The 56475-nt window shown below is 74.2% G+C and carries 48 protein-coding genes (2 of these 48 cut by a window edge); 25 read left to right on the top strand and 23 right to left on the bottom strand.

The window, feature by feature from the left end; all coding sequences use genetic code 11:
* The 3 genes from ACQP6G_RS14915 to ACQP6G_RS14905 all read right to left on the bottom strand — a co-directional run.
* Positions 1 to 2477 carry the 5' portion of an alpha/beta fold hydrolase gene (locus tag ACQP6G_RS14915; protein WP_429765354.1) on the bottom strand. 271 nt of this gene lie to the left of the window's left edge, so 2477 of the gene's 2748 nt are visible here — the first part of the coding sequence; the start codon lies at positions 2475 to 2477; the stop codon falls past the left edge of the window.
* A 5-nt stretch (positions 2478 to 2482) separates the two neighbouring features.
* Positions 2483 to 3505, bottom strand: a complete 1023-nt coding sequence (locus tag ACQP6G_RS14910) for a 3-oxoacyl-ACP synthase III (RefSeq protein ID WP_429765353.1) — start codon at positions 3503 to 3505, stop codon at positions 2483 to 2485.
* A gap of 185 nt (positions 3506 to 3690) precedes the next feature.
* Entirely contained in the window at positions 3691 to 5928 is a 2238-nt protein-coding gene (locus ACQP6G_RS14905) for a S9 family peptidase (RefSeq protein ID WP_429765352.1), read from the bottom strand.
* Positions 5929 to 6155: 227 nt separating this feature from the next.
* Between ACQP6G_RS14905 and ACQP6G_RS14900 the strand changes: the two genes are divergently transcribed.
* Genes ACQP6G_RS14900 through ACQP6G_RS14885 form a run of 4 tightly spaced genes read left to right on the top strand, consistent with a single transcriptional unit; the run spans position 6156 to position 10464 of the window.
* A complete protein-coding gene (locus tag ACQP6G_RS14900; protein ID WP_429765351.1) occupies positions 6156 to 7667 on the top strand; it encodes a branched-chain amino acid ABC transporter permease in 1512 nt (503 codons plus the stop codon).
* Positions 7668 to 7680: 13 nt separating this feature from the next.
* Entirely contained in the window at positions 7681 to 8682 is a 1002-nt protein-coding gene (locus ACQP6G_RS14895) for a branched-chain amino acid ABC transporter permease (protein WP_429765349.1), read from the top strand.
* A gap of 1 nt (position 8683) precedes the next feature.
* Positions 8684 to 9682: an ABC transporter ATP-binding protein gene (locus ACQP6G_RS14890; RefSeq protein ID WP_429765347.1), complete on the top strand. Its 999-nt coding sequence runs from the start codon at positions 8684 to 8686 to the stop codon at positions 9680 to 9682.
* Positions 9679 to 10464, top strand: coding sequence for an ABC transporter ATP-binding protein (locus ACQP6G_RS14885; protein ID WP_429765345.1), 786 nt, complete (start codon positions 9679 to 9681; stop codon positions 10462 to 10464). The genes ACQP6G_RS14890 and ACQP6G_RS14885 overlap by 4 nt, the downstream gene beginning before the upstream one ends.
* Before the next feature lie 129 nt (positions 10465 to 10593).
* Here the strand turns inward: ACQP6G_RS14885 and ACQP6G_RS14880 are convergent, their stop codons facing one another.
* The 3 genes from ACQP6G_RS14880 to ACQP6G_RS14870 all read right to left on the bottom strand — a co-directional run bounded on the left by ACQP6G_RS14880 (position 10594) and on the right by ACQP6G_RS14870 (position 14188).
* Complete coding sequence (locus tag ACQP6G_RS14880) at positions 10594 to 11418, bottom strand: hypothetical protein (RefSeq protein WP_429765344.1); 825 nt, start codon at positions 11416 to 11418, stop codon at positions 10594 to 10596.
* Positions 11419 to 11882: 464 nt separating this feature from the next.
* Positions 11883 to 13172, bottom strand: a complete 1290-nt coding sequence (locus tag ACQP6G_RS14875) for an ABC transporter substrate-binding protein (protein WP_429765342.1) — start codon at positions 13170 to 13172, stop codon at positions 11883 to 11885.
* Between the two features lie 161 nt (positions 13173 to 13333).
* The gene (locus ACQP6G_RS14870; RefSeq protein WP_429765340.1) at positions 13334 to 14188 is read right to left on the bottom strand and encodes an aldo/keto reductase; all 855 of its coding nucleotides are present in this window, start codon (positions 14186 to 14188) and stop codon (positions 13334 to 13336) included.
* A 281-nt stretch (positions 14189 to 14469) separates the two neighbouring features.
* On the opposite strand from ACQP6G_RS14870, the gene cspE reads away from it, so the two are divergent.
* The gene (gene cspE / locus ACQP6G_RS14865; protein WP_079576569.1) at positions 14470 to 14673 is read left to right on the top strand and encodes a transcription antiterminator/RNA stability regulator CspE; all 204 of its coding nucleotides are present in this window, start codon (positions 14470 to 14472) and stop codon (positions 14671 to 14673) included.
* A gap of 120 nt (positions 14674 to 14793) precedes the next feature.
* Positions 14794 to 15564 carry a hypothetical protein gene (locus ACQP6G_RS14860; RefSeq protein ID WP_429765338.1) on the top strand — a complete coding sequence of 257 codons (771 nt, stop codon included), beginning with the start codon at positions 14794 to 14796 and terminating at the stop codon, positions 15562 to 15564.
* 25 nt (positions 15565 to 15589) lie between these two features.
* Here ACQP6G_RS14860 and ACQP6G_RS14855 read toward each other — a convergent pair whose 3' ends face one another.
* Entirely contained in the window at positions 15590 to 19318 is a 3729-nt protein-coding gene (locus tag ACQP6G_RS14855) for a TM0106 family RecB-like putative nuclease (RefSeq protein ID WP_429765336.1), read from the bottom strand.
* 151 nt (positions 19319 to 19469) lie between these two features.
* On the opposite strand from ACQP6G_RS14855, the gene ACQP6G_RS14850 reads away from it, so the two are divergent.
* The 3 genes from ACQP6G_RS14850 (at position 19470) to ACQP6G_RS14840 (ending at position 22472) form a co-directional block, all read left to right on the top strand.
* Entirely contained in the window at positions 19470 to 20132 is a 663-nt protein-coding gene (locus tag ACQP6G_RS14850) for a GntR family transcriptional regulator (RefSeq protein ID WP_429765334.1), read from the top strand.
* Entirely contained in the window at positions 20129 to 21319 is a 1191-nt protein-coding gene (locus ACQP6G_RS14845; RefSeq protein WP_429765332.1) for an MFS transporter, read from the top strand. The genes ACQP6G_RS14850 and ACQP6G_RS14845 overlap by 4 nt, the downstream gene beginning before the upstream one ends.
* Before the next feature lie 106 nt (positions 21320 to 21425).
* On the top strand, positions 21426 to 22472 hold the full coding sequence (locus tag ACQP6G_RS14840) for an excalibur calcium-binding domain-containing protein (protein WP_429765330.1): 1047 nt from the start codon (positions 21426 to 21428) through the stop codon (positions 22470 to 22472).
* A gap of 10 nt (positions 22473 to 22482) precedes the next feature.
* On the opposite strand, the gene ACQP6G_RS14835 is transcribed toward ACQP6G_RS14840, so the two are convergent.
* Both ACQP6G_RS14835 and ACQP6G_RS14830 read right to left on the bottom strand, forming a co-directional pair.
* Positions 22483 to 23262 (bottom strand): hypothetical protein, encoded by a 780-nt coding sequence (locus ACQP6G_RS14835; protein ID WP_429765328.1) that lies wholly within the window; start codon positions 23260 to 23262, stop codon positions 22483 to 22485.
* The gene (locus tag ACQP6G_RS14830) at positions 23259 to 23792 is read right to left on the bottom strand and encodes an RNA polymerase sigma factor (protein WP_429765326.1); all 534 of its coding nucleotides are present in this window, start codon (positions 23790 to 23792) and stop codon (positions 23259 to 23261) included. Before ACQP6G_RS14830 ends, ACQP6G_RS14835 begins: the two co-directional genes overlap by 4 nt.
* Before the next feature lie 121 nt (positions 23793 to 23913).
* Here ACQP6G_RS14830 and ACQP6G_RS14825 point away from each other — a divergent pair, with 121 nt between their 5' ends.
* The gene (locus ACQP6G_RS14825) at positions 23914 to 24660 is read left to right on the top strand and encodes a hypothetical protein (RefSeq protein ID WP_429765325.1); all 747 of its coding nucleotides are present in this window, start codon (positions 23914 to 23916) and stop codon (positions 24658 to 24660) included.
* A 28-nt stretch (positions 24661 to 24688) separates the two neighbouring features.
* Positions 24689 to 25102 (top strand): hypothetical protein, encoded by a 414-nt coding sequence (locus tag ACQP6G_RS14820; protein WP_429765324.1) that lies wholly within the window; start codon positions 24689 to 24691, stop codon positions 25100 to 25102.
* 48 nt (positions 25103 to 25150) lie between these two features.
* On the opposite strand, the gene ACQP6G_RS14815 is transcribed toward ACQP6G_RS14820, so the two are convergent.
* From ACQP6G_RS14815 to ACQP6G_RS14805, 3 genes are read right to left on the bottom strand one after another with little or no spacing between them, the layout of a single operon-like run.
* Positions 25151 to 25957 carry an amino acid ABC transporter ATP-binding protein gene (locus ACQP6G_RS14815; protein WP_429765322.1) on the bottom strand — a complete coding sequence of 269 codons (807 nt, stop codon included), beginning with the start codon at positions 25955 to 25957 and terminating at the stop codon, positions 25151 to 25153.
* Complete coding sequence (locus ACQP6G_RS14810; RefSeq protein ID WP_429765321.1) at positions 25954 to 26925, bottom strand: amino acid ABC transporter permease; 972 nt, start codon at positions 26923 to 26925, stop codon at positions 25954 to 25956. The genes ACQP6G_RS14815 and ACQP6G_RS14810 overlap by 4 nt, the downstream gene beginning before the upstream one ends.
* A gap of 5 nt (positions 26926 to 26930) precedes the next feature.
* Complete coding sequence (locus ACQP6G_RS14805) at positions 26931 to 27860, bottom strand: ABC transporter substrate-binding protein (protein ID WP_429765320.1); 930 nt, start codon at positions 27858 to 27860, stop codon at positions 26931 to 26933.
* 126 nt (positions 27861 to 27986) lie between these two features.
* Between ACQP6G_RS14805 and ACQP6G_RS14800 the strand changes: the two genes are divergently transcribed.
* Positions 27987 to 28862, top strand: a complete 876-nt coding sequence (locus tag ACQP6G_RS14800; protein WP_429765319.1) for an EamA family transporter — start codon at positions 27987 to 27989, stop codon at positions 28860 to 28862.
* Positions 28863 to 28922: 60 nt separating this feature from the next.
* On the top strand, positions 28923 to 29348 hold the full coding sequence (locus ACQP6G_RS14795) for a hypothetical protein (protein WP_429765317.1): 426 nt from the start codon (positions 28923 to 28925) through the stop codon (positions 29346 to 29348).
* A 121-nt stretch (positions 29349 to 29469) separates the two neighbouring features.
* Here the strand turns inward: ACQP6G_RS14795 and ACQP6G_RS14790 are convergent, their stop codons facing one another.
* From ACQP6G_RS14790 to ACQP6G_RS14760, 7 genes are all read right to left on the bottom strand, one after another.
* Positions 29470 to 29637, bottom strand: a complete 168-nt coding sequence (locus tag ACQP6G_RS14790; RefSeq protein ID WP_429765315.1) for a methionine/alanine import family NSS transporter small subunit — start codon at positions 29635 to 29637, stop codon at positions 29470 to 29472.
* The gene (locus ACQP6G_RS14785) at positions 29634 to 31220 is read right to left on the bottom strand and encodes a sodium-dependent transporter (protein ID WP_429765313.1); all 1587 of its coding nucleotides are present in this window, start codon (positions 31218 to 31220) and stop codon (positions 29634 to 29636) included. Before ACQP6G_RS14785 ends, ACQP6G_RS14790 begins: the two co-directional genes overlap by 4 nt.
* A gap of 112 nt (positions 31221 to 31332) precedes the next feature.
* Entirely contained in the window at positions 31333 to 32610 is a 1278-nt protein-coding gene (locus ACQP6G_RS14780; RefSeq protein ID WP_429765312.1) for an FAD-binding protein, read from the bottom strand.
* A gap of 48 nt (positions 32611 to 32658) precedes the next feature.
* Positions 32659 to 33810, bottom strand: a complete 1152-nt coding sequence (locus ACQP6G_RS14775) for a winged helix DNA-binding domain-containing protein (protein WP_429765311.1) — start codon at positions 33808 to 33810, stop codon at positions 32659 to 32661.
* Positions 33811 to 33814: 4 nt separating this feature from the next.
* Entirely contained in the window at positions 33815 to 34183 is a 369-nt protein-coding gene (locus ACQP6G_RS14770; RefSeq protein ID WP_429765309.1) for an STAS domain-containing protein, read from the bottom strand.
* Positions 34184 to 34304: 121 nt separating this feature from the next.
* On the bottom strand, positions 34305 to 34865 hold the full coding sequence (locus ACQP6G_RS14765) for an aminoacyl-tRNA deacylase (RefSeq protein WP_429765308.1): 561 nt from the start codon (positions 34863 to 34865) through the stop codon (positions 34305 to 34307).
* Complete coding sequence (locus ACQP6G_RS14760) at positions 34862 to 37219, bottom strand: PASTA domain-containing protein (protein ID WP_429765307.1); 2358 nt, start codon at positions 37217 to 37219, stop codon at positions 34862 to 34864. The genes ACQP6G_RS14765 and ACQP6G_RS14760 overlap by 4 nt, the downstream gene beginning before the upstream one ends.
* Positions 37220 to 37443: 224 nt before the next feature.
* Here ACQP6G_RS14760 and ACQP6G_RS14755 point away from each other — a divergent pair, with 224 nt between their 5' ends.
* The 3 genes from ACQP6G_RS14755 (at position 37444) to ACQP6G_RS14745 (ending at position 40624) form a co-directional block, all read left to right on the top strand.
* Complete coding sequence (locus ACQP6G_RS14755; protein WP_429765305.1) at positions 37444 to 38220, top strand: LamB/YcsF family protein; 777 nt, start codon at positions 37444 to 37446, stop codon at positions 38218 to 38220.
* 2 nt (positions 38221 to 38222) lie between these two features.
* Positions 38223 to 39968: a 5-oxoprolinase subunit B/C family protein gene (locus ACQP6G_RS14750; RefSeq protein WP_429765303.1), complete on the top strand. Its 1746-nt coding sequence runs from the start codon at positions 38223 to 38225 to the stop codon at positions 39966 to 39968.
* Between the two features lie 116 nt (positions 39969 to 40084).
* A complete protein-coding gene (locus ACQP6G_RS14745; RefSeq protein ID WP_429765302.1) occupies positions 40085 to 40624 on the top strand; it encodes a DUF4822 domain-containing protein in 540 nt (179 codons plus the stop codon).
* Between the two features lie 66 nt (positions 40625 to 40690).
* On the opposite strand, the gene ACQP6G_RS14740 is transcribed toward ACQP6G_RS14745, so the two are convergent.
* Positions 40691 to 41419: a TetR/AcrR family transcriptional regulator gene (locus tag ACQP6G_RS14740; RefSeq protein ID WP_429765300.1), complete on the bottom strand. Its 729-nt coding sequence runs from the start codon at positions 41417 to 41419 to the stop codon at positions 40691 to 40693.
* A gap of 122 nt (positions 41420 to 41541) precedes the next feature.
* On the opposite strand from ACQP6G_RS14740, the gene ACQP6G_RS14735 reads away from it, so the two are divergent.
* Positions 41542 to 42729 (top strand): FAD-dependent monooxygenase, encoded by a 1188-nt coding sequence (locus tag ACQP6G_RS14735; protein WP_429765298.1) that lies wholly within the window; start codon positions 41542 to 41544, stop codon positions 42727 to 42729.
* A 9-nt stretch (positions 42730 to 42738) separates the two neighbouring features.
* Here ACQP6G_RS14735 and ACQP6G_RS14730 read toward each other — a convergent pair whose 3' ends face one another.
* Entirely contained in the window at positions 42739 to 43482 is a 744-nt protein-coding gene (locus ACQP6G_RS14730; RefSeq protein WP_429765297.1) for a class I SAM-dependent methyltransferase, read from the bottom strand.
* Between the two features lie 308 nt (positions 43483 to 43790).
* Between ACQP6G_RS14730 and ACQP6G_RS14725 the strand changes: the two genes are divergently transcribed.
* The 7 genes from ACQP6G_RS14725 to ACQP6G_RS14695 all read left to right on the top strand — a co-directional run bounded on the left by ACQP6G_RS14725 (position 43791) and on the right by ACQP6G_RS14695 (position 52198).
* A complete protein-coding gene (locus tag ACQP6G_RS14725) occupies positions 43791 to 43880 on the top strand; it encodes a potassium-transporting ATPase subunit F (protein ID WP_429734823.1) in 90 nt (29 codons plus the stop codon).
* Positions 43880 to 45553 (top strand): potassium-transporting ATPase subunit KdpA, encoded by a 1674-nt coding sequence (gene kdpA, locus ACQP6G_RS14720; RefSeq protein ID WP_429765295.1) that lies wholly within the window; start codon positions 43880 to 43882, stop codon positions 45551 to 45553. The genes ACQP6G_RS14725 and kdpA overlap by 1 nt, the downstream gene beginning before the upstream one ends.
* 3 nt (positions 45554 to 45556) lie before the next feature.
* Positions 45557 to 47728, top strand: a complete 2172-nt coding sequence (gene kdpB / locus ACQP6G_RS14715; protein WP_429765293.1) for a potassium-transporting ATPase subunit KdpB — start codon at positions 45557 to 45559, stop codon at positions 47726 to 47728.
* Positions 47729 to 47771: 43 nt separating this feature from the next.
* On the top strand, positions 47772 to 48398 hold the full coding sequence (gene kdpC / locus ACQP6G_RS14710) for a K(+)-transporting ATPase subunit C (protein ID WP_429765291.1): 627 nt from the start codon (positions 47772 to 47774) through the stop codon (positions 48396 to 48398).
* A gap of 2 nt (positions 48399 to 48400) precedes the next feature.
* On the top strand, positions 48401 to 50938 hold the full coding sequence (locus ACQP6G_RS14705) for an ATP-binding protein (RefSeq protein ID WP_429765289.1): 2538 nt from the start codon (positions 48401 to 48403) through the stop codon (positions 50936 to 50938).
* Entirely contained in the window at positions 50935 to 51633 is a 699-nt protein-coding gene (locus tag ACQP6G_RS14700; protein WP_429765288.1) for a response regulator, read from the top strand. The genes ACQP6G_RS14705 and ACQP6G_RS14700 overlap by 4 nt, the downstream gene beginning before the upstream one ends.
* A 73-nt stretch (positions 51634 to 51706) precedes the next feature.
* Positions 51707 to 52198 carry a hypothetical protein gene (locus ACQP6G_RS14695; protein ID WP_429765287.1) on the top strand — a complete coding sequence of 164 codons (492 nt, stop codon included), beginning with the start codon at positions 51707 to 51709 and terminating at the stop codon, positions 52196 to 52198.
* A 68-nt stretch (positions 52199 to 52266) separates the two neighbouring features.
* Here the strand turns inward: ACQP6G_RS14695 and ACQP6G_RS14690 are convergent, their stop codons facing one another.
* Entirely contained in the window at positions 52267 to 53739 is a 1473-nt protein-coding gene (locus ACQP6G_RS14690) for a dicarboxylate/amino acid:cation symporter (RefSeq protein ID WP_429765286.1), read from the bottom strand.
* 434 nt (positions 53740 to 54173) lie between these two features.
* Between ACQP6G_RS14690 and ACQP6G_RS14685 the strand changes: the two genes are divergently transcribed.
* Positions 54174 to 55136 (top strand): arginase family protein, encoded by a 963-nt coding sequence (locus ACQP6G_RS14685; protein WP_429765284.1) that lies wholly within the window; start codon positions 54174 to 54176, stop codon positions 55134 to 55136.
* Positions 55137 to 55260: 124 nt separating this feature from the next.
* Here the strand turns inward: ACQP6G_RS14685 and hutI are convergent, their stop codons facing one another.
* A protein-coding gene (hutI, locus tag ACQP6G_RS14680) for an imidazolonepropionase (RefSeq protein WP_429765283.1) crosses the window boundary here: on the bottom strand, positions 55261 to 56475 show its 3' portion. The gene runs 45 nt beyond the window's last position; 1215 of the gene's 1260 nt are visible here — the last part of the coding sequence; the start codon falls outside the window, past its right edge; it ends in the stop codon at positions 55261 to 55263.

Here is a 56475-nt window from a genome sequence, read left to right as displayed (position 1 = left end):
GCGGGCACCCGCTCCACGTGCTGCTCGGGGCCCACGGGCGCCAGCGGCCCGTCGGCGGTGCGCAGCACGTGCGCGAGGCGCCCCTCGATCCACAGGCGACCCTGGTCGTCCAGGTGCCCGACGTCGCCCGTGCGGTGCCAGCGACCCGGCGGGGTGTCGCGCTCGGCGGCCACGTCGGTGAGCCAGAGGCGGTCGTAGCGCTCCTTGAGGTGACCGGCGCGCACCAGCACCTCGCCCAGCACGCCCGGGTCCGCGGACGGCGCGCCGGTCGCGTCGCCGTCGTCGTCGAGCGCGCTGACCAGCACCTCGCCGCCGCCGACGGGCCGGCCCACGCAGACGCCGGCGTCCGGCGCCGTGGCCGCGTCCCGGATCCCCTCGAGCGTGATGTCCGTGACGAGGAGGCACTCCGTCATCCCGTACGGGGTGTGCGGGGTCGCCGCCGGCATGAGCGCCGCCGCCGAGCCGAGCAGCTCCGCCGAGATCGGCGCGCCCGTCGACAGGAAGGTCCGCACCCGGGCGAGGGCCGCCCGGTCGGCGTCGTCGAGCGCGTCGGCGGTGTCGACGACGTTGAGGATCGCCGCCGGGGACAGGAAGACGATGCGCGCGTCGGACGCCGTCACGGCGTCGGCGACGGCCCGCGCGGTGAGCGTCGCGGGCGACGACACGTCCATCACCGGCGTCACCGACCGCGTGCCGAGCACCGGCCCCAGCAGGGCGAACGGAGCGAACCCGGTGACGAGGCCCGTCTCGGTCCCGACGTCGAAGTGCGCGGCGAGCGCGTCGCGCAGCGCCGACAGCTCGGCGTGCCGGTAGACGACGCCCTTCGCCGGCCCGGTCGAGCCCGACGTGAACAGCACGGCGGCCTCGTCGTGCGGGCCGGGCTCCGGCGGCAGAGGGCGCCCCTCGCCCGCCCGGGCGACGTCGACCAGCTCGTGCGTCACCCCGAGAACCCGACGCACGGTGGGCGCCAGCGGCTCGGCCGAGATCCGCACCCCCGGCCAGCCCAGCGCCCGCGCCGCGGCCAGGCCCTTGCGCTGCGCGACCACGAACCGCGGCCACGCCCCCCGCTGCGCCCGCGTCAGCCCGCGCACGCCCAGCCCGGCGTCGGCCACCACCACGACGGCCCCGATCCGCAGGCACGCGTACACCAGCGCCGTCAGCGTCGGGCCCGGCTCCACCAGCAGCGACACCCGGTCACCCCGCCGCACGCCGATGCCGTACAGCCCGGCGGCGATGCGCCGCACCTGCCGGTCCAGCGCCCGCCAGCTCGCCGTGAACGGACGCCCGTCCGCGCCGTCCGCCGTCGTGGAGGCCGTCATGTCCAGCACGGCCGCCGCGTCGTCGTCGGCCCGCGCGTCCAGCGCCGCCCACAGCGGCACGAACGGTGTCGCGGAGTCGTCCGACGAAGCGGGCGGCGAGGTGATGCTCGAGGCGGAGGGGTCGGGGACCTCGGGCACGGATGTACGAAGTCCCGAAGTGGAGGGCCCCCTGGGGCCCGTGAACGCATCCGTGCCCGAGGTCCCCGACCCCTCCGCCGACAGCGAGGACAGCCACGACAACACCGAAGGAGCCCAGTCGACGTCCTCGGCGATGAGATGACCAGCCTCGGCGAACCGGTGCACGTGCGCGTGCGGCAGGCGGCGCACGAGGTCGTCGAGGTACCGGTCGGAGAAGATCGGGTCGTGCGGCCCCCACAGCAGGACGGCAGGCACGGTGAGCCGGGCGACGCCGGCGGCGATGCGGTCCAGCTCGGCCGCGCTGGGGTGCGCGGCGCTTGTGGGGATGTCGGCGACGAACCCCTCGATGCCGTCGCGCTCGTGGGCGGCGAGGTAGGGCAGGCGGTAGGCCGCGGCGACGTCGGCGGCCAGCCGCGGACGGGCCAGCGACAGCGTCGTCTCCAGGAAGGCGCGGGTGGTGCGCGTGCCGAGGCGGTGCACGGGCCCGGCGAGCGCGAGGCGCAGCGGCGCGGGCACCGGCGCGTCGTCGGGCTGGTGCACGGCGGTGTTGAGCAGCGCGACGCCGGCGAGCAGGTCGGGGTGGTCGACGGCCCAGCCGAGCGAGACGACGCCGCCCCAGTCGTGGCCGAGCGTCACGACCGGCCCCGTCAGGCCGAGCGCGTCGGTGAACGCGCCGAGGTCGGCGACGCGGCGGGCGAGCGGCCGGTGCTCGCCGGAGCGCTGGGACAGCCCCATCTCGAGCTGGTCGACGGCGACGACGCGCCAGGCGGGCGCGCCGGCGTCCGCGGCGTCCGGCGCGTCGGCGACGAGCCGCCGCCACAGGTACGACCAGGTGGGGTTGCCGTGCACGGCGAGCACGGTGCCGACGGGCTCGTGCCCGCGCGCGGTCAGCTCGGGCCCGTTGTCGAGGTAGTGCCACGACGCGCCGCGCGCGTCGGTGAGCACGTGGCTGTGGCGCGGGTCGAGGCCGGGCAGGCCCGGCGGGACGGTGTCGGCGGGTCGGGGGGTCGGGGCGGGCACGCCCGTCACCACGCGAGCTCCAGCATCGCCGTGTTGATGCCGGAACCGACGCCCATGAGCAGCACGCGGTCGCCGGCGCTCAGCGAGTCCTGCTGCTCCACGAGGGTGATGGGGACGGACGCGGGCCCGACGTTCCCCAGCCGCTCGTACGTGGTGGGCACCTTGGCCCGGTCCAGGCCGACGGCCTCGACGATGGCGTCGGTGTGCACGCGCGACACCTGGTGGGTGACGTAGCGGTCCATGCGCGCCCAGTCCCAGTCGGCGACCGCGTCCTTCCAGGCGTCGACGACGAGCTCGAGGCCGCCCTCGAGCAGCGCCTTCGCGTCGGTGAACATGCCCTCGGTGCTGCCGACGCACAGGTCGTGGAACTGCGTCGCGGCGCGCGTGACGCCGCCGAGGACGCGGTGGCCCTCCGGATGCTCGTCCGTCCGCCCCAGCACGGCTGCGGCGGAGCCGGAGCCGAGGGTGAGCGAGGCGAACTCCTGCATGAAGTCGTCGCGGCTGCGGTCCTCCTGCAGGAGCCGCTCGATGGTGCGGTCGTGGATGACGTCGGCGTCCTCGCCGTCCACCACGACGGCGTACCGGACCTGGCCGGACTCGATCATCCCGGCGGCGAGGCTCATGCCGTTGATGAAGCCCAGGCAGGCGTTGGCGACGTCGAAGTTCACGGCCGACGACGGCAGCCCGAGCCCGTGGTGCAGCCGCACCGCGACGGACGGCTCGAGGTGCCGGCGCGTCACGGACGTGTTGATGAGCAGGCCGACGTCGGCGGGCTCGACGCCCGCGACGGTGAGCGCCTCGCGCCCGGCGGCGACGGTCGCGTCGTCGACGTCCTCGTCGGCGGCCCAGGCGCGCCGCTCACGCACGCCGGCGACGCGCTCCAGCAGCGTGGTGGGGAGCCGCAGCCGGCGGAGCGCGGGGGCGAGCCGCTGCTGCACGGCGGCCGAGGTCCGCACCCCGGCCGGGATCCTGCTGGTCACGGCCAGCAGGGAGACCCCTGCGAACCTGGTGGTGGCGTTTCCTGACACACGAGCTCCAGACGACCGGTCGTGCGCGAGCGCACGGAGCCGGCTCAGCGACGAGTTGGCGGGGTCGCGCGACCCCGGCCCCGCGACGTTACGACGTCCGGGGCGCGCCCGCCGTTCCAACCCCGCGATGTGGGATCGGCCACGCAGGGTTCACCCGCGGCGCGCACGGGTCGCGCAGCCGTCCCTCACGCCGCGCCGAGGACGTCCAGCGTCCACGCGTGCTCGAACGCGATCTCCTCCCAGCGCGCGTACCGCCCGGAGACGCCGCCGTGCCCGGCGGACATCTCGATCTTGAGCAGCGCCGGGGCGCCGGCGGCCCGCAGCCGCGCGACCCACTTGGCGGGCTCCACGTACAGCACGCGGGTGTCGTGCAGCGACGTCGTCGCCAGCACCCGCGGGTACGCGGACGCGTCGTCGGGCACGTTCTCGTACGGCGCGTACCCCTTCATCCGGGCGTACACCTCGGCGTCGTGCAGGGGGTCGCCCCACTCGTCCCACTCGACGACGGTGAGCGGCAGGGTGGGGTCGAGCATCGAGGTGAGCGCGTCGACGAACGGCACGCCCGCGAGCACGCCCGCGAACAGGTCGGGCGCCAGGTTGAGCGCCGCGCCCACCGTGAGCCCGCCCGCGCTGGCGCCGTCGGCCACCATCCGCTCCGGCGACGTCCAGCCCGTCTCCACGAGGTGCCGCCCGCACGCGACGAGGTCGCTGAAGGTGTGCTCCTTGGCCGCGAGCTTGCCGTCGTCGTACCAGTGCCGGCCCAGCTCGCCGCCGCCACGCACGTGCGCGACGGCGAAGACGACGCCGCGGTCCAGCAGGCTGAGGCGCGGGACGGAGAAGTACGGGTCGATGCTCGTCTCGTACGCGCCGTACGAGTACAGCAGCAGCGGTGCGGGCTCGGCGCGCGTGCCGGAGCCGTCGAGCGTCACCGCGTCGCGCCGCCACACCAGGCTGATCGGCACCCGCGTGCCGTCCTGGGCCGTCGCCCACTCGCGGTGCTGCGCGTAGTCGGCCGGGTCGTAGCCGCCCAGCACGGGCTGCCGCTTGCGCACGTGCCGCTCGCCCGTGGCGAGGTCGACGTCCACCACCGTGGCGGGCGTGACGAACGACGTGTGCTGCACCCGCAGCAGCGGCTGCTCCCACGTGGGGTTCGCGTCGAGGGCCACCGAGAACAGCGGCTCGTCGACGTCGATCTCCCGCGCCGTCCACGACTGCTCGCCCGTCGTGCGCGCCAGGTCGACGACCGCGACCCGCGGCAGCGCCTCGCGCCGCAGGCTCAGCACCACGTGGCGCGCGAAGGCGTCCACGCCCTCGAGGCGCACGTCCGGGTCGTGGGGCACGACGACGCGCGCCGCGGCCGGGTCCAGGGCACCGGCGGCGCCGTCGTCGCCCGCGCGGGCCGGGACGTCCGCCACGACCAGCTCGAAGTTCTCCGCGCCGTCGTTGTGCAGCACGAGCAGCGCGTCGCGACCCGCGCCGTCGCCGTCGCCCAGCACGGCGTGCTCGACCGTGTACTCGACGTCGTCCCGCCGCTCCCAGACCACGCGGAACTCGCCCGTGGGGTCGTCCGCCTCCAGGACGCGCGCCTCGCTGGTCGTCTTGGACCCGGCCTCGATCACCAGGTAGCGGCGCGAGCGCGTGAGCCCGACGCCGATCCAGAACCGCTCGTCGGGCTCCTCCAGCACCAGCACGTCGTCCGACGCCGGCGTGCCGACCTCGTGCCGCCAGATCCGGTAGGGCCGCCACGCGTCGTCGACCGTGGGGTAGAAGACGTACCGGCCGTCGGGCGTGAGCACGGCGCCCGGGAACGTGCCCTCGACGACGTCGGGCAGGTCCGCGCCCGTCGTCAGGTCGCGCACGCGCAACGTGAACCGCTCGTCGCCCTGGGTGTCGACGGCGTAGGCGAGCCGCGCGCCGTCCTCGGACACGTCGAACGAGCCGAGGGAGAAGAAGTCGTGCCCGTCCGCCGCGACGTTCTGGTCGAGCAGCACCTGCTCGCCGGGCGGCACGGAGCCCGCCTCGATCTGCGGGGGCGCCCACGCCCCCGCGGCGGGCACGCGCGCGTGGATCGGGTACTGCCGGCCCTCCTCGGTGCGCGTGTAGTACCAGGACCCGCCCATCCGCACGGGCACCGACAGGTCGGACTCGAGCGTGCGCGCCTTGATCTCGTCGAAGACCGCCTGCCGCAGCGGCGCCAGGTGCGCCAGCCGCGCCTGGGTCCACGCGTTCTCCGCCTCCAGGTGCGCCAGCACCTCGGGGGAGGACTTGTCGCGCAGCCACTCGTAGTCGTCGACGAACTCGTCGCCGTGGTGCCGGCGGACGGTGGGGCGGCGCTCCGCCACGGGAGCGCGGTCGGGGACGGGGTCAGGGGAGGCGTCGTCGGTGGCGTCGAGGTCTGCGGGGGCGGTCAGGTCGTCGGGCACCCGGCCAGCCTAGGTCCGCGGCGGCGAGGACCGGATTCCGCCCGCACGATGCCGGACTGTGACCTGGATCTGTCATTTGGGTCACATTTTCGTGGCTACACTCGCGGCACGCTCGCGAAACGCCGCGGATACATGGGGCCTTTAGTGTCCCTGCATCGACGGGGTGAGCGGGTGGAACCCCGGGCTCGCCCCGGGGGAACGACATCGACACACGGAGGACCCGGCCGATGACGACGGACCGACCGACCAGGGCGATCGCGCTGCGCCGCACGGTGGCAGCGCTTGCGATCGCCCTCGCCCCTGCCGTGCTCGCCTCGCCACCAGCGCAGGCAGCCCCAGGAGCGGACGCGGCGCACACCAGCGGCGCCGCCACCAGCACCACCGCTACCAGGCTCGCGACCGACGTCGCGACCGACTGCAAGCCCGACGACTCGACCGCTTGCGTCGCCGTCGTCGTCATGAACGACGCGGGCGACCGGATCGCCGACGCCGAGGTGACCATCACCGGTCCGGGCGGCTTCGACGAGACCGTCACCACCACGGCGGACGCACCCGCGTCGGTGGCGGTGCCCGAGGTCGGCCGCTACACCCTCACGCTCGATCCCGCGTCTCTGCCCGCGGGCGAGCAGCTGCCGGACGGCGCGTCGACCGAGCTCCAGGTCACCGCCCAGACCGGCGGCACCGGACGGGCCGCGTTCCAGGTCGGCGGCGAGGCGGTGGCTCCCGAGAGCCCCAGCGCCGAGGCCACCACGACGGCACCGGGTGGCGACGAGGGCACCGACGCCGGGACCGGCACCACCACCGAGGGCGACGGCGTCGCGACGGCGCCGGAGGGCGACGCCTCCGAGCGGGCGTTCTCCTGGGGCCAGGTGTGGCAGCAGTTCGGCTCCGGCATCCGCTTCGGCCTGCTGCTCGCCCTCGCGTCCATCGGGCTCAACCTCGTCTTCGGCACCACCGGGATGTCGAACTTCGCCCACGGCGAGCAGTTCGCCCTCGGCGCCGCGCTCGGCTTCATCGCCATCAACCAGATGGGCATGTCGATCTGGGTCGGGGGCCTGCTGACCATCGCCGTCTGCGCCCTCACGGGCGTCGCGCAGGACGCCGCCATCTGGCGGCCGCTGCGCCGCCGGGGCACCCCGGTGATGCAGCTGATGATCGTCTCGATCGGCTTGTCGATCACGCTGCAGTACGTGATCCAGCTCCTCATCGGCGGCGGGTCGGAGCGCATCCTGTCGGCCAACCCGCGGCCCCTGACGCTGCTGGGGATCACGCTCAGCACCACGTCGTGGATCTCGATGGCGGTCGCGCTGGTGTGCCTGATCGGCTTCGCGCTCTTCCTCACCCGCACCCGGCTGGGCCGGGCCACCCGCGCCGTGTCCGACAACCCGGCGTTGGCCTCGGCCACCGGCATCGACCCCGACAAGGTGGTCCGCGTCGTGTGGATCCTCGCCACCGCGTTCGCCGCGCTGGCCGGGCTGATGTGGGGCATCTCGTTCGGGTCGTTCAACTGGCAGCTCGGCGTGCAGCTCCTGCTGCTGATGTTCGCCGCCGTGACGCTCGGCGGCCTCGGCACCGCGTTCGGCGCCCTCGTCGGGTCGATCCTCATCGGCCTCGTGGTCGAGCTGTCCAACCTCGTGATCCAGAGCGACCTGCGGTACGCGTCGGCGCTCGTGATCCTCATCCTCGTGCTCCTGATCCGGCCGCAGGGCATCCTGGGCCGCCGCGAGCGGATCGGCTGAAGGGAGACCGACCATGGACGAGTTCCTCAGAATCCTCACCCAGTCGCTCGCCGAGCTCATCGCCCCGACGACGGCCGCGTACGCGCTCGCCGCCATCGGGCTCAACCTGCACTTCGGGTACACCGGGCTGCTCAACATGGGCCAGGCCGGCTTCATGCTGCTGGGCGCCTACGGCTTCGGCATCGCGACGATCGCGGGGGCGCCGTTCTTCCTCGCGCTGCTCGTCGCCCTGGTCGCGGGCCTGATCTTCGCGCTGCTGCTCGGCATCCCGACGCTCCAGCTGCGCGGCGACTACCTGGCGATCGTCACCATCTCCGCCGCGGAGATCATCCGGTGGATCGGGCGGTCCACCTGGCTGCAGGAGTGGACCGGCGGGGCCTCCGGCCTCCAGGGCCGCAACTACAAGGGCACCTTCCAGGACCTGTCACCCCTGCCCGATGGCCGTACCGTCATCGGGCCGCTCGAGTACATCAACACCGGGTCCGACTCCTGGTGGACGCGGATCTTCGCGTGGGGCGTCGTCGCCCTGGCCCTGCTGTTCGTCTGGCTCGTCACCCGTAGCCCCTGGGGCCGCGTGCTCAAGGGCATCCGCGAGGACGAGGACGCCGTGCGGGCGCTCGGCAAGAACGTGTACTCGTACAAGCTGCAGTCGCTGGTGCTGGGCGGCATGCTCGGCGCCCTCGGTGGCGTCCTCTACGTGCTGCCGATCACCATCGCCCCCGACGCGATGGGCCGCACGATGACGTTCTTCGTGTGGACGGTGCTGCTGCTCGGCGGGGCCGCCACCGTCTTCGGTCCGGTGCTCGGCGCCATGATCTTCTTCGGCGCCTACATGTTCATGCGCACCGGGATGCGCGCCCTGTCCGAGAACACCGGGGTGGGGGACGTCATCAGCACCACCAACGTGGAGCAGATCGGCGGCATGCTGGTGGGTATCACGCTGATGCTCCTCGTGATCTTCAGGCCGCAGGGCATCCTCGGGAACAAGAAGGAGCTGGCCTTCAATGTCCGCTGACATGTCCGAAGAGACCACGTCCGGCCAGGCTCACGACGCGGCCGGCCCGCCCGAGTCCGTCGTCGACGCGGCGGCCGCGGCCGCCGTCGCCCCCACCTCGGCCGTCGCCGCCGAGGCGCGCGACGATCTCTCGCAGGTCGAGCCCGTCGTGGGGGCGCCCAAGCCGGACGCCATCCTCGTGGCCGACGACGTCGTGCGCCGCTTCGGCGGCATGACGGCGGTCGACGTCGAGCACCTCGAGGTGCAGCGGGGCGCGATCACGGCGCTCATCGGCCCGAACGGCGCCGGGAAGACGACGTTCTTCAACCTGCTCACCGGCTTCGACACGCCCGAGAGCGGTCGCTGGAGCTTCGAGGGGAAGTCGCTCGCCGGCAAGAGCGGGGCGCGCGTCGCCCAGTCGGGGATGGTCCGTACGTTCCAGCTCACGAAGGCTCTGTCGCGGCTCACGGTGCTGCAGAACATGCTGCTCGCGTCCCCGAAGAACCCCGGCGAGCGCTTCTGGCTCTCCTGGCTGCCGTTCACCTGGCAGGCGCACGAGAAGGAGGCCACCGAGAAGGCGATGGAGATCCTCGCCCGGTTCAAGCTCGACGCGAAGGCCGACGACTTCGCCGGGTCGCTGTCGGGCGGGCAGCGCAAGCTGCTCGAGATGGCGCGCGCCCTCATGACCGACCCGACGATGATCATGCTCGACGAGCCGATGGCGGGCGTGAACCCCGCCCTCGTGCAGTCCCTCCTGGGGCACGTGCAGGCGCTGCGCGACGAGGGCATGACGGTCCTGTTCGTCGAGCACGACATGCACGCCGTGCGGCACATCTCCGACTGGGTGGTGGTCATGGCGGAGGGCCGGATCGTGGCCGAGGGGCCGCCGGCGACGGTCATGCAGGACCAGGCCGTGGTCGACGCCTACCTGGGCGCCCACCACGACACCGACCTGGGCGACGACTCCCTGCTCGACCCCGAGATCCTGGCCCGCCTCGAGGCCGAGGAGGAGAAGCGATGAGCGACACCTCGACACTCACGACCCCCACGCACCCCGGCGGTGTCCCCGAGGGGAAGGAGCTCCTGCTGCGGGCCGACAACCTCGTCGCGGGCTACCTCCCCGGGGTGCACATCCTCGACGGCTGCTCGATCGAGGTGGGCAAGGGCGAGCTGGTGGGGATCATCGGCCCCAACGGCGCCGGCAAGTCCACGCTGCTCAAGGCGCTGTTCGGGCTGGTGAAGATCCACTCCGGCACCGTGACCCTCGGCGGCGACGACATCACCGGCATGAAGGCCAACACCCTCGTGGCGCGCGGCGTCGGGTTCGTGCCGCAGACCAACAACGTCTTCCCGTCGTTGTCGGTCGAGGAGAACATGCGGATGGGGGTGTACCTGCGCCCGAAGGTGTTCGACGAGCGCTGGTCGTTCATCCGCGACCTGTTCCCCGTGCTGCACGAGCGCCGCACCCAGCGGGCGGGCGCCATGTCCGGCGGCGAGCGGCAGATGGTGGCGATGGCCCGGGCGCTCATGATGAACCCGTCCGTGCTGCTGCTCGACGAGCCGTCGGCGGGCCTGTCCCCGGTGCGCCAGGACGAGACGTTCCTACGCACCCGGATGATCAACAAGGCGGGCGTGTCGATCATCATGGTGGAGCAGAACGCCCGCCGCTGCCTGCAGATCTGCGACCGCGGCTACGTGCTCGACCAGGGCAAGGACGCGTACACCGGCACCGGGCGCGAGCTGCAGTCCGACCCGAAGGTCATCTCCCTCTACCTCGGCTCCCTGGCGGAGGACACGAAGTAGCCCGCCGAGGTAGTACCGGACCTGCCGAGGTAGTACCGAACCTGCCGAGGTAGTACGCACGAGACACGACGACGGCGGCCGCTCGGGTGAGCGGCCGCCGTCGTCGTCGCGGACGAGCGGGACAGGGGGTCAGGCGGTCAGCCCGAGCAGGGCGCGCCGTCGCGCCGCGAGGTAGGCGCCCCGGATGAGGTGCTCGAGCGCCTCCGGGTCGCCCAGGTCCTCCCACCGGACACGGACGACGATCCATCCCGCGTCTTCGAGCGCGCGCTGCCGCGCGGCCTCGGCGCGGCGGACCTCCTCGGGGTGATCCTCGTACTTGAGCTCCCCGTCGAACTCGACGGCGAGCCTGATGTCCTCCCACCCCAGGTCCACGTAGAAGGTCCCCCGCGCCGTCAGGACCTCGAGCTGGCACCCGGGCCGTGGAAGCCCGGCGTCCGACGCGGCGAGCCTCGCCACCGACTCGCCGGGCGAGCCCGACCGCGGGTCGCACAGGTCGAGGATCTCGCGCGCACGCACGACACCCCGTTTTCCCCGCGACGCCGACATGATGCGCGAGACCTCCCCCGGGTCGGCCCCCAGCCGGAACATCGAGTCGCACGCGACGAGAGCACCGTCGCGCGGGAGGGTGCGGATGCAGTCGACAAGAGTGCGGGCGAGAGACGTCACCGGCACCCCGCGCACCGAGGCGCGGTCCCGGGGAGGCATCGGGGTGTGATGGCGCCGCACCGAGGGCTCGTGGTGCTCGTCCACGTGCGGGTTGGCCTCCCGCGTCACATGGACCAACGGCGGCGTCCGGTAGGTCCATGCACCGTGCAGCATCGCAGCGGTGTCGTGACTGAACCAGAGGGGCGTCGCCGCGCTCTCGGTGAGTCGCCCCACGAGCCCCAGCAGCGCGACGTCGCGCCCCGGCTCGCGGCCGTCGTCGACGTGCTCGAGCGCGAGAGCGTCGGGCACCAGCGGAGGTTGCGCGACGTCGGCCGAGCGCATTCCGACCAACGGCGAACCAGGCGCCCTCATCGACTCCAGAATCCCCGCGATACGTCGGATCGCCGGGAGGTGCTCGGCTTCTCTCATGGGTAGACCCTGGTCGCTCATGACCATCCAGATCCTTCGCACGCCTCAGCCTGTGGACGAACCCGTTCTGGGGGCAGGCTGGCGGGCCCAGGGTGCGCCACGACGTCCTTCCGCGTCCTGGGGGAACTACCGCGCCGCCATCTGTACTACCTCGACGAGATCCGTACTACCTCACCAGGATTCGCACTACCTCGGCGCCGGCCGTACTACCTCGGCCGGAGCGGTACTACCTCGGCACCACGGGTTCGACCTCGGCGGCGGCGTGGCGACTCCGGGCACGGCGACGGCCCGGCCGCTCTGCGCGAGCGTCCGGGCCGTCGTGTGACGAGGTCAGCGAGCGAGGATCACTCCTCGATCTTGCCCTCGATCTGCCGCTGGTAGGTGTAGGTGTTGTCGGCGCCGTACTTGTAGATGCCGATGAAGGCGGACGTCGGGTCGTTCGACTCGTTGAGCGGCCCGATGCCGGACTTGCCGACGTAGTGGATGTCGTCGCCGGCCTCGAGCGCCTTGACGCCCTCCTCGAAGGTCTTCACCTCGGTGCCGCCGTCGGCACCGGACACCGCGCGGATGTTCTTCGAGATGGTCTCGCCGTCCGTCGCTCCGCCCTTCACCGCGGCCAGCGCGGCGAGGACAGTCGCGTCGTACGACTCGGCGGAGTACGAGAAGTCCTCGAGCTCGCCGTCCTCGTTCTCGGAGTACCAGGTCGTGAGCTGCTCGCGGAAGGCGTCGTCCGCCTGCGCGCCGGGCAGCGTGCCCTGCACTCCGGCGAGGGTGCCCTTGTCGAAGGCGTCGCCGTAGTTGGAGAGGTTGCCGTCCACGAAGTACGTGGTGCCGTCGAAGTCCCAGCCCTGCGACACGAGCTCGTTGACGATCGCGGTGGTCTCCTCGAACGCGACGATCGAGATGGCGTCCGGCTTCTGCGCGAGCAGGTCGGTCACCTGGGCGCCGAAGTTGGTCTCGCCCGGCGCGAACTCGTGGCCCTCGCCGTTGCCGCCGTAGACCGCCTCGCAACCACCGGCCTCGAGCGCCTCCTGGATGTAGTCGCGCAGGCCGTTGCCATAGGCCTCGTTCTGCACGAGGAAGCCGACCTTGCAGTGGCCGTCGCCCATGATGAGGTCGGCGTGCGCCGGCCCCTGGACCGTGTCCGGCGGGGCGGTGCGGGCGAAGAACTCGCCGTACCCCGACAGGTCTGCCGCCGTGTTCGCGGGCGAGATCTGCATGACGCTCGCCTCGGCGAACTGGTCGACCACGCCGAGGGACACGGCCGACGACGCCGCGCCGATCACGACCGAGACACCCTTGCCGATGAGGTCGGTGGCGGTGCTGGTCGCCACCGAGAGGTCGGTGCTGTCGCCGGAGTCGCCCCACTCGACGCTCACGTCGTTGCCGAGGACGCCCCCTGCGGCGTTGATGTCGTCGATCGCGAGACCGACACCGGCGATCTCCGGCGGCCCGAGGAAGGCGAGGGTGCCCGTGACCGGCAGGATCGTGCCGATCTTCAGCGGCTCGGCGGAGCCGCCGCCGCCCTCGCTGCTTTCGCCGCTCCCGCCGTCGGACGAGGCGCAGGCTGCGAGGCCGAGGCTGAGGACTGCCGCGAGGGCCATGCCCTTGGCGGCCGTGGTGCGTCGGATCATGCTGTTCCCCTTTTGGAGGTAGGACATTCGCGGCTCAACACCGCATTCAGTGCCGCTGAACGTAGCGAGACTGTATGTCGCGGACGTGTCGCGCGGGTCCCTCCCGGCAGATCGTGACGAACCTGTAACCTGCGTCACACCCGGCCTCGTGAGCCCCCGCGTCAGGCGCGGAACTGCGTGAACGACGCGGTGGCCGGGTCCGCCCCCGTGCGCCCCTCGACGCCGGCCTCCAGAGCGTCGATCGAGGCGACCTGATCGGCCGACAGCTCGAACGAGAAGACGTCCAGGTTCGTGGCCTGCCGCGCGGCCGACAGCGACTTGGGGATGACGATCCGCCCCTGCTGCACCGCCCACCGCAGCACGACCTGCGCGGGCGTGACGCCGAGCTCCGCCGCCGCGGCGACGACGGCCGGCGCGTCCAGGTCGGCGCCGCGGCCGAGCGGCGAGTACGCCTCGACGGCGACGCCGAGCTCGACGCAGCGCCGCTGGACCGCGGCCTGCTGGAACGTGGGGTGCACCTCGACCTGGTTCACGGCGGGCACGACGTCGGTCTCCGCGACGAGCCGGTCGAGGTGCTCCACCAGGAAGTTGGACACCCCGATCGCGCGCACGGCGCCCTCGGCGAGCAGCTTCTCGAACGCGCGCCACGTCTCGACGTACAGGTCCTTGCTCGGCACCGGCCAGTGGATCAGGTACAGGTCGACCTGGTCGACGCCGAGCGCGCGGCGGGAGTCCTCGAACGCACGCAGCGCCTGCTCGTACCCCTGGTCGCCGTTGCGGAGCTTGGTGGTGACGAAGACGTCCTCGCGGCGCAGCCCCGACGCGCGCAGCGCCGCGCCGACGCCCGCCTCGTTGTAATAGCCGGCGGCGGTGTCGACGTGCCGGTAGCCGAGCTCGAGCGCCTGCTCGACGTTGGCCTGGGTGCCGTCGTCGGGCACCTGGAAGACGCCGAGGCCGACCTGGGGGATCTCGACGTCGCCGGACAGGGGGAGGGAAGGCACGGAGGAAGTGGTCATGGCTCCTTTGTATCGGCCCCCGCCGACGCCGCGTCCACCGACGCGACCACCCTGTGGACAGCCGGTGCGGCAACACTGGTGCGCGTGCTCGCGCTCGCGTACCGTTGTCCCCGTTGCAGTGCCTCGCTCGATCCGGACGGTCTCCCGTCCGCGCCACGGCGATCGCGTCGGAAGGACTGATGCGGTCACCCGGCGGACCTTGGTCTCAAGAGTTGACGACGATTCACCGTGATGCGCGATCTCGACGGTCGAGGTCGTCGACACCTCTTGAAGGAGTAAGCATGGCCACCGGAACCGTGAAGTGGTTCAACAGCGAGAAGGGCTACGGCTTCATCGCCCCCGAGGACGGCTCGGCCGACGTGTTCGTCCACTTCTCCGCCATCCAGTCCCAGGGCTACCGGTCCCTGGACGAGGAGCAGCGCGTGGAGTTCGACGTCACGCAGGGCCCGAAGGGCCCGCAGGCGGAGAACGTCCGCCCGCTCTGATCTCACCGCCCGGCCGGCTGACGCCGGCCGCGTGAGTCGCACGGCCCGCACCCCGCTCGTCGGGGTGCGGGCCGTCGCCGTTCCCGGGAACGCCGGCCCCGACGCGATCGTTGGACCGTCATGGGATTCCTCGACCGACTCCTCGGCAGAACTCACGACGAGCGCTCGTACCACGGCGTTCCCGGCTGGCCCGACGACGCCCGGCCGCGCACCGGCGAGGCGCCGGGGAAGCACGGCTACGCGCCGTACCCCGGCCAGCAGCCCGCCGGCCGGCCCGGCACCGGCGCCCCCGCCGCCCACCGCGACCCCGACGAGGTGGCCGTCGAGCGCTACCGCTACCTGCTGCGCACCGCGCCGCCGGACGCGGTCGAGCAGGCGCACGCCGAGGCGTTCTCCCGCCTGACGCCCGAGCAGCGCCGCCGCGTGCTCGACGAGCTCGGCTCCGGCCTCCCGCCCGCCGAGCGCGCGACCTCGGACGACCCGCAGGCCCTCGCCCGCATGGCCACGCGCGCCGAGATGCGGAACCCCGGCACGCTGGAGCAGTCCTTCCGCGGCCAGGGCGGCTACGGCGCGCGCGGTCCGGGCTTCGGGTCGATGGTCGGCTCCAGCCTGCTCGGCACCGTCGCGGGCGTCGTCATCGGCTCGGCCGTCGCGAACGCGCTCTTCGGCCCGGCCTTCGGCGACCCTTCGCAGGACTTCGCCGGCGACGCGGGCTCCGACGCCGGGGCCGAGGGTGGCGACGCCGGGGGTGACGCAGGAGCCGACGCCGGTGGGGAGGCCGGGTACACCGAGGCCGCGGGCGCGGACCCCGGCTACGACGGTGGCGGTGACGCCGGCGGGTTCGGCGACTTCGGGGGCGACTTCGGAGGCGGCGACTTCGGGGGGTTCTGAGCCTCGTCGGCGGGTTTCGACCGGCTCAACCAGCGACCGCCCGCTCGCACAGCCCGAGGAAGGCGCCGAGGCGGCCGAGGCCCTCGGGGGTGTGCGGCAGGTAGTCGGTGAGCTCGGGCGACCTCACGACGATCGCGCACCACTGCCCGCGCGAGACCGCGACGTTGATCCGGTGCCGGGACAGCAGGAACCCGGTGCCGCGGGGCACGTCGTGGGGCGACGACGCCGCGAGCGTGACGATCGCGACCGGCGCCTCGGCGCCCTGGAACCGGTCGACCGTGCCCACCCGCACGCCCCCGAGCCCCGCGTCGTCGAGCGCGCGCCGCACCGCCCACACCTGGGCGTTGTAGGCGGCGAGCACGACGACGTCGCGCGGCTCGAGCGGGCGCGCGGGCCGCCCGGCGCCCGGGGTCCAGGACCGCCCGACGACGGCGGCCGCCTGCCGCACCACCTCCTGCGCCTCCTCGGGCGACGCGACGCCGCGGCCCTCGTGCCGCACGGGCACGTGGTGCACGCCCGGGGCCACACCGTCGAGCCGCCGGTCGGCCGCGGTCTCGTGGGCCTGCAGCCGGCCCTCGTACGCCAGCTGGGACACGGCCTCGCAGAGCGCAGGGTGCATCCGCCACGACCGCGAGAGGAAGTACCCGAGCCCCGGCGGCAGCACGTCGCGGCCGTCGACGAGCCAGCCGAGGGCGGACCGGTCGACGGGCTCGGGATGGCGCCCGCGGCTGACCTGCGGCAGCTGCTGCGGGTCGCCCAGGAGCAGCAGACGACGCGCGGATCGGGAGACCGCGATCGTGGACGCGAGCGAGAACTGTCCCGCCTCGTCCACGACCAGCAGGTCGAGGTCGTCGTCCGGCCAGCGGCCGGGGTGGGCGAAGTCCCAGGCCGTGCCGCCGACGACGCCGGGGCCGCGGCGGGAGAACTCGGCGAGGTCGTCCCCCGACAGCTCCGCGCAGGGCGACGCGGTGTGCCCCGAGCCGTCCGCCTGTCGCTTCTTGGCCACCCGGTCGGCGGGCACGCCCGCCTTCTCCACCACGGCGCGCAGCATGTTCTCCACGGCCGCGTGCGACTGCGCGACCACCCCGACGCGCCAGCCCTCGGCGACCAGCGCGGCGATCACGTGCGAGCCGACGTGCGTCTTGCCGGTGCCGGGCGGGCCCTGCACCGCGAGGTACGAGCGGTCGAGGTCGCGGGTCGCCGCGAGGACCGCGGCGGTGAAGTCGCCGCCCGGGACGTCGGGCAGCGGGACGCCGCCGGCCAGGCGCGGGGGGCGGCGGCGGAGCAGGTCCGCGGCCGGGCCGTCGGGCAGCGCACGGTCGGCGTCCCAGGCCGCCAGCGCGCGCCCTGCCACCTCCTCGAGCGCCTGCTCCTGCGGGTCGGCGCGCGGGCCGCTCGACGGGGTGAGCGCCATCGGCAGCGCGTCGAAGGTCTCGGCCCCGACGCGCACCTGCTCGCGGAGCAGCAGCACGTCCCGCTCCCCCGCGTCCGTCGGGCGGCGCACCGCGTCGACGATCGTCGCGCCGCCGTGGAAGCCGCGCACGGCGTTCGCCGGCACCGTCACGGCGTCGGGCGCGGGGGCGTCGTAGAGCACGAACGGCACGGAGCCCACGCCGAGCTCCGAGCCCTCCGACAGGCGGCCGACCAGCTCCAGGACCCGCGCCGGCGCGCGCCGCCCGTCCTCGACGAGCCAGTCCTGGACCACTGCCGCGCGTTCCACGTGAAACGTGTTCCGGCGGCCCTGCCACTCGTCCGGCGGCAGCTCCAGCCGCGAGTAGTGCTCGTGCCAGAACGGCTTGCTCTCCCGGCGCCAGTAGCCCAGCGACGCACCGATCATCGCGAGCGCCTGCGCCTCGTCGTCGCGGGCACCGCGGTCCTCGCCGACCCGGTCCCGCACCGCGGCCTCCAGGGCCAGGCGCCGCTCGCGGGCCTCGCGCGTCGCCGCCTGACGGGGCGTCTCCTCGGCCGGCACGGCGCCGGCCTCCTCGGCGCGGTCGGCGGTGGCGCCGGCCGCCGCCGCGGGGGCGCCCTCGCGCGCGTCGACGACGTCGGCGGCGGAGCGCAGCCAGTCGAAGAGCCGCAGCGTGGAGACGCAGTCGTACCGGTTGTAGTCGGCGATGTCGCGCAGCAGGGCGTCGGCCTCGTCGTGCCGGCCGGCGTCGCGCAGGGCCGTGTACTCGGCGTACGCGACGATGGACGCGGCCGCGGTGGTGACGTCGCCCGACCGCAGGTCGTCGCCCATGTACAGCGGCTCGAGCTTCTTGATCGACTTGGAGCGGTCGGAGATCCGCAGCGACGACCGCACGACGGCGTAGAGGTCCACCAGCACGCCGTCGCGCAGCAGCTGGTCCACCTCCTCCTCGTAGACGCCGTGCCGGGCGGCGATGGACAGCAGGTGCACCCGCTCGTACGACGCGTAGTGGTACACGTGCAGGTCCGGGTACCGCCGCCGGCGCTCGGCGAGGTAGTCCACGAAGTCGACGAGCGCCTGCCGCTCCTGGGCGAGGTCGTGGGCCCAGAACGCGCGGAACGGTGGCGCCTCCCCCTCGACGTCGGGCCGCTCCACCAGCCCGAACAGGTAGTCGAGGCCGGTCTGCTGCCCCCACTGCTCGCCCTGCGGGTCGGACCACAGCGGGTCGCCCTCGAAGTCGAAGAAGACGTCGCCCGGGCTGGGGGGCGGGAGCCGGCGCACGGCGGACGTGTCCGGCAGCTGCCACCGGATGACGGCCGGCTCGCCGTGGTCGTCGTAGGCCACCTCGCCGTCCCACTCGCCCGTGCCGAACGCCCCCGTGCCGAGCTGCAGCCGCGCCTGGTCGCGCACGCGCTCGAAGCTGCGGGCCGGCATGCCCGCGGGCGGCTCCTCGGCCTTCGCGAGCTCGTCGATGGTCGTGATGCCGCCCGCGACGAGGCGCGCGCGCTGCTGCTCGTAGACGCCGCCCACCAGCAGGACGTCGCGGTGCTCCGCCGCCTGCTCGGCGCAGGCGGGGCACCGGCCGCAGGCGGTGAACCGCTCGTCGACCCACGCGAGCGGCCCGTCGTCGGCGCGGTGCGCGGCGACGACCTCCCGCAGCCGTGCGCGTCGCTCCTGGAGGACGGGCAGCAGCTCGGCGAGCCGGTGGGAGCTGGTGACGCGGGTGCCGAGCACCAGGTGCACGGCGTCGGTCGGGTCGACGTGCGCGGCGGCGAGCTGGTCGGCGTACGCCGCGAGCTGCAGCAGCGCGGTCACCTTGGCCCGCCGCGCCAGCTTGGTCTCGAGGACGGCGTAGCGCGGCAGGACGCCGGCGGCGTGCTCCCCCGGGCGCCCCGGACCGACGTCGGGGTCGCCCAGCGGGTCGCGCACGAGGAAGTCGGCCCGGCCGTGGAACTCGCCGTCGAAGAAAGAGGCCTGGGCGACGACGTCCGCCCCCGACTCGATCGCCGCGAGGGTCGCGCCGTGCGCTGCCTCCAGCCCGTCCCGCGTGAGCCGCGCCGGCGCCCCGACCTCGACGACGCCGCCGGGACCGCCGTCGGAGCGCCCGAAGCGGGCCACGTACTCGTCCAGGACGCGGCGCTCGTGCGCGTCGCCCAGCGCGGCCGTCCGCTCGAGCATCACGTCGGCCTCGCGCTCGCGCCGCGGCACCCGGCCGAGCAGCTCGTCGAGGCGGCGCAGCAGCCGGAACTCGCACCCGGCGGCCACGACCAGGTCGCTCGCGGAGTGCACGACGACGGGTTCGCCGGTGCCGTCGGTGCTGCGGTCCGCGTCCAGGAGGAACATGTCCCCGGTCTACCAGCGGCGACCGACACGCCTCACCGATCGTCCTGGGCGCTCGTGGGGCGCTGGTCCGCCCAGGGATAGCGCCAGACGAGCGTCCACCGCTCGTTCCCGGCCTTGCATGCAAGTTGGATGCAAGCGTAGGTTGCCCCGGGTGACCGTCCCCTCGACACCCGCGCCCACCCCGCCGACCCTCAGCGCCGCCGAGCGCGCGTACCAGCACACCAAGGCGAAGATCCTCTCGGGCGAGGCGGCCGGCGGCGTGCTGCTGTCGGAGGGCGACGTCGCGGCGGAGCTCGGCATCAGCCGCACCCCCGTGCACGAGGCGTTCCTGCGGCTCGACGCCGAGCGGCTGCTCGCCGTCGCGCCGCGGCGCGGGGCCGCCGTCGTGCCGATGGCCCCCGACGAGGCGCGCGACGTGCTGGAGATGCGCGAGGCCGTCGAGCGCTCCACCGCCCGCCGCGCGCTCGCGCACGGGCGTCCCGCGCCCGCCGTCGTCGACGAGCTGCGCGCGCACCTGGACACGCAGCGGCGGGCGGCCGCCGCGGACGACGTCGAGGCGTTCGTCGTCGCCGACTCGGCGTTCCACGGGGTGCTCGTGCGGGCGTCGCGCAACCAGACCGCGATCCAGTTCATGGGGCTGCTGCGCGACCGGCAGCTGCGGCTCATGTTCCAGCACCTGCAGGTCGGGGCGGACGAGGTCTCCGCCGCGCTCGCCGAGCACCAGGCGATGCTCGCCGCCGTCGAGCAGGGCGACGCCGACGCGTACTGCGACCTGCTGCACGACCACGTGCGCCGCCACCGGGGCATCCTGTGAGGCGCCCGTGGCTCGGCGCGTTCGCCGCGCTGTTCGTGTCGTCGTGGGCGGGCAACCAGTTCACCCCCGTGCTCCTCATGTACGAGGAGGTGCAGGGCTACGGCGACGCCACCGTCAACGCGTTCCTCGGCGTGTACGTGCTCGGCCTTGCTCCCGCGCTGCTCGTCGCCGGGACGCTGTCCGACCGGTACGGCCGCCGCCCCGTGATGCTCGCGGGCACGGTGATCGGCATGGCCGCCAGCGCGGTGCTGGCGTTCGGCGCGCTCGGCCCCGTCCCGATCTACGTCGGCCGTCTGCTCGCCGGGATCACGGTCGGGACGGCGACGTCGGTCGGCACGAGCTGGATCAAGGAGCTCTCGCAGGTCCCGTACGACCGCGCCGCGGACGCCGGCTCGGGCGCGCGCCGCGCGTCCCTCGCGTTCACGCTCGGGTCGGGCGTGGGCGCGCTCGTCGCCGGTGCGCTGGCGCAGTGGGGGCCGTGGCCCGAGGTGCTGCCGTTCGTGGTGCACGTGGTCGTCACGGCGCCGTTCCTCCTGGTCGTGCTCCGCACGCCGGAGTCGAACGCGTTCGGCGGCGAGGCCGGGCCGTGGTGGCGCGGCCTGCGGGTGCCCCCGGCGGGGCACCGCCGGTTCACGCGGGTGGTCGCGGTCGTCGCGCCGTGGATCTTCGTCGTCGCTGCGCTCACCTACGGGTACGCGCCCGTCCTGCTGCGCGACCAGACGCAGGGCTTCGGCGTGGCGTACGCCACGTTGCTCACCGTGGTCGCGCTCGGCGTGGCCGCCGTCGTGCAGCCTGCCGCCAAGCGGCTCGACGCCGTCGACTCGGCCCGCGGGCTGGCGGTCGCGGCCGGGGCGCTGACCGTCGCGGTGGCGTGCGTCGGGCTCGTGGTCGCGTCGGGCTCCCCGTGGTGGGGCGTGGGCGCCGCCGTCGTGGGCGGCGCGGGCATGGGGATCGGCCTGTCGTCAGGGCTCCTGGAGGTGCAGCGCATCGCCGGGCCGCGCCATCTCGCGGGCCTCACGGGCGTCTTCTACGCCGTCGCGTACGCCGGCTTCCTCACGCCGGCCGTCATGGCCGCCGTCACACCGCCGTTCACGACGACGCAGCTCTTCGCCGTCCTCGTGGCGCTCGGCGCGGTGTCCACGGGCGTCGTGGTCGCGCACTACCGCAAGCACCTCCCGGGGGCCTGACCGGGGCGTCCACGCCGGTCCGCGGAGCGGGCACGCACGGCGGGCGCATGGACCGACGAGGGCGGTTTCCGCCATAGTGGGTGCCGCTCGACGACGGAGGAGTGTCATGGCTGTGCGTTTCAACCCGCCACCGGGGTGGCAGGTACCCCCGGGGTTCCGGCCCGACGCGGGGTGGGTTCCCGACCCCGCGTGGCCGCCCGCACCCCAGGGCTGGGAGTACTGGGTGGACGACGCCGCACGCCCGGCCCGGCCAGAGACCCCCGCCGAGGCGACCACGGTCATGGCGCCCGTGCCCGCCGCCGTCGCGTACGCGCCCGCCGCCGCGACCACCGTCGCGGCCATGCCCCCGCTGCCCCCGCTACCTCCCCAGCCTCCCCAGCCGCCGCTGCCCCCGTCGTCCCCGGCCGCGCACGGCGCTCCCGTCGCGACCGTCTCCGCACCGCCTGCCCCGCCGCCCGCGGCGATCCCGGCCGCCGCTCCCCCGTACGGCCACCCCGCCGCCGAGGACGACCGCGGAGCGGTCGCGACCGTCTCCGCCGCGCTCCGCACCGTCGGCGACCGGATCCGCACCAGCAGCGGCCGTCGCGCCGAGCGCCGGGCCTCCGACCGGGCCGCCGAGGAGGCCGAGGCCCCGGCCGGTCGCTCGCGGTCCGGGTCCCGCGGGCGCGGCAAGCGGGGCGGCCCGCTGATCGCCGGCGTCGCCGTCGCCTGCCTGGCGCTCGGCTGCATCCTCGGCGTCTCCATCTCGATGGTGCGCAGCTCCGACGCCGCGCAGGCCCTCGTGGACGCCGACCGCATGGAGGCCGCGGCCGAGCAGGCCCAGGCCGAGGTGGACCAGCAGCGGAAGGACCTCAGCACCCAGAAGGACGACCTCCAGAAGCGCGAGCAGGCGCTGAAGGAGCGCGAGCAGGCCGCCGAGGCCAAGGAGACCGAGCTCGCGAGCCAGAAGAAGGCGTTCGAGGACCAGCAGGCGCAGAAGCAGCAGCAGGTCGAGCAACAGCAGCAGCAGCAGCAGCAGGACTCCGCCTGGTTCTATTGGGACTGCAACGCCGCCCGTCAGGCCGGCGCCGCGCCCATCCAGAACGGCCAGCCCGCCTACCGTGGCGCGCTCGACCCCAACGGCAACGGCATCGCCTGCGAGGACGGCGAGTAGCCGCCGGGCCTCACCGGTCGACCGCGACCTCCGCGGTGGCGCCGTCGGAGAAGGTCAGCTCCGCGGTGGTCCGCAGCGATGCCTCGCCCGGCGCCCAGACCGCCCACCAGCCGTCCTGGACGGTGGCCTCGACGCGCTCGCCCGAGGTGGTGGTGAGCGCGAAGGACACGACGTCCGCCCCCGCACGCCCGTAGGCGGACGTGAGCGCGCCGTCGCCGGTGTCCCCCTCGGACCAGGACGCGGTGCCGGCCTGGACGGTCGTGACGTCGCGCGGCCCGGGCTCGGCGGGCTCGGAACCCAGCACGGCGTCGCCCGCGACGACGTCGGTCGCGCCGGAGGCCTGCGTCGTGACCAGGCACTCGCCGGTGGCGCCGTCGCCCGTGAGCAGCACGTACGTGTAGTCGCCGCGCTGCTCGGCCAGGACCGGGCTGATCGGCACCTCGTCGATCTGCGGGCCGTCGTCGCCCTCGGCGATCCGGTGCGCCACCGTGCCGCACGCCTCGGCGTCGGCCCCGACCTCGGCCGGCGGGACGGCGGCGGGGACGGCCGTCCACGACGCGTACGCGGCCGGCGACCCGGGCCACCACACCGTGGCGACGCCGGCCACCGCCAGCACGGCGGCGGCCGCCGCGCCCGCCAGGGCGGCGGGGCGCGCGCGACGGCGGATGGGGGTGGCCCGCCGCGCGGTGCCGAGGATCGCCTGGAGCGCCTCGTCGTCGGGGCGGCCCGGCGCGCGGAGGTGGCGCGCGGGGTCGAGGTCGGCGAGCTCCGCCATCATGGGGGACTTCATCGCGACTCCTGGAGGTTGCGCAGCACGTCGGCGGTGTCGGGCTTCAGGCCCGAGTAGGCCAGCAGCCGCTTCCGGGCCCGGGTCAGGCGGACCGAGAACGTGGACGGCCGGACGCCGAGGACCTTGGCGCCCTCGACCGCGGTGAGCCCGTCCCACGCGACGAGGGCGATGACCTCCCGGTCCGCGTCGGAGAGCATCTCCCACGCCCGGCGCAGGTCGGTCCGGTCGGCGGCGAGGTCGTCGGTGCCCTCCTTGCCCGCTTCCGGCTCCCGCTCGAGCCGCACCCCCAGGGCGCGCCAGCGGCCGTGGGTGCGCAGGTGGGTCGCGAGCACGTTGCGGGCGACGCCCAGCAGCCACGGCTTCGGGTCGTCGGGCACGTCGCCGAGACGGCGCCAGGCGACCAGGAACGTCTCCGACACGACGTCGTCCACCAGTCCCGCCTCCACCCGACGCGCCACGAATCGTGTGACCACCTCGTGCTGCTCCACCCACATCTGCGTCAGCAGCTCACGGGCGCGGGCGTCGTCCACGATGAAACCTTTCCGTCCTACCAGTGGAGTTGCCGCCAACCCCCCGAGTGCTACACCGTAGTCACCGCGCCAGTCGACGACGACGCCGCGATCGCGCGCCGGAGCCCAACCGAGGAGCGACATGAGCCGAGGCAGGACCGTCAGGAAGAACATCGCCGCAGGTCTGGGCGCCGCCGTCCTCGCGCTGGGGGTGGCGCTCACGGCCGCGGCCCCGTCGCAGGCGGCGACCACGGAGGAGAACCTGCCCGGCGTGCCCGCACCCGGCAGCCCCGCGAGCGAGTGGGAGACGTGGGCCGCGCAGGAGCGCGCCGACGCCGAGGCCACCGACTGGAAGGCCGACTCCGAGGCTCGCGGGTGCACCCTGCAGGACGTCACGATCACCGACGAGGTCGACCGCGACTACAACCTCGCGATGGGCGCGCCCGCCGACCTGGCGACGCACCGCGTCGACCTGCTCGAGGACTGCGGCGACGCCGCGACCGCCGTCGCCGACGGCGCGACCACGGCCACCCGGTCCGCGACGTCCGGGGCGAGCACTCTGGCGCTGCCGTCCGGCAACCGCTGCGCCTCCACCTCCGGCCCGGGCACGATGTGCCTGTCGAAGAGCAGCGGCCGCATCTACGCGTCGTGGCAGTACCGCGGTTCGGGCTCCGTGACCGGGTTCCTGCGCATCTACCAGGTCTCGTCCGGCGCGAGCGGCTGCCCCACCGGCACCACCTGGCTGACCGGCGCCAGCAGCACGTGGAGCAACGGCGACACCCGCACCATCTCCAAGACGCGCACGTCGGCCGGCGGCTACTCCGCGCACATCTGGAAGAAGGTCACCATCGGTCACACCGACTGGGGCGGCGTCTGCTCCGTGCTCTGACCGACCGGCCGACGACGAAGGAGGCTCGATGACGAGCGACCGGCTGGGCGTGGCGATCTTCGCCGTGTGGACCGTGGTGCTGGTCGCCGTCCCCGTCGTGACGATCGTCCTCGCCCTCCGTCGACGGCGACATGTCGGCGCCGGGCTCGTCGCCGTCACGGTGCTGGCGTTCGCCGTCCTCGGCGTGGGCTGGTGGCTGGTGCTGTCCCCCGTCGTCGTCGACGGGACCACGTGCATGTCGGGGTCCGCGGCGGCGGGCCTCCTCGACGACGGCCTCGACATGACCGAGTGGGCGGTCCCGCCCGCGGACCGCCTGGCGTGCCGTGACCTCGCCCGCCAGATCGTCGGCGGGTGGGCCGCGGCGGCGCTCGCAGCCCTGGCGGTCTGGATCGTCGCCGTCGCGCGGGCGCCGCGCGGGGCGACGGCGTCGTCGGCCCGGTGAGCCCGTCGACGGCGCGCGCCGGCTTCGACGGGCTCGGCCGGCGGGCCGTCAGAGCACGTGGGCCAGGAAGTCCCGCAGCCGCGGCTCGGACGGGTTGTCCAGCACGTCGGCGGGCGCGCCCTCCTCGACGATGACGCCGTCGTCCATGAAGACGACGTGGTCGGCGACCTCGCGGGCGAAGCCGATCTCGTGCGTGACGACGATCATCGTCATGCCGGAACGCGCCAGGTCCTGCATGACGGCGAGCACCTCGCCCACGAGCTCGGGGTCGAGCGCCGAGGTGGGCTCGTCGAACAGCATGAGCTCCGGGTCCATGGCGAGCGCCCGCGCGATGGCGACGCGCTGCTGCTGGCCCCCGGACAGCTGCGCCGGGTAGAACGCCGCCCGCTCGGCGAGCCCCACCCGGTCCAGCAGCTCCAGGCCCCTGCGGCGGGCCTCCGCCTTGGACAGCCCGCGCACCTGCACGGGCGCCTCCATGACGTTCTCCAGCGCCGTCTTGTGCGGGAACAGGTGGAAGCGCTGGAAGACCATCCCGATGCGGGAGCGCTGCTTCGCGATCACCTTGGGGTGCAGGCGGTGCAGCACGCCCTTGTCGTCGCGGCGGTAGCCCATGAGGTCGCCGCCCACGTGGATGGAGCCGGCGGTGATCTCCTCGAGCTCGTTGACGCAGCGCAGCAGCGTGGACTTGCCGGAGCCGGACGGCCCCAGCACCACGGTCACGGAGCCGCGCGGGACGTCGAGGGAGACGCCCTTGAGCACGTGCACGGCGTCGTGGCCGCGGCCGAACACCTTGTGCACGTCGCGGACCTCGACCATGGTCTCGGCGGTCCCGGGGGCCTCGGCCGACGCGGTCATGGGGTCACCTCCAGGAAGGGGTCGTCCTTGGTGGTGCCGGACGCGCCGATGAGGTCCTGCTTGCGGGGCTTGCGCCCTCCGCGCGGGCCGCGCCCGCCGCGACCGGTGCGGCCGCCGTCGAACCCGCGGCCGTAGTACCGCTCCAGGTAGTGCTGGCCGATCATGAGCACCGACGTGATGAGCAGGTACCAGAGCGCGGCCACGATGAGCAGCGGGATCGGCTGGAAGATGCGGCTGCCGATCTGGTTGGTGGCGTACGTGAGCTCGAGCGTGAACGGGATCGCCAGCACCAGCGACGTCGTCTTGAGCATGGAGATGGTCTCGTTGCCCGTGGGCGGCACGATGACGCGCATCGCCTGCGGCAGCACGATGCGGCGCAGGATCTTGGCGTCCTTCATGCCGAGCGCCTTCGCGGCCTCGGTCTGGCCGGGGTCCACCGACGACAGGCCGGCGCGGACGATCTCCGCCAGGTACGCGGACTCGTTGAACGCGAGGCCGATCAGCGCCGCCCAGAACGCCGTGATGACGTCCTGGGTGGTGAACGTCCAGAACTCCGGCCCGAACGGGATGCCGAGGGACAGCCGCGGGTACAGCACCGACAGCAGGCCCCAGAACACGAGCTGCGTGTAGATCGGGGTGCCGCGGAAGAACCAGATCCAGAACCACGACACCGACCGCATCACGGGGTTGTCGCTGCGCCGCATCACCGCCAGCAGCACGGCCAGCACGATGGCGATCGCCATCGAGCCGAACGTGAGGACGAGCGTCCAGCCCACGCCCCGCACGACGACGACGTCGCGCAGGTAGAGCCAGACGGTGTCCCACCGGAAGTTGGGGTTGGTGACGAGCGCGTTGACCGCCATCGCCACGAGGACGAGGACCACCACGGCCGACACCCACCGCCCCGGCCGGGGCACCGGCCGGGCGTGCAGGGGCTCCGGCAGCTGGCCGGACGGTCGGTCTTCCATGCGGGTCAGCCTGCCGGGTTCAGCTCGGCCGTGTCGAGCACGGCCGCGCCGGAGCCCCAGGTGTCGGCGACCTGGGCGAGCACGCCGTCGTCCATGAGCTTCTGCAGCCCGGCCTGGACGGCCTTCGCGAGCTCCTCGTCGTCCTTGGCGACGACGACGCCGTACGGCGCGGCGTCCGTGATCTCGCCGAGCGCCTCGACGGAGCCGCCGGTCTGCTCGACGGCGTAGGCGATGATCGGCGAGTCCGCGTACATGGCCTGCAGCTTGCCGCCCGCGAGGTTGGTCGTGACGTCGGACTGCGAGTCGTAGGGCAGCACGTCGACGGCGTCCTTGCCCTCGTCGGTGCAGGTCGTGCTGATCTCGGCCAGCTCGTCCTGCTGGATGGTGCCGGTCTGCACGCCGACGCTGACCCCGCACAGGTCGTCAGGGGTCACGCCGTCGGGGTTGCCCTTCGCGACGGCGAACTGCGAGCCGGCGGTGAAGTAGCTGACCATGTTGACCGTCTTCAGGCGCTCGGGCGTGACCGAGAACGCCGACATGCCGGCCTCGTACTTGCTGCCGATGGCCGGGATGATCGAGTCGAAGCCCGCGTTCTCGACCTGCAGCTCCAGGCCCATCGTCTTGGCGAGCGCGGTCGCGATGTCGATGTCGATGCCCACCGGCGTCGTGCCGTCCGCGTCGAGGAACTCCACCGGCGCGTACTGGAGGTTGGAGCCCAGGGTGAGCGTGCCGTCCTCGGCGACGGCGTCCGGGACGAGCGCAGCGACGGCGTCGTCCTTCTGGATCGCGTCGAGGTCGACGGCGGCGGAGGTGCTGTCCTCGGACGCGCCCGGCGTCTGGCCGAGGTCCTGCGAGGCCGTGGTGCAGCCGGTGAGGGCGAGGGCGGCGACGGCCGAGGTGACGACGGTCGCCGCGAGGGTGTGGCGGGTGCGCATGGTGGGCTCCGAGGATCGTGCGAGGGGTCGATGCATGAGTATGCAGCCCTAGGAATTATTCTCCAAACCGGCTGGTGATCGGGAGGTCGTCACCCCAGTGTGCGTCTGCGAGTACGGTCGGGGCCGATGTCGCCCACCTCGCTCGCGCTCGTGCTCGCCGCCGCCGTGCTCCACGCGATCTGGAACGTCGCGGCCAAGCGTGTCACCGGCGACTCGCGCGTCTTCGTCTGGCTCTACGCCACGGCGTCCGCCGTGCTGTGGGCGCCGGTGGGGCTGGTGATCCTCGCCCGCGAGGGCTGGCCGGACCTGGGTGCGCTGCTGCTGGCGGGCGCGGTCTCCGGCGTGCTGCACAACCTGTACGGCGTGGCGCTCAACACCGGCTACGCACGCGCCGATCTCGGGATCGTCTACCCGACGGCGCGGGGCACGGGGCCGCTGCTGACGATGCTCGTCGCGCTGGTGGTCCTCGGCGAGCAGGCGGACGCCGTCCACGTGGTGGGCGGCCTCGTGGTGATCGCGGGCGTGGCGGTGGTCGCGAGCTCGGGCGCGTCCGGCGTCGACGCCTCGCGCGGCCTCGCGGGCGTGCGCTGGGGCCTCGCGACCGGCGCCGCCATCGCCGCGTACACGCTGTGGGACGGTCACGCCGTCACGACGCTCGCGCTCGATCCCGTGGCCTACTTCGCGTGCAACGCCGTCTGGCAGTCGCTCACGCTGGCGCCCATCCTGCGTGACCGCGGCCGCCGCGCGGAGGCCGTCCGCATGAGCCGGCGGCACGTGCGCGAGATCGCGCTGGTCGCCGTGCTGTCCCCGCTGGGCTACATCCTCGTGCTGGTCGCGATGCAGACGTCGCCGATCGCGCTGGTGGCGCCGGCCCGCGAGTCGAGCATCGTCATCGGCACCCTCCTGGCCTGGTGGCTGTTCAAGGAGCCGCGCCCCGCCGTGAAGATCGTCGGTTCTCTCGTCGTGCTGGCAGGCATCGGGCTGCTGGCCGTGCCCGCCTGACGACGGGGCGCCCTGCCTGCCCGACATGCCGCGGGGACGTCCCGGCTCTACGCTCCGAGCATGATCAGGTTCCTGCTCCGTACGGCCGTGTTCCTGCTGGCGGCGGTGGTGGGCGTCCTCGTCGCCGCGGGGATCTTCGCCGCCTTCGACCTCGAGACGTTCTCCATCAACTGGTCCGAGCCGCTGGGCTTCGTCCTCGCCGTCGTCATCTTCGCCGTGGCGCAGGCGATCATCTCCCCGTTCCTCACCAAGGCGGCCCGGAACAACGCCCCCGCGCTCGTCGGCGGCGTCGGCCTGCTCTCGACGTTCGTCGCCCTCATCGTCGCGGTCCTCGTCACCGACGGGCTCGACGTCGGCGGCGTCGCCGGCTGGATCGTCGGACCGGTCATCGTGTGGCTCGCCGGGATGCTCGCGGCGTTCATCCTGCCCCTCTTCCTGCTCAAGGAAGGCGTGGAGAAGGTCCGCGAGAACCGCGAGGACGACTGACCCGCCGGGGCCTGCCGAGGTAGGACGGATTTCGCCGAGGTAGTACGGGCGGGCCGCACGTGGGTGCGGCCCGCCCGTACTACCTCGGCGAAATCCGTACTACCTCGGCGTGGGGGTGGGATCAGGTGTCGCGCTCGGTGATCGCGTCGTCCTCGCGGCGGTCGTCGTCCCCGCCCGGCGGGAAGTCGGCCCGCTCGGGGCGGGCGCGCAGGACGAGGATGCTCACCAGCAGGCCGCCCCAGACGACGGCCAGCGACAGCACCATGAGCAGGATCGCGTCGGCGTTCATCGGGCCGCCCCCTTCGTCGTCGTGGTCGCCGTGACCGGCGGGTAGGCGGGCCAGGCGACGAAGTCGTCCGGGCTGCGCCGCCAGCGCGGCAGCGTCAGCAGAACGGCGCCGACGACGAGGACCACGAGCGTGCCCCACCCGACGTACAGCAGGTACGTCTCGTCGTAGCCCTCGTACCCGTTCTGCACGAGGTCGACGATGCGCGAGACCAGCATGTACGCGAGCACGGCCGGCACGATCGCCCCGACGCAGACGTACCACCAGCGGCCCACCTGCACCGTCGAGACGGCGTTGAGGTGGTAGCGCAGCTCGGGGCTCGTGCGCAGCAGCCAGACGAGGAACACGCACATGAGCACCGCGGACGCCACGATGCCGATGTTGTTGGACCAGTTGTCGATCGTGTCCAGGGCGATGAGGCCCGTCGTCGTCGAGAACCCGACCACGGACAGCACGGCCGCCACGCCGCCGATCCACAGCACCGCCTGCCGGCGGGTGAGGCCGAACTTCTCCTGGAAGCCTGCCGCGACCACCTGCAGGATCGAGATGAGCGACGTGAACCCGGCCATCGCGAGCGACCCGAAGAACAGGGCGCCGAACAGGGGCCCGGCCGGCATCTGCGAGACGACGGCGGGGAACGTCACGAACGAGAGGATCGGGCCGGTGATGCCCTCGAGGTCCGCGACGGCGACGCCCTGCTCGTGCGCGAGGAAGCCGAGGGCGGCGAACACGCCGATCCCCGCCAGCATCTCGAAGCCCGAGTTGGAGAACGCGACGACCAGGCCCGGCGACGTGAGGTTCGCCCTGCGCTTCCGGTACGACGAGTACGTGATCATGATGCCGAAGGCCACGGAGAGCGAGAAGAAGATCTGCCCGTAGGCGGCGATCCACACGTTCATGTCGCCCAGCGCGCCCCAGTCGGGCGTGAACAGGGCGTTGAGACCGTCGGTGGCGCCGTCGAGGAAGATCGCCCGCACCACCAGCACGCTGAACGCGACGACCAGCAGCGGCAGGAAGATGACGTTGGCCTTCTCGATGCCCTTCGCGACGCCGCCCACGAGGACGACGATCGTCGCGACCCACACCAGCAGCAGCGGGATCAGCACCGCGGGCACGAAGTCGAGCGTGAACCACGCGCCGCCGTTGGCGACGTCGGACAGCTGCAGGTAGTCGCCGGTGAAGAAGCCTGCGGTGTCGTCGCCCCACTTCAGCGTGAAGGAGTAGACGAAGAAGCTCAGCGCCCAGCCGATGATCGCCGCGTAGTAGATCGCGATGACGAAGCAGATCATCACCTGGAACCAGCCCAGGGTCTCGAGCCACTTCTTCACCCGGCGGAACACGGTGGGCGGGCCGCCGCGGAAGCGGTGCCCCAGCGCGTAGTCGAGGAAGAGGATCGGGATGCCCGCCGTCAGCAGCGCGATCACGTAGGGCACCAGGAAGGCGCCACCGCCGTTCTCGTACGCGACCCCGGGGAACCGCCAGATGTTGCCCAGCCCGACGGCGGAGCCGATCGCGGACAGGATGAAGCCGACCTGCCCGGTGAACTGCTCCCGGGGGGGCGAGGTGTCAGTGGTCGTGGTGCTCACAGGCGTCGAACCTCCACGGTGAGGGGCGTCACGTCAAGCGTGTCTCACAGACCGATGCTGCCCGACCGCCCGGTCCGTGGCCAGCCCTCGCCGCGGCGGGTCCCCGCCGGGGTCAGCCCGCGAGCAGGCGACCCACCAGCCCGCCGTGCAGGCGGCCGTCGGGGTCGAACCGCGCGGCCAGGCGCCGGAAGTCGTCGAACCGGGGGAACAGCGCCGCCGTCGTCGGTGCGTCCAGCGTGCTGACCTTGCCCCAGTGCGGCCGCGCCCCGAGGGGCACCAGCGCCTGCTCGACGGCGGGCAGCACGGCCCGCACGTCGTCCTCGCGCGGCACCCACGTGAAGTGGAAGCCCACCGACGGCTCGTCGAACGGGCTCAGCCACAGGTCGTCGGCCGCGACGGTGCGGATCTCGCTGGTCTGCAGCAGCGGCGCGACCGTCGGGCCGAGGCGGCGCATCGCCTCGATCGCGGCGACGGCGTGGCGGCGCGGCAGCAGGTACTCCGACTGCACCTCGTCGCCGTTCGACGGCGTGAACTCGAGCTTGAAGTGGCTCAGCCGCTCGTGCCACGGGCCGTCCACGCCGAGCTGCTCGGTGCACGCCGACGGGTCGACGCCAGGCAGCGGGTGGACGGCCACGTCCGACCAGCGCAGGACGTCGGGGGCGAGCCCTCGGACCTCGGGCCGGTCGGCGCGGGCCACGGACTTGAACCACACGTGCCGCACGGCCGGCTCGTCCCAGCTCGTGAAGGCGCTCACCGAGTACGCCGCCGAGGTGATGGCGTCGAAGCTCGCGAGGTACGTGTCCCACGGGACGTCCGCCGCGACGTCCTGCCGCACCACGTATGCCGGGACGGTGCGCAGCTCGACGCGCGTCACGACGCCCAGCGCCCCGAGCGACACGACCGTGCCGGGGAAGACGTCGGGGTCGCTGTCGCGGGTGATGCGCCGCAGCTCGCCGCCCGGCGTCATGATCTCCAGACCCTCGACCGCGCTCGCGAGGCTCTGGTTCGCGTCGCCGGAGCCGTGCGTGGCCGTGGCGACCGCGCCCGCCACGGAGATGTGCGGCAGGGACGCCAGGTTGCCCAGCGCGCGGCCGGTCGCGTGCAGGGCACGGGACACCTCGCCGTAGCGCAGGCCCGCGTTCACGGACACGACGTCGCCCTCGTCACCGCCGTCCGGCGTCAGCGGCTCCACCGCGGGCCGGCCGTCGTCGAGCCCGTCCACCTGGACGTGCACGCCGTCCGTGTCGGCGACGTCGTTGAACGAGTGGCGCGACCCCAGCGCGCGCACCGGGCCGCCGGCGGTGAGCACGTCGGCGAGCTCCTCCAGCGACGCGGGGCGCACGACGGAGCGTGCGGAGTACGTGAGGTTCCCGGCCCAGTTGAGATGCACGGGACCACCCTGCCATCCGGGCAGCAGGTTCGGCGGCCCGGTCCAGGTTCAGCCCCGGTACACGTCGAGGTCGGCGACCGCCGCGTCCAGTGCGGCGCGCTCGGCAGGGGTCGGGTCGCGCAGCCACTGCACGTCGACGCCGCCCCGCCCGGCGCCCGCCGGCCAGCGCCAGCGTCCCGCCACCACGCCGTCCACCGCCACGCAGTGCACGAACGCGCCGGACCGGTCCGGCGGCGGCAGCGCCGGGTCGAGGACGACGTGGCGCGTCTCCCGGTAGGAGATCAGCAGCTCGTCGTAGGCCTGGAGCAGGTCGACGACGGGATCGTCGTCGACGCCGTCGCCCCCGCCGTCGCCACCACCGAGCCAGCGGTCCGCCGTCGCGGCCGTCGCGACGAGGACGAGGCCCTCGAGGTCCCCCGTGCCCGCGACCTGGACGACCTCGCCCGCCTCGGTGAGGGCGGCCAGCACGGGCCTGAGGTCGCGGACGGTGACGTCGGCCCACAGCCGCAGGTCGTTGAGGGTCGCGAAGCCGCGCCCTGGCAGGTAGCGACGCCACAGCTCGACGACGGCGGCCTGGGCGTCGAACCGCTCGCCCAGCGGCCCGTAGCCCGCGGGGACGCGGTCGTCGAAGGTCGCGTACGACTGGTGCTGCAGCTCCTTGCCGGCCGGCGGCGGCCCGCTGATCACGAGGCACCGCAGCTCCGCGTGCATGAGCATCTGGGTGAACGCGAGGCCGGGGGCGTCGGGGTCGAGCACGCCGTGGTCGACCAGCTCGGCCTTGATCTCCGCGCGCGTGCGCGGCCCGTCCGCGACGGCGGCGGCGACGGCCTCCGTGCCGGGGCCCAGGTCGCCGAGGTCCCACGCCCGCTCGGTGGACGCCATGAGCCTCTCGACGCGCGGCGCGCTGAGCTCGAGCAGCCAGCGCGCGTCGCGCGGCCGCACCAGGTGCCAGGTGGGGCGCAGCAGGTGGGTACGCAGCAGCTCGCCGTCGGCGAGCGCCGCGTTGAGGGCGGCGCGGCCGGGGCGCGAGGACGGCGCGACCCGCCGGGAGAGGCCCCACAACGCGGGCTGCAGCTCCTGCCCCTGCACCGCGAGGAGCGCGTCGACGACGGCGGTCGCGTCGGGCAGGCTCTGCCCGCGCAGGCCCGTGGCGGCAAGCCGCGCGGCCCGCACGACGGCGCTGTCGACCTGGACGCTCACCCGGTCAGCCGGCCCGACCTGCGGGCTCCGCCTCCGCCAGGGGGATGCGGCCGCCCATGCCGACCATGTCCAGCACCTCCGCGACCGCCTCGGACGGCTGGTACAGGCTCACGGACGTGCCCGTCTCCTGGCCCAGCATGTACACCTGCAGGATGAACGCGACCCCCGAGGAGTCGATGAACGTGACGTCCCGGGTGTCCACGACGATCGGTTGGGTCGTGCCCCGCGCCGCGAGCGCCGCCATCGCGTCGCTCGCCGCCTCGCGCAGCGCCGCGTCGACCTCGCCCCACAGGGTGAGGACGGTGGCCTCGTCGGTGGTCCGGGACGCGATCCCCGAGCTCGGCAGGGGTTCGCTGCTGCTGTCGATGTCCATGTGGTCGAGTTGCTCCCGTGCGTGGGGCCGTGCGGCCTGGGGACGCTGTCTGCGTCCTCTCCGTACAGCGAACGGCCCGCGTCGAGTGTTCCCCCGTCAGGCGGATTCGTCCAGCATCCGGTCAGTCCTGGCGGGTCGACGCCGGACCGGCCGGCGTCGCGCGGGCGGGCCCCGCCGGTCCAGGGTGGTCCAGGTCGGTGACGTCCGCGACCCGGGCGTCGAGGACGCGAGCAAGGTCACCTCCGTCGATCGTCGCCGAGACCCCGTGCCCGCCGCCCCCGACGGACACCGGCCCCGCCTCCGCGATGCGCGAGTCCGCGACCACCGGCCAGGCCGTGAGCGAGCCGAACGGCGTGATGGTGCCGCGTTCGTACCCGGTGACGTCGCGCGCCACCTCCTTGTCGGGCATCGACAGCCGGGACACCCCCAGCAGCGAGCGCAGCCGCGGCCACGCGATCGTGCGGTCGCCCGGCACCAGCACGAAGAGGAAGTCGCCGTCCCCGCGGCGCACCACGATCGTCTTGACCACCTGCGCCGGCGTGACGCCCCGCGCGGCCGCGGCCTCCGCGAGCGAGCGCACCGGGCCGTGCCGCACGATGTCGAACGCGACGCCCGACGCCTCCAGCGCCTCGCGCGTCCGCCGCTCGCCGGGGGTCTCTGCGGGCGGCGCGGGGGGCGTCACTCGGGACCCGTCGACACGACGAGCGTCACGGTCGACCCCGACGGCAGGGTCTCCTCCGTGCCCGACTCCCTCCGGACGACCACGCCTTCCGGCTGGTCGTCGCTCGGTTCCTCGACGACCTCCACGACGAAGCCGGCGTCCTTCAGACGCTGCACGGCCACGGCCTGCTCCTCGCCGACGACGCCCGGCACCTCGACCTGCTCCGGCTCCTCGGGTCCCGACGACACGACCACGCGCACGGCTGCGCCGCGGTCCACCGGTGTCCCGGCACCGGGCTCGGTCCGGATGACGTGGCCCTCGTCGACCGTGTCGCTGTGCTCCTCGACGACTTCCGGGGCGAGGCCGACGTCCTGCAGCGCCCGCTTGGCGGAGCCCGCGTCGCCCTCGACCGCCGGCACCTTCACCTGCGCCGGACCGCTCGAGACGACGATCGTCACGGTGGCGCCGCGGTCCACGCTGGAGCCCGCGACCGGGTCCGTTCCGACGACGTCGCCCTCACGCACCGCGTCGCTGGCCCGCGTCGCGACGCGCTTCGCCGGCACCAGGCCGGCGTCGGTCAGGGCCTGCCGTGCACCCGCCTCGTCCTTGCCGGCGACCTTCGGCACCGCCACCTGCTGCGACGCCTGCTCCGGGCCGCTCGAGACGACGAGGGTGACCGTGGAGCCGGTCCGGACCTTCGTGCCCGCATGCCGGGTCGTCACGACCGTGCCCTCGGGGACGTCGTCGTCCGCGCGCGTCACGGTCGTCACCTCGAGTCCCAGCGCGTGCAGCTTCTTCTTCGCTGCAGCGAGGCTCTGGCCGGCGACGTCGGGCACCGTGACCTTCGCGGGCGTGGCGGGCCGATCGGACGAGTCGCCTCCCTTGCCCGGGTCCGTGGTCCCGCCGTCGGACGTGGAGCCGGGCTTCTTGCCGCCCTTCTCGACCGCCCCGTCCTTCGCCGTGCCGGCCGCGGACTTCGTGCCCTTCCCGTCGTTGCCGTCCTTCGCGTCCTTGGCGTTCTTGTCGGCACGCTCGGCCGGGGCCGTCGGCCCGCCGCCGCCCGCGACGTCGTCGGCCTTCCACGCCCGGTCGGGGATGGGGCCGGCGGCGAAGAACTCAAAGTGCCACGGCTCGGGCTTCGAGCCGGTGGAGCGCGCCCAGGACGGGTTGTCCCAGCCGTAGTCCGGCCCGTGCACGCGCATCCACGCGTGCTCGGCGGACGTGAAGGTGGAGATCGGGTAGCCCAGGTCGACGGCGAGGCCCCAGCCGTGGTTCGACGTGCCCGGCGTCGCCGCCAGCCAGCCCTTGGTGGCCTTGACGCGGATCTGCAGCTCCAGCGAGCGGTACGAGTCGGTCATCGGGATGGGCACCCCGAACTCCTTCTCGTACTCCTTGCTGAGCGCGGAGAGCTGCTCCGCGGCGTCGCAGCGCAGCATGTGCCCGGGCGCGAAGTCGAGCGGGCACAGCGCCGACGCCGGGATGCGCCCGTTGGCGTAGCCCGCCGTGCTCCGGCCGTAGCGGTCGACCACCTCGAGCAGGCTCGCCGTCAGCGTGGCGCGCGCCGCGACCGTCCCGTCCGCCCCTGCCGGCAGGATGCCCGCCTCGAGGGTCGTGGTCGCCGGGTCCAGCAGCGTCGCCAGGCGCGTGGCCGCGACGACGAGGTCGTCGAACGTCACCTCGTCGCCGTCGTGCCCGCTCTGGTCCGCGGCCTGCTCGTCCGGTTGCACGGCGTCCGGCTGCACGGCGTCCGGCTGCACGGGATCAGGCTGCTCGGCGCCGGACCGCTCCCCCGTGGCCACAGGGTCGGGCTCGTCGGCGGGGTCGATCGCGGCGGGGTCCGTCGCGATCTGGCGCGCGACGGCCACGGCCCGCGGCTCGTCGGCGGGCGTCGTCTCGGCGGGCCCGGTCACGTCGGGCTCGGTCGCGGGGGCCGGGAGCACGGGCGAGGGCACCTCGGCGTCCGCGGCCGCGAAGGGGCGGTCGGACGACCTGGCGGACTGCTGCGCGAGGTACGTGCTGAGCAGCATGCCGAGCTCGGCGGCGGCCTGGTCCACCGCGGGCGTCACCTTCCGGCCGGCGTCCTGGCCGGCGAGCTCCGCGCGCTCGAGGACGCCCAGCACCTCCTGGAGCGTCGTCGGGCCGGTCGACTCCGGCGTCCCGACCACGCCCACGGAGACGCCCTCGCCCACCGGGCTGCCGGCTCCGACGTCGGGGGTGTGCTGGTCGGCGGCGAGGGTCTGGAGGCGGCCGTCGTTCCACGGGAGGCCCGCCACGGGGGCCGCGAGAAACCCCGCCGCGACCACGCACGTCGCCGTCGCCGTCGCGAGCAGCCTGCCGACACGCGCGCCCCGTCCGGTGTCCCTCGGAGACCTCACGACGACGAACCTCCTACATCGGCACTGCTCAGGCGCTCGGATCCTGCCACACCTCGGCGTCGTCGTGTGACACAGGCGACAGGACCGTCCCTTCACTGTGCGGCACGCGCCACGCTCCTGCCACCCCTGCGACGAGAGTTCACGCGACGCTCATCCGCACACCATGACCGGAGCGCCCTGATACGCCCCCGCCCGCAGGGGACGTCGCGCGGCAGACTGGACGCATGACCACCGTCGACCTCAACAGCGACCTCGGCGAGGGGTTCGGGCGCTGGACCCTCGGCGACGACGAGGCGATGCTCGACGTCGTCTCGTCGGCGAACGTGGCGTGCGGCTTCCACGCCGGCGACCCGGCGTCGATCCGTCGCACGGTGGGCCTGGCCGCCGCCCGCGGCGTCGCCGTCGGGGCGCACGTCGGCTACCGCGACCTCGCGGGCTTCGGGCGCCGCGACATCGACGTCCCGTCGGCCGAGCTGCAGGCCGACGTCGTCTACCAGGTCGGCGCGCTGCAGGCTCTCGCCGCCGCCGAGGGCACCCGCGTCACCTACGTGAAGCCGCACGGCGCCCTGTACAACCGGGCGGCCGTGGACCGGCGCGTGGCGGACGACGTCGCCGCCGCTCTCGCCTCCGTCGACCCGTCCCTCGTGCTGCTCGGGCTGCCCGGCACCCTCTCCCTCGCCGCCGCCGAGGCCGCGGGCCTGGCCACCGCGGCGGAGGCGTTCGCCGACCGCGCCTACACGCCTGCCGGCACGCTGGTGCCCCGCGGCGAGCCGGGCGCCGTCCTGCACGACCCGGACGTCGTGGCCCGGCGGATGCTGCGGCTCGTCACCGAGGGCGTGGTCGAGGCCGTCGACGGCAGCGTGGTGCGCGTGGCCGCCGACTCCGTGTGCGTGCACGGCGACACGCCCGGCGCGGTCGCGATGGCCCGCCGGGTGCGAGCGGCGTTCGACGACGCGGGCGTCACCCTCGCCGCGTTCGCCCCGGCGACGTCGAGGGCCTGAGCGTGGGCGGGCCTGAGCGCGTCCCGCCCGTGCGTGTCTTCTCCGTGCGTGTCCTGCCCGTGCGCGACGACGCCCTGCTCGTCGAGGTCGACGACCTCGCGCAGGCCCTGGCGCTCCACGCGTCCCTGCGCGACGACCCCGTGACGGGCGTCGGGCAGCCCGTGCCCGGCGCGCGCACGCTGCTGGTGCCGTTCGACCCGTGGCGGCTGCCCGCGGCCCGTCTCGCGGACGAGCTGCGCGCGCGGGCGGCCGCGGCCGGCCGCGCCGCCGACGAGGGGGCCGGGGAGCCGGCGGGAGCAAGGCTCGTCGAGATCCCCACCGTGTACGACGGCGAGGACCTGGCCGACGTCGCACGCCTGCTCGCGTGCAGCCCGGAGGAGGTGGTGCGGCGGCACGCGGGGGCGTCGTGGGTGGTGGGCTTCGTCGGCTTCGCCCCCGGGTTCGCGTACCTGACCGGGGACGACGAGACGCTGGTCGTGCCGCGGCGGGAGTCGCCGCGCACCCGGGTGCCCGCGGGCTCGGTGGCGCTCGCCGGGCCGTACTCGGGCGTCTACCCGCGCTCCAGCCCGGGCGGGTGGCAGCTCGTCGGTCGGACCGACGTCGTCACCTGGGACGCCGACCGCGACCCTCCCACCCCGTGGGCCCCCGGCGACCGGGTGCGGTTCACGGCCGTGCGCGCGGCGGCCCGCGGCGCCGGGCTCGCTCACGACGGCAGTTCGGGCCCGGCGCGGCAGTCCGAGCTGCCGCCGCGAACCGAGACTGCCGGGCCCACGACGTCGGGCAGGGGTCTGGAGGTGCTGGAGGTCGTGACGCCCGGGCTGCAGGCGCTGGTGCAGGACCTCGGCCGACCCGGGCTGGCGCACCTCGGCGTGTCCGCGTCCGGCGCGGCCGACCCGCGCAGCCTGCGCGCCGCGAACCGCGCGGTGGGCAACCCGGTCGGGGCGGCCGCCGTCGAGGCCGTGGGCGGCGGGCTGCGGCTGCGCGCCCGCACCGACGCCGTCGTCGCGCTCGCCGGGGCGGACGCGGACGCCGTCGTGCACCGCGGCGGCGACCCGGACGACGCCCGCCGCGCACCCCTGGCACGGGCGTTCCGCCTGCGCGCCGGCGACGAGCTCGCGCTGGCCGCCCCCGCCCGCGGCCGGCGGACGTACGTCGCCGTCCGCGGAGGCGTCGCCGCGCCGCCCGTCCTCGGCTCCCGCGCCACCGACACCCTCGCCCACCTGGGCCCCGCCCCCCTCGCCCCCGGGACCCCCCTGCGTGGTGAGCGCGATCTCGGGGCCTGTTCGCGACCGAAGAGTCCCCGGAGTCTTGCTCACCACGTCCTGGCGGTGGCGGTGGACGACGTCGGGGCGCCGGACGTCGCGGCGCTGCCCGCGCCGGGCGAGGTCACGACGCTCCCCGTCGTGCTCGGCCCGCACGACGACTGGTTCGCGGACCCCGCCGCGCTCGTCGACCAGGAGTGGCGGGTGACCGACCGTGCGGACCGGGTGGGGCTGCGGCTGGACGGAGCACCCCTGACCCGGGCGGCCGGCGCGCAGGGGCGCGAGCTGCCCAGCGAGGGCTGCGTGACCGGCGCTCTGCAGGTGCCGCCGGACGGCCTGCCGGTGCTGTTCGGCGTCGACCACCCGCTCACCGGCGGCTACCCGGTGGTCGCGTCCGTGGCGTCGACGCACCTGTGGCTGCTCGGCCAGCTGCCGCCGGGGGCGCTGCTGCGGTTCGTGCCGGTCGCGCCTCATCCGTTCGGCTGACTTCCGGCGAGCCCGGCAGGCGATGTGGCGGTCCGGTGCCCGGAACCACGATGGATCCGACGCACCGACACGCCGGGACACCCACCGCCGTCCCGGGCACGAGGGAAGGACACCCCATGAAGCTCACGACGTCGACGAAGCCCGCCACGATCGCCGTCTCGGCCCTGATCGCGCTGGGGGCGCTCACCGCCTGCAGCACGGGCGAGGCCGACGCCGCGGCCCGTTCCGAGACCGCCGCCACGCAGGAGGCCGCGGCGGCCGACGAGGCGCAGACGCCGTCCGACGTGCTCGCGTCGACCGCGTGGGAGACCACCGGCGCGACCGACGCCGAGGGTGACGACGTCCCGCTCGACGACGACGACGTGAGCGCCTTCGTCGGCTGGGCGTACTTCGACGCCGACGGCACGTTCACCATGTACGACCTCGACGACAGCCCGAAGATGCAGGGCGACTGGACGGTCGACGAGGAGGGCACGACCCGCCACATCGTCGCGAAGGACGACGCCGGCGAGGTGCAGTTCGAGCGCGACTCGGACATCGTCACGCTCACCGACGAGGAGTTCACCTACCGCGTGTTCCCCGAGGAGGGGAACACCGACGTGTACTACGACATCGTGCACACCCCGACCGACCACGAGGAGCCGGCCGCGTCCTGAGCCGCCGGCCTCCCGGCGAGCGCCCGCCCTCCCCGGGGAGCGGGCGCTCCGTCGTCGCGGCTCCGGTCAGGCGCGCTCGGCCGCGAGCGCCCCGACGCCGGCGACCACACGCGCGACGCCGAACCGCAGGGCGTCGTCGCGGTCGCCCGGCTCGGCGTCGGAGAAGGCCGCCACGGTGAGCGGGTAGTCGTCCGCGTGCTCGGCGAGGACGGGCCCGAGCCCGGCGGTGAGATCGGCCTCCGGCGACGCGCCGCGCGGCTGCTGGCGCACGAGGGACATCACGTGACCGACCAGGAGCGCGAGCGTGTCGAGCCTCTCCGCGCCGGTGAGCGGCAGGTCCCCGAACGCCGCAAGGCCGGCCTCGAACCAGGCGAGCTCGACGGGGCCGGGCACGTGCGGCCGCTGCGCGAGCTCGACCGACCAGGGCCGCGCGAGCGCCCGCGCGTGGACGCTGCCGGCCCAGTCCGTCAGGGCGGCCCGCCAGTCCGCCCCCGTCGCCGCGGACGGCGCGGCCCCGAGCGCGGCGTCGAGCAGGAGCGCGTCCAGCTCGACGCGGCCCGGCACGTAGCGGTACAGCGCCATCTTGGTGGTGCCGAGGCGTGCGGCGACGGCCTGCATCGTCACCGCGTCGAGCCCGTGGGCGTCGGCGATCTCCGTGGCCGCGGCCACGATGCCGTCGACACTGAAGCGCGGCTTGGGCCCGCGGCGGGCCGGCGTCGCGCGCCGCCACAGCAGCGCGACGACGTCGTCGGTACTCGTCGCGCCCGTCCCGGCCCCCCGATGGTCGGCGCCCATCGCTCCCCCTGCCTCCGGCGGCTGCCGGTCTCGCGCGCCCTGAAGTATTTGCGTCCATCGTACGCGGATGCTTACTGTGTCTCTGGGACGCAATTAAGCCTCGGTCACCGAAGGAGCAGTCCATGTCCACCTCGAAGATCCTCGTCTCCGGCGCGAGCATCGCCGGGCCCGCGCTCGTCCGCTGGCTCGGCCGCAACGGCTTCGACGTCACCGTCGTCGAGAAGGCCCCCGCGCTCCGGCCCGGCGGCCAGGCCGTCGACTTCAAGGGCCGCACCCACCGCGACGTCCTGGACCGCATGGGGATCCTCGACGACGTGCGCGCCCGCCAGACCCCGCGGACCGACTGGCGCATGGTCGACGCCCGCGACCGGGTCCGCGCCGTGATCCCGGGCGAGTTCGTCGGCGGCGACCTGGAGGTCCTGCGCGGCGACCTCGCCGCCGTCCTGCACGAGCACACCGCCCGCGACGCCGAGTACGTCTTCGGCGACGAGATCGTGGGCGCGACCGAGACGACGGACGGCGTGCAGGTCGCGTTCGCACACCGGCCGAGCGAGCGGTTCGACCTGGTGGTGGGCGCCGACGGCGTGCACTCCGCCGTGCGGCGGCTCGCGTTCGGCCCGGAGGAGCAGCTCGTCGAGTCGCTCGGGTACTGCTACGCCGTCGCCGACGCCGCGGCGCCGCTCGACGGGCTGGAGACCCGGCGCCCCGACGGCCGCGCCGTCGCCTACGGGTACAACGAGCCCGGCCGGCTCGCGCTGCTCGGCGGGCAGAAGGCGCCGAGCCTGTTCGTCTTCCGCGCGCCGGGCGGCGGGGCACCGTACGACCGCCACGACGCCGCGTCCCAGCGGGCGTTCCTCGAGGCCGCCTTCGCCGGCGCCGGCTGGCGCGTGCCCGCCGCGCTCGACGCCGTCCGCCGGGCCGACGACCTCTACCTCGACGCCCTCGCGCGCACCCGGATGACGTCGTTCACGCGCGGGCGGTTCGCGCTGGTCGGCGACTCGGGGCACGCCAACACCCTCGGCGGCTTCGGGACGGGCCTGTCCCTCGTCGCCGCCTACGTCCTCGCCGGCGAGCTCGTGGCGGCGCGCGGCGACCACGAGACCGCGTTCGCGGCCTACGACCGGCGGATGCGCAAGCCCACCCGGGTCGCGCGGACCGGCAACGCGGGGCCGTTCCTGGCACCGCCGACGAACGCGCGCATCCGGATGCGGGACCGGACCTTCACCACGCGGTGGATGTACCGCTCGATGCTGTGGATGACGGACGTGTTCGCGACCGACACCAACGTCCCGGCGTACGCCCTGCGCTGAGCGTCGCGCTCAGACCCGGCGCGCCAGCAGGCTGAACGCGTTCGGGACGCGGCCGTCCCAGGCGGCGGCGTCGATGCCGTCGGGGCGCCAGAACGGGTCGGGGTGCTCCTCGAGGTGCTCGATCTCGAACCCGCCGCGCAGGCAGTCCATGACGGTCTCGGCGAGCGTGCGCTGCCGCTCCACCGCCCCGTGGCCGGGGAACGTGTCGTTGACGTGCGACGCCTCGAAGTACCCCCGGTCAGGGCGCACGCGGAGCTCGTCGGCGTCCCACGCCCACAGCGGCACCAGCGGGTGGGCCTCGTAGACGTAGAACCGCCCGCCCGGCCGCAGCAGGCGGCGCACCTCGGCGAGGAAGGCGGGCAGGTCCGCGACCCAGATGAGCGCGCCCTTGCCGGTGTAGACGAGGTCGGCGCACGCGTCGTCGAGGCCGCTGTCCGGCAGCGTCGCGCGGGTGTACCGGCAGGGCACGCCGAGCTCGTCGGCCCGGCGCTGCGCGCTCTCCACCGGCGCCGGGCTGTAGTCCAGGCCGTGCACGGACCGCGCGCCCAGCCGCGCCAGGGCGACGTCGTCCAGGCCGTGGCCGCTCATCGGGTGCACGACGTCGGCGCCCCGGACCAGCTCCCCGATCGCGGCGACCTCCGCGGGCAGCAGCCGGGCGGTCCTGGCCTGCGCGAGGTGCTCGTCGTACTCGTCGGTGTACTTGCGCGAGGCGACGGCCCACGCGGCCCGGGTGTCGTCGTCGACGGAGTCCATGCGGGGCAGCCTGGCACGGCCGACCGCCGCCACGCGCCGGTTTTTCCGAGGTGGCGGGGCCACGCCCGTAGGGCTTCCGTCAGGGTGCGCCCCGGCGCCGTATGGATCCCGTGAGGACGGGGTACACGGGCTTCCGACGGGTGTTGCATCGTCGTCGGCACCCGGGAAGGGCGCCCGGCCCGACCCTCTCCGGAGGCCGGCCGTCGGAATCGAAGTGGGGACGTGCTGGTGCTTGACGTCGTCTACGTGCTGGGCGTGATCGCCCTGTTCGCGCTGGTCGCCGGGATCGGGAAGGCGGTGGAGAAGCTGTGATCGTCGTCGAGCTCCTCGCCGCCGCTCTCGGCGTGGCCGCGCTGGTCTACCTCGTGGTGGCCCTCGTGAAGCCGGAGAAGTTCTGATGGGCTGGGTCGGGGCGGTCCTCGCGCTCGGGACCGTCGCCCTCGTCCTCGCGGTCGTCCACCGGTCGTTCGGCGACTACATGGCGACCGTGTACACCACCCCTCGCGACTGGCGCGTCGAGCGGGGCCTGTACCGGCTGCTGGGCGTCGACCCGCGCTCCGGGCAGACGTGGCAGGCGTACGCGCGCGGCGTCCTGACCTTCTCCCTCGTCGGGCTGCTGCTCGTCTACGCCCTGCAGCGCACGCAGCAGTGGCTGCCGTACTCGCTGGGGCTGCCCGCCGTCGCGCCGGACCTGTCGTTCAACACGGCCGCGTCGTTCGTGGGGAACACGAACTGGCAGTCGTACTCGCCCGAGCAGACCGTCGGCTACACGGTGCAGCTCGCCGGGCTCGCGGTGCAGAACTTCGTCTCCGCGGCGGTCGGCATGGCCGTCGCCGTGGCGCTGGTGCGCGGGTTCGCGCACCGCCGCAGGGGGACGATCGGCAACTTCTGGGTCGACCTGGTCCGGGGCTCGCTGCGCATCCTGCTGCCGCTCTCGGTGGTGGGCGCGGTGGTGCTGATGATCGGTGGCGTCGTGCAGAACTTCGACGGCTTCACCGACGTCACGACCGTGGCCGGCGGCGCGCAGAGCATCCCCGGCGGGCCGGTGGCGTCGCAGGAGGCCATCAAGCTGCTCGGCACCAACGGCGGCGGGTTCTTCAACGCGAACTCGGCCCACCCGTTCGAGAACCCGACGGCGTGGACGAGCGTCGTCGAGGTGCTCCTCATGCTGGCCGTCCCGTTCTCGCTGCCGCGCACGTTCGGCCGGATGGTGGGCGACCTGCGGCAGGGGTACGCGATCCTCGCGGCGATGGGCGTGATCTTCGTGGCGTCGTTCGCCGCGCTGACGGCGCTCGAGTCCGCCGGGAGCGGCACCGCCCCGCAGCTCGCGGGCGGCGCCATGGAGGGCAAGGAGGCGCGGTTCGGCATCGTCGGGACCACGCTCTTCGCGACCACCAGCACGACGACGTCGACCGGCGCCGTGAACGCGATGCACGACTCGTTCACCGCGCTGGGCGGGATGATCCCGATGCTCAACATGATGCTCGGCGAGGTCGCGCCCGGCGGCGTCGGGTCGGGCCTCTACGGCATGCTCGTGCTGGCCGTCATCGCGGTGTTCGTCGCCGGCCTGCTGGTGGGCCGCACGCCCGAGTACCTGGGCAAGAAGATCGGGCCCCGCGAGATCAAGCTCGCCAGCCTCTACATCCTCGTCACCCCGACGCTCGTGCTGGCGGGCACCGCGCTCAGCTTCGCGATCCCGGCGGTGCGCGAGAGCGTCGTCTCGACGACGATCTGGAACCCGGGCGTGCACGGCATGTCCGAGGTCCTGTACGCCTTCACGTCCGCGGCCAACAACAACGGCTCGGCCTTCGCCGGCATCACGGCGAACACGCCCTGGATGAACACGGCGCTCGGCGTCGCGATCCTGCTCGGGCGCTTCGTGCCGATCGTGCTCGTGCTCGCCCTGGCCGGGTCGCTCGCCCGGCAGGACAAGGTGCCCGCCACCGCGGGGACCCTGCCCACGCACCGCCCGCAGTTCGTCGGGCTGCTCGTCGGGGTCGTCGTCATCCTCACCGCGCTCACCTACTTCCCCGTTCTCGCGCTGGGTCCCCTGGCGGAAGGGCTCGTGTAACTCATGACCACCCTGATCGATACCCCGTCGTCCCCCGCTCCCTCGTCACCGGAGGCCGCCCGCACGCCGGGCGGGGTCTTCACCTGGGCCCAGGTGCGGGCCGCCCTGCCGGGCGCGTTCCGCAAGCTCGACCCGCGCCAGATGTGGCGCAACCCCGTGATGTTCGTCGTGTGGGTCGGCGCCGCGCTGACCACCGTGCTCGCCGTCGTCGAGCCGTTCCTCGGCGGGCCCGTGACCTCGGGCGGCACCGTCGTCCCCGGCTCGTTCACGGCCGTGATCGCGCTGTTCCTCTGGCTCACCGTCGTGTTCGCGAACCTCGCCGAGTCGGTCGCGGAGGGCCGCGGCAAGGCCCAGGCGGACACGCTCCGCCAGACCCGCACGGCCACGGTCGCGCACCGCGTCGCCGCCTACGACGACGCGGCCGACCCCGAGGCCCTGCACGCCGCGCTCGCCGACGTGTCGTCGGCCGACCTGGACCTCGGCGACGTCGTCGTGGTCGCCGCCGGCGACCTCGTGCCGGGCGACGGCGAGATCGTGCGGGGCATCGCGTCCGTGGACGAGTCCGCCATCACCGGCGAGTCCGCGCCCGTGATCCGCGAGTCGGGGGGCGACCGGTCCGCCGTCACCGGCGGCACGCGGGTGCTGTCCGACCGGATCGTCGTGCGCATCACCTCGAAGCCGGGCGAGACGTTCGTCGACCGGATGATCGCGCTCGTCGAGGGCGCCAGCCGGCAGAAGACGCCGAACGAGATCGCGCTGAGCATCCTGCTCGCGTCGCTGTCGATCGTGTTCGTCGTCGTCGCGCTCACCCTGAACCCGATCGCGTCGTACGCGGCGAGCCCGGTGAGCGTGGCCGTGCTGGTGGCGCTGCTGGTCTGCCTCATCCCGACGACGATCGGCGCGCTGCTCTCGGCGATCGGCATCGCCGGGATGGACCGCCTCGTGCAGCGCAACGTGCTCGCGATGTCCGGCCGCGCCGTCGAGGCCGCCGGCGACGTCACGACGCTGCTCCTCGACAAGACCGGCACCATCACCTACGGCAACCGGCAGGCGAGCGAGTTCCTGCCGCTGGCCGGCGTCGACGCCCGCGACCTGGTGCGCGCCGCCGCCCTGTCGTCCCTCGCGGACCCGACGCCGGAGGGCGCGTCGATCGTGGCGCTCGCCGTCCGGGCCGGGGTGGACGTGGGGAGCCACGAGAGCACCGCGGTGCCCGGCGAGGTCGTGCCGTTCACCGCGCAGACCCGCATGTCCGGCCTCGACGAGCCGGACGGCACGCAGATCCGCAAGGGCGCCGGCAGCGCGGTCATGGCCTGGCTCGCCGGCGGCGGCGCCCCCGCCGCCCCGGTGGTCGCGGAGGTGGAGGACGCCGTCGAACGGGTCGCACGGTCCGGCGGCACGCCGCTGGTCGTGGCGGTCCGGGCGCCGGGCGGGGCCGGGCGCGTGCTCGGCGTCGTGCACCTCAAGGACGTCGTCAAGGAGGGCATCGCGGACCGGTTCGCCGAGCTGCGCGCCATGGGCATCCGCACCGTGATGGTCACCGGCGACAACCCGCTGACCGCCGCGGCCATCGCCGCCGAGGCCGGCGTCGACGACTACCTCGCCGAGGCCACGCCGGAGGACAAGCTGGAGCTCATCCGGCGCGAGCAGGAGGGCGGCAGCCTCGTCGCGATGACGGGGGACGGCACCAACGACGCCCCCGCCCTCGCGCAGGCCGACGTCGGCGTCGCGATGAACTCGGGCACGTCGGCAGCGAAGGAGGCCGGCAACATGGTCGACCTCGACTCCGACCCCACCAAGCTCATCGACGTCGTCCGCATCGGCAAGCAGCTGCTCATCACCCGCGGCGCGCTGACGACCTTCTCCATCGCGAACGACATCGCCAAGTACTTCGCGATCATCCCCGCGATGTTCATGGGCGTGTTCCCCGGCCTCGAGGCGCTCAACGTCATGGGCCTGAGCTCGCCGTCGTCCGCCGTGGTCTCCGCGATCGTGTTCAACGCGCTCGTCATCGTGCTGCTCATCCCGCTGTCCCTGCGCGGCGTGCGGTACCGGCCCATGGACGCGTCGAAGACCCTCGGGCGCAACCTCCTGGTCTTCGGCCTCGGCGGCATCGTCGCGCCGTTCGTCGGCATCTGGCTCATCGACCTCGTCGTCCGCCTCGTCCCCGGTTTCTGAACAGCACAGTGTTCTGAGCAGAGCAGGAAGAAGGAACAGCACCATGAACGCCACCACCCGCAGCACCGGCCGCACCCTCGGGGTCGCGGTCCGGGCGATGATCGTCCTCACCCTGCTGCTCGGCGTCGGCTATACGGCGGCGATCACCGGCGTCGGGCAGCTCGTGCTGCCGGCGCAGGCCGACGGCTCGCTCGTGCGCGACGGCGACGGCACCGTCGTCGGGTCGGCCCTGATCGGCCAGGGCTTCACGGACGCGGAAGGGGCGCCCCTGCCGCAGTACGTCCAGCCGCGGCCGTCGGCCGCGGGCGACGGCTGGGACGGCGCCGCGTCGTCCGGGTCGAACCTCGGCCCCGAGAACCCCGACCTCGTCGCCGCGATCGGGGAGCGGCGCGCGGCCGTGGCCGCGCTCGAGGGCGTGGACCCGGCGGACGTCCCGGCGGACGCCGTCACCGCGTCCGGGTCCGGGCTGGACCCGCACATCAGCCCCGAGTACGCCGACCTCCAGGTCGCGCGGGTCGCCGCCGCCCGCGGTCTGTCCGAAAAGGAGGTCTCGGACCTCGTCGCGAGGCACACTGAGGGTCGCGCCCTGGGATACCTCGGGGAGCCCGTGGTCGACGTGCTGGAGCTCAACGTGGCCCTCGACGAGAGCACGGCCGAGCTCGGGAGGTGAGCATGGGTCGCGGCAGGTTGCGCGTCCTCCTCGGCGCGGCGCCGGGCGTGGGGAAGACCTACGCCATGCTCGAGGAGGGCAAGCGGCTGCGCGACGACGGCCGGGACGTCGTGGTCGCGCTCGTGGAGACGCACGGGCGCGCCGCGACGGCCGCGATGGCGGCGGGCCTGGAGGTCGTGCCGCGCGCGTCGGTCGTGCACCGCGGCGTCGAGCTCACCGACCTGGGCCTCGACGCCGTCCTCGCGCGGCGGCCGGACGTCGCGCTGGTCGACGAGCTGGCGCACACCAACGCCCCCGGCCTGGCGCACGCGAAGCGGTGGGAGGACGTCGACGCCCTGCTCGACGCCGGCATCGACGTCCTCTCGACCGTCAACATCCAGCACATCGAGTCGCTCAACGACGTCGTCCAGAAGATCACCGGGGTGGCGCAGCAGGAGACCATCCCCGACGCCGTGCTGCGCGCCGCGGACCAGATCGAGGTCGTGGACCTCGCCCCGCAGGCGCTGCGCGACCGCCTCTCCTCCGGCGTCGTCTACCCGGCCGAACGCGTGGACGCTGCGCTGTCGAACTACTTCCGCCTCGGGAACCTCACCGCGCTGCGCGAGCTCGCCCTGCTGTGGCTGGCCGACGAGGTCGACGCGGCGCTGCAGCACTACCGCACCGAGCACGGCATCGACTCCACGTGGGAGGCCCGCGAACGCGTGGTCGTGACGCTCACCGGCGGGCCCGAGGGCGAGACGCTCCTGCGGCGCGGGGCACGGATCGCGGCGCGGTCGGCCGGCGGCGACCTGCTCGCCGTCCACGTCACCAGCCAGGACGGGCTGCGCGGCGCGACCCCGGGCGCGCTCGCCCGGCAGCGGATGCTCGTCGAGGAGCTCGGCGGCACCTACCACCAGGTGGTGGGCGACGACGTCCCCACGGCGCTCGTGGAGTTCGCGCGCGGCGTCAACGCGACGCAGCTCGTCATCGGCGTCTCCCGCCGCGGCCGCCTCGCCGCCGCCCTCAGCGGGCCCGGCATCGGCGCGACCGTGACGCGCGAGGCCGGCAACATCGACGTCCACATCGTCAACCACGCCGCCGCGGGCGGTCGCACCCGGCTGCCGCGGATGGGCGGCGCCCTGTCGGCGAAGCGCCGCCTGGCCGGCTTCCTGCTCGCCGTCCTGGGCGGGCCCTTGCTGACGTGGGGGCTCGTGTCGATCCGCAGCGAGGAGTCGATCGTCTCCGACGTGCTGTCGTACCAGCTCCTGGTCGTCGTGGTGGCGCTGATCGGCGGGGCGGGGCCCGCGGTCTATGCCGCGATCCTGTCCGGGGTCACGCTCGACTTCTTCTTCGTGGAGCCGATCCACACCATCACCGTGGGCGAGCCGCTGCACGTCGTCGCCCTCGTCCTCTACGTCGTCACGGCCGTGCTCGTGAGCGTCGTCGTGGACCGCGCCGCCCGCACCACGCGCGCCGCCCACCGGGCCGCCGCCGAGTCGGAGGTGCTGGCGACGGTCGCCGGCAGCGTGCTGCGCGGGCAGGACGCCGTGCAGGCGCTGGTGAGCCGGGCGCGGGAGGCGTTCGGTCTCACCGGGGCCCGCCTCGTCGCCGGCGGCGCGGTGCTGGCCGCGGACGGCGGGGACGACCCCACGGGCCCGCGCACGACGATCGACGTCGGCGACCGCGCCGTCCTCGAGCTGTCCGGGGGCGACCTCGCGGCCTCCGAGCGCCGCCTCCTGAACGTCATCGCGGTCCAGCTGCAGGCCGCGCTGGAGCGCAGCGACCTGGCCGAGGTGGCGAGCGAGGTGGACCAGCTCACCGAGTCCGACCGCGTGCGCAGCGCCCTGCTGTCCGCGCTGAGCCACGACCTGCGCCGCCCGCTGAGCTCCGCCGCCGCCGCCGTGAGCGGGCTGCGCTCCGCCCGCGGCGCGCTGAGCGAGGCGGACCGGGACGAGCTGCTGGTGACGGCCGACGAGAGCCTCACCGCGCTGGCCACCCTGATCACCGACCTGCTCGACGTGAGCCGCCTGGAGGCGGGCGTCCTCGCCGTCTCGACCGCGCCCGTCGAGACCGCCGACGTCGTGCTGCCCGCGCTCGACGAGCTCGGCGTCGGCCCCGGCGAGGTGGAGCTGGACCTCGACCTCACGGCGCCGAGCGTCGTCGCCGACTCCGTGCTGCTGCAGCGCGTGCTGGTGAACCTGCTGGCCAACGCGCTGCGGCACTCGCCCTCCGGGCGGCGGGTGCGGGTCTCGACCAGCACGTTCGCCGGCACGGTCGAGATCCGGGTGGTCGACCACGGCCCCGGCATCCCCGCCGACCGGCGCGAGGACGTGTTCGTGCCCTTCCAGCGGCTCGGCGACACCGACAACACGACCGGCCTGGGGCTCGGCCTCGCGCTGTCCAAGGGGTTCGTCGAGGGCATGGGCGGCACGCTCACCCCCGAGGACACGCCCGGCGGCGGCCTCACGATGGTGGTCGCGCTCCCGGCCGCGGTCGCCGCGCCGCACGACCAGCCCGACCAGCCCGACCAGCCCGACCAGCCGGAGGCGACCGCCCCATGAAGATCCTCATCGCCGACGACGACCCGCAGATCCTGCGCGCCCTGCGGATCACGCTCACCGCGCAGGGGTACGAGATCGTCACGGCGACCACCGGGACGCAGGCGATCGCCCGCGCCATCGACCACCGGCCCGACGTGTTCATGATCGACCTGGGCATGCCGGAGCTGGAGGGCATCGACGTCATCCACGCCGTCCGCGGCTGGTCGGACGCGCCGATCCTCGTGGTGTCGGGGCGCACCGGCGCGGCCGACAAGGTCGAGGCGCTCGACGCGGGCGCGGACGACTACGTGACGAAGCCGTTCTCCATCGAGGAGCTCCTGGCCCGGATCCGCGCTCTCACCCGCCGCGTCGCGCACGAGGACTCCGACCCGGTGGTGCGGTTCGGCGACGTCACGGTGGACCTCTCCGCGCACAGCGTCACGCGCGCCCGTGACGGGCAGACGGAGCACGTGCGCCTCACGCCCACCGAGTGGCAGATGCTCGAGCGGCTGGTGCGCAACCCCGGCAAGCTCGTCACCCGCCAGACGCTCCTCACCGAGATCTGGGGGTCGGAGCACGTGACCGACACCGGGTACCTGCGGCTGTACGTGGCGCAGCTGCGCAAGAAGCTCGAGCCCGACCCCGCCGCCCCGCGCTACCTCGTCACCGAGTCCGGCATGGGCTACCGCTTCGACCCGGACGGCGGGGAGTCGTGAGGATCGGGCTCGTCCCCGTATGCGTCCCGTGAGGTCCGGGTCCCGCGGGACCGCCCCGCAGTAGACCGGAGGCATGAGCCTCACGACGCTGTTCACCACCCTGGTCCGCACCCGCCGCCCCGCGCTCGAGGGGTGGCCGGAGGGCACCGAGCTCACCGGCGACGACGTGCTCGTCGACCGCACCAGCCTGGCCCGGCTCGCCGAGCACTACCCGACGCCGCGCGTCTACGTCCCGGTGGGTGCCGACGTCACCCGGGTCGACCGCTACTGGGGCGACCCCACGGCGCGGACGGTCGTCCTCGCCCGCGTGCTGGACGCCGTCCCGCGGCTCGGGGACGACGCACGACAGGCCTGGCTCGACGCCGACCTCGGCGGGTGCGCCGTCCTGCTCGACCGGGCGCGGCTCGTGGGCCGGGCGTCCGCGGAGCCTCGGCGCCCGTTCACCGTGCACCCGGCCCCGGGCCGCGGCGGGCCGGTCGTGCTGCTGCCGCGCGACCTCCGCCGCGGCGACGTCCTCGCCGTCCCCTGCGCCGGGCTGGTCGACGCCGCCGACCTCGCCCGGTAGCCCGCCCGGAACGCGCCGGAGGCCCGGCGGGTCTTCCCCACCGGGCCTCCGTCACGTGCTGCGGGCCGTCAGGCCTTCGCGCCGGCGCCCACCGGCTCGCGGCCGGCGCCGTCCTGCGCGGTCTCGGCCTGGGCGGCGTCGTCCTGCACGTCGTCCTGCGCAGTCTCGTCCTCGTCGAACAGGTGCTCCGACGACGCGGCGCGGTACTGCTCGAGGTCGAGGATGCCCTCGCGCTTGGCGACGATGGTCGGGACCAGCGTCTGCCCGGCGACGTTCACCGCGGTGCGGCCCATGTCGAGGATCGGGTCGACGGCGAGGAGCAGGCCCACGCCCGCCAGCGGCAGGCCCAGCGTGGACAGCGTGAGGGTCAGCATGACCATCGCGCCGGTGAGGCCCGCGGTGGCGGCCGAGCCCACCACGGACACGAACGCGATGAGCAGGTAGTCGGTCAGCGACAGGTCGATGCCGAAGATCTGCGCCACGAAGATCGCGGAGATCGCCGGGTAGATCGAGGCGCAACCGTCCATCTTCGTCGTCGAGCCCAGCGGCACCGCGAACGACGCGTACTCGCTCGGCACGCCGAGGTTCCGCTCGGTGACGCGCTGCGTGACGGGCATCGTGCCCACGGACGAGCGGGAGACGAACGCGAGCTGGATCGCCGGCCACGCGCCCTTGAACCAGGCGATGACGCCGAGGCCGTTGGCCTTGAGCAGCACCGGGTAGACGACGAACAGGACCAGCGCGAGGCCCACGTAGATCGCCACGGAGAACGAGGCGAGCGAGCGCAGCGACTCCCAGCCGTAGGTGGCGACGGCGTTGCCGATGAGGCCCATCGTGCCCAGCGGCGCGAGGCGGATGATCCACCACAGCACCTTCTGCACGATGGCGAGCGCGGACTTGTTGAACGCGAGGAACGGGTCGGCCTTGGCGCCCGACTTCAGCGCGGCGATGCCGATGACCAGCGCGACGACGAGGATCTGCAGCACGTTGAAGCTGATGCCGGTCTCGGCGCTCAGCGCGCCGTCGGCCCCCGCCTCGACCGACGTCTTCGCGCCCAGGCCGAGCACGTTGGTCGGGATGAGGCCGTTGAGGAAGTCGAGCCACGTGCCGGTGCTGGACGGCTCGGCCGCCTCCGCCGTGGTGAGCGTCGTGTTGTGGCCCGGCTGGAACACGAGGCCCAGGCCGATGCCGATCGCCACGGAGATCGCGGCGGTGATGGCGAACCAGAGCAGCGTCTGGCCGGCCAGGCGGGCCGCGTTGGTGACGGAGCGCAGGTTCGCGATCGACGCGACGATGGCCGTGAAGATCAGCGGCGGCACGATCGCCTTGAGCAGGGTGACGAACGACGAGCCGATGGTGTCGAGCGTCGTGGTCAGGCCGTTGGGCGTCTCGCCGTCGGCCTGCGGGCCGAGGGCCAGCGCCAGCCAGCCGAGCAGCACGCCCAGCGCGAGGCCCAGCAGGATCTGGACCGAGAACGACGGGAAGCGCAGGCCCTTGCGTTCGCGCGGCTGCGCGCCGGGGACCTTGGTTGCGGAAGACACAGGTGAACCTTTCGCCTCGGGCGCCCGAGGGCGCCTGGGTGTGGACGACGGCGGCAGGCGGTCGTCCGGATGATCAGGGGGTGCACGAGGGTGCGGGGGACGCGGGCTCGGGGCCGCGTCGTGGAGCGGCGTCGTCGGCGTCGACGACGGTCACCGTGGGGTCAGCGACGCGGGAGGTTCACCGACACAGCGCGCTGGCGACGCGACGGAAGTCGACGTCGAGACGCGCGGTGAGGTCGGTCCTCGCGGGGACGCTGACGGTCACGGGAGCTCCATGCACGATCGAAGGTGGCCGGATCCGGCGATCGAATGATCGACGTGATCGAACGTAGGTATCGAACCCACGAATGCCAGACCCTAGCAGCGGGATACCACGATGCCCAGGGGGTCCCCCGGGTGTGTGAGGCACCTCATGGGAGTCGTACGGTCGGCAGGTGACCTCCGCTCCCCTGCCCCACGACCCGCTCTGGCCGCGCGCCGGCTCCTGGCCTGCACCGTCGCCCGGGGCCCCTGCCGACCTGGCCCTGATCGGCGTCCCCACCTGGCGCACGTCGCTGTCGACGACGGGCGCGCACGCCACGCCCGCCGCCGTGCGGGCCGCGCTGCGCCGGTACAGCCCCGCGCTGATCCGTGGCGCCGACGGCGCGCCCGTCGACCTGGGCGAGCCGGCCGTCGTCGACCACGGCGACGTCGACGAGCCGGACGGGCCGGACGGCGAGGCCCGCGCGCGAGCCGCGGTGCGGTCGGCGCTGGCGGGGGCGCGCGCCGTCGTCGCGCTGGGCGGGGACAACGCGCTCACGGTCCCGGTGGCCCTCGGCGCCTGGGGGGACGACGTCGCGACCGCCGGCCTGGTCACCGTCGACGCGCACTACGACCTGCGCGACGGCGTCTCCAACGGCTCGCCCGTACGGCGGCTGATCGAGGCCGGCCTGGACCCCGCGCGCGTCGTGCAGATCGGCATCGCGGACTTCGCCAACTCGGCGGCCTACGCCCGCCGGGCGCGCGACCTGGGCATCACGGTCGTGACGCTCGACGAGGTTCGTCGGCAGGTCCACGAGCGAGGTCCCGGCGGGCCGGGCGACGTCGTCCGCGCGGCCCTGGACGTCGCAGGCGCCGCGGGCGGGCCGGTGCACCTGGACGTCGACGTGGACGTCTGCGACCGCTCCGTCGCGCCCGGCTGCCCCGCGTCCGTGCCCGGCGGGCTGGCGGCCTGGGAGCTGCGCGCCCTCGTCCGCGCGGCCGCCACCGACCCGCGCGTCCGCTCCGTCGACCTCGCCGAGGTGGACGCGACCGCCGACGCCCCCGACGGCCGCACCGTCCGCCTCGCCGCCCTCTGCGTGCTGGAGGTGCTGGCGGGCCTCGCCCTCCGCGAGGTAGTACCGAACCCCGCGAAGTAGTACCAATCCTGCCGAGGTAGTACGGACAAAAACCGCACATCCCCCAAGTCCTGAGGGCAGGGCGCTACCTCGCGGATTCTCGTACTACCTCGCGGAGGTGCGTACTACCTCGGCAGGACTGGTGCTACCTCGCAGGGTGGCCGTCCTTCCACACCGCGTGCACGAGCGGGACGCCGGGACGGTAGGCGAGGTGCGTGCGGGACGGGGCGTCGAGGACGACGACGTCGGCGCGGGCGCCGGGCGCGAGGTGCCCGACGTCGTCGCGACGCAGCGCACGGGCGCCGCCCGCGGTCGCGGCCCAGACGGCCTCGGCGACGGTCATGCCCGTCTCCCGCACCGCGAGCGCCACCATGAGCGGCATCGAGCTCGTGTACGACGAGCCGGGGTTGCAGTCGCTGGCCAGCGCGACGACGGCGCCCGCGTCGAGCAGGCGGCGCGCGTCGGGGTACGGCTGGCGCGTGGAGAACTCGACGCCGGGCAGCAGCGTCGCGACGGTTCCCTGCGCTTCCCCACCCCACGACGCCGCGAGCGCCGCGACGTCGTCGTCGGACAGGTAGGTGCAGTGGTCGACGGCGGCGGCGCCGAGGTCGACGGCGAGGCGCACGCCCTCGCCCGGCCCGAGCTGGTTCGCGTGCACGCGGACGCCCAGCCCGGCGGCGGCGCCCGCCTCCAGCACGCGGCGCGACTGCTCCGGGGTGAACGCGCCGGTCTCGCAGAACACGTCCACCCAGCGCGCGTGCGGGGCGCACGCGGCGAGCATGTCGCCGACGACGAGGTCGACGTAGCCGTCCGGGTCGTCGGAGAACTCGGGCGGCACCACGTGCGCGCCGAGGAACGTCACCTCGTCGGTGACCTCCCGGGCGAGGCGCACGGCCCGCTCCTCGTCGGGGACGCTCAGCCCGTAGCCGCTCTTGGTCTCGAGGGTCGTGGTGCCCTGCGCGAGCGCCTGGTCGACGTGCCGGCGCAGCACCGCCCGCAGCCCGTCGTCCGACGCCGCGCGCGTGGCCGCGACCGTGGTGCGGATCCCGCCGGCCGCGTACGGACGGCCGGCCATGCGCGCCTCGAACTCCGCCGACCGGTCGCCGGCGAACACCAGGTGGCTGTGCGAGTCCACGAAGCCGGGCACGACCGCGCGCCCCTCGACGCCGACGACGCGGTCGGGCGCACGCCCCAGCGCCGCCTCGACGCCGTCGGCGCACGCGCTCTCCGGGCCCGCCCAGGCCACGCGCCCGCCGTCGAGCAGCAGCGCGGCGTCCCGGATCACGCCTGTCGGGTCGACTACCGGGTCGACGCCGACGGCCTCGGGGGCGTTCGTCGTGAGCTCGCCGATCCCCAGGAT

This window comes from Isoptericola nanjingensis (assembly GCF_050311635.1).
Classification (GTDB): Bacteria; Actinomycetota; Actinomycetes; order Actinomycetales; family Cellulomonadaceae; genus Isoptericola; species Isoptericola nanjingensis.
Note: the sequence above shows the minus strand (reverse complement) of the source record. Positions and strands in the feature narration are given on the sequence as shown.

Bases quoted from the DNA above. Each gene is read 5' to 3' on its own strand.
- ACQP6G_RS14815 (WP_429765322.1), bottom strand. From the start codon at position 25,957: ATGACCGCGTCGGCCGAGGCCCCCGGGACCGCCGAGACCATGGTCGAG.
- ACQP6G_RS14885 (WP_429765345.1), top strand. From the start codon at position 9,679: ATGAGCGACACCTCGACACTCACGACCCCCACGCACCCCGGCGGTGTC.
- ACQP6G_RS14755 (WP_429765305.1), top strand. From the start codon at position 37,444: ATGACCACCGTCGACCTCAACAGCGACCTCGGCGAGGGGTTCGGGCGC.
- ACQP6G_RS14800 (WP_429765319.1), top strand. From the start codon at position 27,987: ATGTCGCCCACCTCGCTCGCGCTCGTGCTCGCCGCCGCCGTGCTCCAC.
- ACQP6G_RS14695 (WP_429765287.1), top strand. From the start codon at position 51,707: ATGAGCCTCACGACGCTGTTCACCACCCTGGTCCGCACCCGCCGCCCC.
- ACQP6G_RS14860 (WP_429765338.1), top strand. From the start codon at position 14,794: ATGGGATTCCTCGACCGACTCCTCGGCAGAACTCACGACGAGCGCTCG.
- ACQP6G_RS14890 (WP_429765347.1), top strand. From the start codon at position 8,684: ATGTCCGAAGAGACCACGTCCGGCCAGGCTCACGACGCGGCCGGCCCG.
- kdpC (WP_429765291.1), top strand. From the start codon at position 47,772: ATGAACGCCACCACCCGCAGCACCGGCCGCACCCTCGGGGTCGCGGTC.
- ACQP6G_RS14840 (WP_429765330.1), top strand. From the start codon at position 21,426: ATGGCTGTGCGTTTCAACCCGCCACCGGGGTGGCAGGTACCCCCGGGG.
- ACQP6G_RS14730 (WP_429765297.1), bottom strand. From the start codon at position 43,482: ATGGACTCCGTCGACGACGACACCCGGGCCGCGTGGGCCGTCGCCTCG.
- ACQP6G_RS14825 (WP_429765325.1), top strand. From the start codon at position 23,914: ATGAGCCGAGGCAGGACCGTCAGGAAGAACATCGCCGCAGGTCTGGGC.
- ACQP6G_RS14820 (WP_429765324.1), top strand. From the start codon at position 24,689: ATGACGAGCGACCGGCTGGGCGTGGCGATCTTCGCCGTGTGGACCGTG.
- ACQP6G_RS14735 (WP_429765298.1), top strand. From the start codon at position 41,542: ATGTCCACCTCGAAGATCCTCGTCTCCGGCGCGAGCATCGCCGGGCCC.
- ACQP6G_RS14700 (WP_429765288.1), top strand. From the start codon at position 50,935: ATGAAGATCCTCATCGCCGACGACGACCCGCAGATCCTGCGCGCCCTG.
- ACQP6G_RS14870 (WP_429765340.1), bottom strand. From the start codon at position 14,188: ATGACCACTTCCTCCGTGCCTTCCCTCCCCCTGTCCGGCGACGTCGAG.
- cspE (WP_079576569.1), top strand. From the start codon at position 14,470: ATGGCCACCGGAACCGTGAAGTGGTTCAACAGCGAGAAGGGCTACGGC.
- ACQP6G_RS14795 (WP_429765317.1), top strand. From the start codon at position 28,923: ATGATCAGGTTCCTGCTCCGTACGGCCGTGTTCCTGCTGGCGGCGGTG.
- ACQP6G_RS14805 (WP_429765320.1), bottom strand. From the start codon at position 27,860: ATGCGCACCCGCCACACCCTCGCGGCGACCGTCGTCACCTCGGCCGTC.
- ACQP6G_RS14895 (WP_429765349.1), top strand. From the start codon at position 7,681: ATGGACGAGTTCCTCAGAATCCTCACCCAGTCGCTCGCCGAGCTCATC.
- ACQP6G_RS14745 (WP_429765302.1), top strand. From the start codon at position 40,085: ATGAAGCTCACGACGTCGACGAAGCCCGCCACGATCGCCGTCTCGGCC.
- ACQP6G_RS14875 (WP_429765342.1), bottom strand. From the start codon at position 13,172: ATGATCCGACGCACCACGGCCGCCAAGGGCATGGCCCTCGCGGCAGTC.
- ACQP6G_RS14835 (WP_429765328.1), bottom strand. From the start codon at position 23,262: ATGAAGTCCCCCATGATGGCGGAGCTCGCCGACCTCGACCCCGCGCGC.
- ACQP6G_RS14855 (WP_429765336.1), bottom strand. From the start codon at position 19,318: ATGTTCCTCCTGGACGCGGACCGCAGCACCGACGGCACCGGCGAACCC.
- kdpA (WP_429765295.1), top strand. From the start codon at position 43,880: ATGGGCTGGGTCGGGGCGGTCCTCGCGCTCGGGACCGTCGCCCTCGTC.
- ACQP6G_RS14810 (WP_429765321.1), bottom strand. From the start codon at position 26,925: ATGGAAGACCGACCGTCCGGCCAGCTGCCGGAGCCCCTGCACGCCCGG.
- ACQP6G_RS14770 (WP_429765309.1), bottom strand. From the start codon at position 34,183: ATGGACATCGACAGCAGCAGCGAACCCCTGCCGAGCTCGGGGATCGCG.
- ACQP6G_RS14900 (WP_429765351.1), top strand. From the start codon at position 6,156: ATGACGACGGACCGACCGACCAGGGCGATCGCGCTGCGCCGCACGGTG.
- ACQP6G_RS14705 (WP_429765289.1), top strand. From the start codon at position 48,401: ATGGGTCGCGGCAGGTTGCGCGTCCTCCTCGGCGCGGCGCCGGGCGTG.
- kdpB (WP_429765293.1), top strand. From the start codon at position 45,557: ATGACCACCCTGATCGATACCCCGTCGTCCCCCGCTCCCTCGTCACCG.
- ACQP6G_RS14740 (WP_429765300.1), bottom strand. From the start codon at position 41,419: ATGGGCGCCGACCATCGGGGGGCCGGGACGGGCGCGACGAGTACCGAC.
- ACQP6G_RS14790 (WP_429765315.1), bottom strand. From the start codon at position 29,637: ATGAACGCCGACGCGATCCTGCTCATGGTGCTGTCGCTGGCCGTCGTC.